Annotated in this window: 47 protein-coding genes and 2 pseudogenes (1 of these 49 only partly in view); 25 read left to right on the top strand and 24 right to left on the bottom strand. The window is 56.4% G+C overall.

The genetic code is table 11. The features are described 5' to 3' along the window. Together yejM and ACOTXT_RS02615 are read right to left on the bottom strand one after the other, a co-directional pair. A protein-coding gene (gene yejM / locus ACOTXT_RS02620) for an LPS biosynthesis-modulating metalloenzyme YejM (protein ID WP_216280205.1) crosses the window boundary here: on the bottom strand, positions 1–1,709 show its 5' portion. Its footprint begins 52 nt before the window's first position; the window shows 1,709 of its 1,761 coding nt (coding positions 1–1,709); its start codon is at positions 1,707–1,709; its stop codon lies off the left edge, out of view. A 19-nt stretch (positions 1,710–1,728) separates the two neighbouring features. Next, positions 1,729–1,956 (bottom strand): YejL family protein, encoded by a 228-nt coding sequence (locus tag ACOTXT_RS02615; RefSeq protein WP_008500958.1) that lies wholly within the window; start codon positions 1,954–1,956, stop codon positions 1,729–1,731. A 134-nt stretch (positions 1,957–2,090) separates the two neighbouring features. Between ACOTXT_RS02615 and yejK the strand changes: the two genes are divergently transcribed. After that, positions 2,091–3,098 carry a nucleoid-associated protein YejK gene (gene yejK / locus ACOTXT_RS02610; RefSeq protein WP_021241524.1) on the top strand — a complete coding sequence of 336 codons (1,008 nt, stop codon included), beginning with the start codon at positions 2,091–2,093 and terminating at the stop codon, positions 3,096–3,098. Positions 3,099–3,148: 50 nt separating this feature from the next. Here the strand turns inward: yejK and rplY are convergent, their stop codons facing one another. Together rplY and ACOTXT_RS02600 are read right to left on the bottom strand one after the other, a co-directional pair. Beyond that, the gene (rplY, locus tag ACOTXT_RS02605) at positions 3,149–3,433 is read right to left on the bottom strand and encodes a 50S ribosomal protein L25 (protein ID WP_008500956.1); all 285 of its coding nucleotides are present in this window, start codon (positions 3,431–3,433) and stop codon (positions 3,149–3,151) included. A 125-nt stretch (positions 3,434–3,558) separates the two neighbouring features. Beyond that, entirely contained in the window at positions 3,559–5,319 is a 1,761-nt protein-coding gene (locus ACOTXT_RS02600) for a DEAD/DEAH box helicase (RefSeq protein ID WP_021241523.1), read from the bottom strand. 281 nt (positions 5,320–5,600) lie between these two features. Between ACOTXT_RS02600 and rsuA the strand changes: the two genes are divergently transcribed. The 3 genes from rsuA (at position 5,601) to ACOTXT_RS02585 (ending at position 8,144) form a co-directional block, all read left to right on the top strand. Then, complete coding sequence (gene rsuA, locus ACOTXT_RS02595; protein WP_021241522.1) at positions 5,601–6,308, top strand: 16S rRNA pseudouridine(516) synthase RsuA; 708 nt, start codon at positions 5,601–5,603, stop codon at positions 6,306–6,308. Positions 6,309–6,323: 15 nt separating this feature from the next. Beyond that, the gene (locus ACOTXT_RS02590; protein WP_025913174.1) at positions 6,324–7,520 is read left to right on the top strand and encodes a Bcr/CflA family multidrug efflux MFS transporter; all 1,197 of its coding nucleotides are present in this window, start codon (positions 6,324–6,326) and stop codon (positions 7,518–7,520) included. Between the two features lie 279 nt (positions 7,521–7,799). Further along, positions 7,800–8,144, top strand: a complete 345-nt coding sequence (locus ACOTXT_RS02585; RefSeq protein WP_008500952.1) for a YejG family protein — start codon at positions 7,800–7,802, stop codon at positions 8,142–8,144. Positions 8,145–8,147: 3 nt separating this feature from the next. On the opposite strand, the gene yejF is transcribed toward ACOTXT_RS02585, so the two are convergent. The 9 genes from yejF to ACOTXT_RS02540 all read right to left on the bottom strand — a co-directional run bounded on the left by yejF (position 8,148) and on the right by ACOTXT_RS02540 (position 19,738). After that, entirely contained in the window at positions 8,148–9,737 is a 1,590-nt protein-coding gene (gene yejF / locus ACOTXT_RS02580; RefSeq protein ID WP_333164098.1) for a microcin C ABC transporter ATP-binding protein YejF, read from the bottom strand. A gap of 1 nt (position 9,738) precedes the next feature. Next, positions 9,739–10,764 carry an ABC transporter permease gene (locus ACOTXT_RS02575; protein ID WP_008500950.1) on the bottom strand — a complete coding sequence of 342 codons (1,026 nt, stop codon included), beginning with the start codon at positions 10,762–10,764 and terminating at the stop codon, positions 9,739–9,741. Then, positions 10,764–11,858: a microcin C ABC transporter permease YejB gene (locus ACOTXT_RS02570; RefSeq protein ID WP_008500949.1), complete on the bottom strand. Its 1,095-nt coding sequence runs from the start codon at positions 11,856–11,858 to the stop codon at positions 10,764–10,766. Before ACOTXT_RS02570 ends, ACOTXT_RS02575 begins: the two co-directional genes overlap by 1 nt. A gap of 9 nt (positions 11,859–11,867) precedes the next feature. Beyond that, on the bottom strand, positions 11,868–13,673 hold the full coding sequence (locus ACOTXT_RS02565) for an extracellular solute-binding protein (protein ID WP_095442732.1): 1,806 nt from the start codon (positions 13,671–13,673) through the stop codon (positions 11,868–11,870). A 73-nt stretch (positions 13,674–13,746) separates the two neighbouring features. After that, entirely contained in the window at positions 13,747–15,303 is a 1,557-nt protein-coding gene (locus ACOTXT_RS02560; protein ID WP_008500947.1) for a cyclic di-GMP phosphodiesterase, read from the bottom strand. Between the two features lie 127 nt (positions 15,304–15,430). Beyond that, on the bottom strand, positions 15,431–16,000 hold the full coding sequence (gene mepS, locus ACOTXT_RS02555; protein WP_008500946.1) for a bifunctional murein DD-endopeptidase/murein LD-carboxypeptidase: 570 nt from the start codon (positions 15,998–16,000) through the stop codon (positions 15,431–15,433). A gap of 415 nt (positions 16,001–16,415) precedes the next feature. Then, positions 16,416–17,129 (bottom strand): phosphatase PAP2 family protein, encoded by a 714-nt coding sequence (locus ACOTXT_RS02550; protein ID WP_333164103.1) that lies wholly within the window; start codon positions 17,127–17,129, stop codon positions 16,416–16,418. Positions 17,130–17,162: 33 nt separating this feature from the next. After that, positions 17,163–18,149 (bottom strand): CobW family GTP-binding protein, encoded by a 987-nt coding sequence (locus tag ACOTXT_RS02545; RefSeq protein WP_008500943.1) that lies wholly within the window; start codon positions 18,147–18,149, stop codon positions 17,163–17,165. Between the two features lie 122 nt (positions 18,150–18,271). Next, positions 18,272–19,738: a fructuronate reductase gene (locus tag ACOTXT_RS02540; RefSeq protein WP_333164106.1), complete on the bottom strand. Its 1,467-nt coding sequence runs from the start codon at positions 19,736–19,738 to the stop codon at positions 18,272–18,274. A 203-nt stretch (positions 19,739–19,941) separates the two neighbouring features. On the opposite strand from ACOTXT_RS02540, the gene uxuA reads away from it, so the two are divergent. Further along, positions 19,942–21,132, top strand: coding sequence for a mannonate dehydratase (gene uxuA / locus ACOTXT_RS02535; protein ID WP_333164108.1), 1,191 nt, complete (start codon positions 19,942–19,944; stop codon positions 21,130–21,132). A 117-nt stretch (positions 21,133–21,249) separates the two neighbouring features. Here uxuA and yeiP read toward each other — a convergent pair whose 3' ends face one another. Then, the gene (gene yeiP, locus ACOTXT_RS02530; RefSeq protein WP_008500940.1) at positions 21,250–21,822 is read right to left on the bottom strand and encodes an elongation factor P-like protein YeiP; all 573 of its coding nucleotides are present in this window, start codon (positions 21,820–21,822) and stop codon (positions 21,250–21,252) included. A gap of 164 nt (positions 21,823–21,986) precedes the next feature. On the opposite strand from yeiP, the gene ACOTXT_RS02525 reads away from it, so the two are divergent. Further along, positions 21,987–22,241, top strand: coding sequence for a YkgJ family cysteine cluster protein (locus tag ACOTXT_RS02525; protein ID WP_021241515.1), 255 nt, complete (start codon positions 21,987–21,989; stop codon positions 22,239–22,241). Here the strand turns inward: ACOTXT_RS02525 and setB are convergent. After that, the gene (setB, locus tag ACOTXT_RS02520; protein WP_065102631.1) at positions 22,238–23,419 is read right to left on the bottom strand and encodes a sugar efflux transporter SetB; all 1,182 of its coding nucleotides are present in this window, start codon (positions 23,417–23,419) and stop codon (positions 22,238–22,240) included. The genes ACOTXT_RS02525 and setB overlap by 4 nt on opposite strands. A 361-nt stretch (positions 23,420–23,780) precedes the next feature. On the opposite strand from setB, the gene fruB reads away from it, so the two are divergent. Genes fruB through fruA form a run of 3 tightly spaced genes read left to right on the top strand, consistent with a single transcriptional unit; the run spans position 23,781 to position 27,551 of the window. Next, positions 23,781–24,911, top strand: coding sequence for a fused PTS fructose transporter subunit IIA/HPr protein (gene fruB, locus ACOTXT_RS02515; RefSeq protein WP_008500937.1), 1,131 nt, complete (start codon positions 23,781–23,783; stop codon positions 24,909–24,911). Further along, entirely contained in the window at positions 24,911–25,849 is a 939-nt protein-coding gene (fruK, locus tag ACOTXT_RS02510; RefSeq protein WP_008500936.1) for a 1-phosphofructokinase, read from the top strand. Before fruB ends, fruK begins: the two co-directional genes overlap by 1 nt. A gap of 16 nt (positions 25,850–25,865) precedes the next feature. Further along, a complete protein-coding gene (gene fruA, locus ACOTXT_RS02505; protein WP_021241512.1) occupies positions 25,866–27,551 on the top strand; it encodes a PTS fructose transporter subunit IIBC in 1,686 nt (561 codons plus the stop codon). Positions 27,552–27,598: 47 nt separating this feature from the next. Here the strand turns inward: fruA and nfo are convergent, their stop codons facing one another. Together nfo and ACOTXT_RS02495 are read right to left on the bottom strand one after the other, a co-directional pair. Continuing rightward, a complete protein-coding gene (nfo, locus tag ACOTXT_RS02500) occupies positions 27,599–28,456 on the bottom strand; it encodes a deoxyribonuclease IV (protein ID WP_023294038.1) in 858 nt (285 codons plus the stop codon). A 64-nt stretch (positions 28,457–28,520) separates the two neighbouring features. After that, positions 28,521–29,567 carry a YeiH family protein gene (locus ACOTXT_RS02495; protein ID WP_333164112.1) on the bottom strand — a complete coding sequence of 349 codons (1,047 nt, stop codon included), beginning with the start codon at positions 29,565–29,567 and terminating at the stop codon, positions 28,521–28,523. Positions 29,568–29,664: 97 nt separating this feature from the next. Here ACOTXT_RS02495 and yieE point away from each other — a divergent pair, with 97 nt between their 5' ends. From yieE to cirA, 3 genes are all read left to right on the top strand, one after another. Then, positions 29,665–30,531: a DNA-binding transcriptional regulator YeiE gene (gene yieE, locus ACOTXT_RS02490; protein WP_008500932.1), complete on the top strand. Its 867-nt coding sequence runs from the start codon at positions 29,665–29,667 to the stop codon at positions 30,529–30,531. A gap of 158 nt (positions 30,532–30,689) precedes the next feature. Then, on the top strand, positions 30,690–32,159 hold the full coding sequence (locus tag ACOTXT_RS02485) for an amino acid permease (protein ID WP_008500931.1): 1,470 nt from the start codon (positions 30,690–30,692) through the stop codon (positions 32,157–32,159). Positions 32,160–32,383: 224 nt separating this feature from the next. Then, a complete protein-coding gene (gene cirA, locus ACOTXT_RS02480) occupies positions 32,384–34,354 on the top strand; it encodes a catecholate siderophore receptor CirA (RefSeq protein ID WP_025913183.1) in 1,971 nt (656 codons plus the stop codon). Between the two features lie 99 nt (positions 34,355–34,453). On the opposite strand, the gene fghA is transcribed toward cirA, so the two are convergent. Continuing rightward, a complete protein-coding gene (fghA, locus tag ACOTXT_RS02475) occupies positions 34,454–35,281 on the bottom strand; it encodes an S-formylglutathione hydrolase (protein ID WP_045334366.1) in 828 nt (275 codons plus the stop codon). A gap of 138 nt (positions 35,282–35,419) precedes the next feature. On the opposite strand from fghA, the gene ACOTXT_RS02470 reads away from it, so the two are divergent. From ACOTXT_RS02470 to mglC, 7 genes are all read left to right on the top strand, one after another. Continuing rightward, positions 35,420–36,568: a YbfB/YjiJ family MFS transporter gene (locus ACOTXT_RS02470; protein WP_333164116.1), complete on the top strand. Its 1,149-nt coding sequence runs from the start codon at positions 35,420–35,422 to the stop codon at positions 36,566–36,568. A gap of 102 nt (positions 36,569–36,670) precedes the next feature. Beyond that, on the top strand, positions 36,671–37,339 hold the full coding sequence (gene folE, locus ACOTXT_RS02465) for a GTP cyclohydrolase I FolE (RefSeq protein WP_008500927.1): 669 nt from the start codon (positions 36,671–36,673) through the stop codon (positions 37,337–37,339). A 19-nt stretch (positions 37,340–37,358) separates the two neighbouring features. Continuing rightward, positions 37,359–38,516, top strand: coding sequence for a DUF418 domain-containing protein YeiB (yeiB, locus tag ACOTXT_RS02460; RefSeq protein WP_333164118.1), 1,158 nt, complete (start codon positions 37,359–37,361; stop codon positions 38,514–38,516). A gap of 155 nt (positions 38,517–38,671) precedes the next feature. Then, complete coding sequence (gene galS, locus ACOTXT_RS02455; RefSeq protein WP_021241505.1) at positions 38,672–39,694, top strand: HTH-type transcriptional regulator GalS; 1,023 nt, start codon at positions 38,672–38,674, stop codon at positions 39,692–39,694. Positions 39,695–39,989: 295 nt separating this feature from the next. Next, entirely contained in the window at positions 39,990–40,988 is a 999-nt protein-coding gene (gene mglB, locus ACOTXT_RS02450) for a galactose/glucose ABC transporter substrate-binding protein MglB (protein ID WP_008500923.1), read from the top strand. Between the two features lie 79 nt (positions 40,989–41,067). After that, positions 41,068–42,588 (top strand): galactose/methyl galactoside ABC transporter ATP-binding protein MglA, encoded by a 1,521-nt coding sequence (mglA, locus tag ACOTXT_RS02445; protein WP_008500922.1) that lies wholly within the window; start codon positions 41,068–41,070, stop codon positions 42,586–42,588. A 15-nt stretch (positions 42,589–42,603) separates the two neighbouring features. Beyond that, a complete protein-coding gene (gene mglC / locus ACOTXT_RS02440) occupies positions 42,604–43,614 on the top strand; it encodes a galactose/methyl galactoside ABC transporter permease MglC (protein WP_008500921.1) in 1,011 nt (336 codons plus the stop codon). Between the two features lie 49 nt (positions 43,615–43,663). Here the strand turns inward: mglC and ACOTXT_RS02435 are convergent, their stop codons facing one another. The 6 genes from ACOTXT_RS02435 to ACOTXT_RS02410 all read right to left on the bottom strand — a co-directional run bounded on the left by ACOTXT_RS02435 (position 43,664) and on the right by ACOTXT_RS02410 (position 49,017). Next, positions 43,664–45,052: a glutamine synthetase family protein gene (locus tag ACOTXT_RS02435; RefSeq protein ID WP_333164121.1), complete on the bottom strand. Its 1,389-nt coding sequence runs from the start codon at positions 45,050–45,052 to the stop codon at positions 43,664–43,666. A gap of 124 nt (positions 45,053–45,176) precedes the next feature. Continuing rightward, positions 45,177–45,893 (bottom strand): outer membrane permeability protein SanA, encoded by a 717-nt coding sequence (sanA, locus tag ACOTXT_RS02430; protein ID WP_008500918.1) that lies wholly within the window; start codon positions 45,891–45,893, stop codon positions 45,177–45,179. A gap of 127 nt (positions 45,894–46,020) precedes the next feature. After that, positions 46,021–46,905 carry a cytidine deaminase gene (gene cdd / locus ACOTXT_RS02425; RefSeq protein WP_039266755.1) on the bottom strand — a complete coding sequence of 295 codons (885 nt, stop codon included), beginning with the start codon at positions 46,903–46,905 and terminating at the stop codon, positions 46,021–46,023. Between the two features lie 129 nt (positions 46,906–47,034). Beyond that, positions 47,035–47,730 carry a CidB/LrgB family autolysis modulator gene (locus ACOTXT_RS02420; protein WP_008500916.1) on the bottom strand — a complete coding sequence of 232 codons (696 nt, stop codon included), beginning with the start codon at positions 47,728–47,730 and terminating at the stop codon, positions 47,035–47,037. After that, complete coding sequence (locus ACOTXT_RS02415) at positions 47,727–48,122, bottom strand: CidA/LrgA family protein (RefSeq protein ID WP_014884558.1); 396 nt, start codon at positions 48,120–48,122, stop codon at positions 47,727–47,729. The genes ACOTXT_RS02420 and ACOTXT_RS02415 overlap by 4 nt, the downstream gene beginning before the upstream one ends. 190 nt (positions 48,123–48,312) lie before the next feature. Further along, on the bottom strand, positions 48,313–49,017 hold the full coding sequence (locus ACOTXT_RS02410; RefSeq protein WP_213802373.1) for a type 1 glutamine amidotransferase: 705 nt from the start codon (positions 49,015–49,017) through the stop codon (positions 48,313–48,315). 59 nt (positions 49,018–49,076) lie between these two features. On the opposite strand from ACOTXT_RS02410, the gene ACOTXT_RS02405 reads away from it, so the two are divergent. The 6 genes and pseudogenes from ACOTXT_RS02405 to ACOTXT_RS02380 all read left to right on the top strand — a co-directional run bounded on the left by ACOTXT_RS02405 (position 49,077) and on the right by ACOTXT_RS02380 (position 56,893). Continuing rightward, positions 49,077–49,874: an AraC family transcriptional regulator gene (locus ACOTXT_RS02405; protein WP_023344545.1), complete on the top strand. Its 798-nt coding sequence runs from the start codon at positions 49,077–49,079 to the stop codon at positions 49,872–49,874. A gap of 41 nt (positions 49,875–49,915) precedes the next feature. Next, positions 49,916–50,848, top strand: coding sequence for a tRNA dihydrouridine(16) synthase DusC (gene dusC, locus ACOTXT_RS02400; RefSeq protein ID WP_008500912.1), 933 nt, complete (start codon positions 49,916–49,918; stop codon positions 50,846–50,848). Between the two features lie 358 nt (positions 50,849–51,206). Next, positions 51,207–52,496: a carbohydrate porin gene (locus ACOTXT_RS02395; RefSeq protein WP_416187339.1), complete on the top strand. Its 1,290-nt coding sequence runs from the start codon at positions 51,207–51,209 to the stop codon at positions 52,494–52,496. A gap of 166 nt (positions 52,497–52,662) precedes the next feature. After that, positions 52,663–53,496, top strand: coding sequence for a BglG family transcription antiterminator LicT (licT, locus tag ACOTXT_RS02390; protein ID WP_333164129.1), 834 nt, complete (start codon positions 52,663–52,665; stop codon positions 53,494–53,496). 24 nt (positions 53,497–53,520) lie between these two features. Further along, positions 53,521–55,486, top strand: a pseudogene (gene bglF / locus ACOTXT_RS02385) (PTS beta-glucoside transporter subunit IIABC). A 12-nt stretch (positions 55,487–55,498) separates the two neighbouring features. Continuing rightward, a pseudogene (locus tag ACOTXT_RS02380) lies at positions 55,499–56,893 on the top strand (glycoside hydrolase family 1 protein). Positions 56,894–57,405: the final 512 nt, after the last annotated feature.

The following is a 57,405-nucleotide window of genomic DNA, read 5'->3' as shown; positions in this document are numbered from 1 at the left end:
AGCTGCGGTTTCTGGTCTTTCAGCCGTTCACCCTGCAGGTTATACGTCTGATAATTCCCGTTGCTGTTCAGCACCAGCGTCAGCTTCGGCGTGGTCACCACCAGCGTATTATTCCCTGCTGCCGTAACCCAGTTATGGCGGCGCGCGGCGCTGAAGAGATCCTGGCCCTGCGAATACTCGTTTGCTGGCGTGCTGACGTGCAGCAGGCGTTGCATCAGGGTGGTCATCACATCTTTATGCTCGGAAAGCATAGTGATGCGCTGCGCCGGGGTGCCCGGCCAGTGGATGACCAGCGGAACCTGCAGGTTAGGGCGTGACCAGCTCATGCTCTTCGTCTCGTCACCTAACGGGACGCCATGGCCTGCCGTCACGATCACCACGGTGTTGTCCAGCTTGCCGGACTCACGTAGCGCGTCAAGCACGCGGGCAATCTGTGCATCAACATCACCCGCCGCGCGGCCGTAGCGGCGCGCGAAATCACTCTTGTTGCTGTTAGCAAGCGTTGTGCCGTTAAAGGCAACCCATGAGAACCAGCGGTTATCTTCCTGGGCATAGCGCTGTAGCCAGTTTATCCATTGGCTGGCGGTCTGCGCATCGGACTGATTCTGTGCCGCCGGCAGTGAGAAATCAGACAGCAGCGCCTGGCGGTAGAGCGGGCTGTTAAAGCCATCGGATGAGAACAACCCTAACTGATAGCCCTGCTGATTCAGCCCGGTGATCAGCGCCGCAGGCGTGCGGGTAGAGAGTACGCCGTCCATGTATCCGGCTGAAATGCCATAGAAGAGGCCAAAGATGCCCGCGTCGGTTGTGTTACCGGAGCTCATGTGCTGAGTAAACGTGACGTTTTGACTCGCGAAATTGGCCAGGGCTGGCATCTGCTTCTCATAACGGGAATAGTTCAGGCCGTCGACGGTGATGAGCAGGACGTTTTGCCCGCGGCCCATATCGCGATAGCGCAGGTCGCTCAGAGGATACTGCACGCTGACGGCTTCCGGGTTACCCTGCTCGATAAGACGGCGCTGGTACTCCTGCGCATCAAGCAGGCCATGTTTCTCGAGGAAGCGACGGGCCGTCATCGGGTACGAGAGCGGCAGGTTCGCGCGCTGCATAGTAATAGGACGATAGAAGTTCGCATCCGCCCAGATATACATGATGTGCGAACTGATAAAGGAGACGAAGAAGAGCGCGGCGACGGGCTTCGCGTAATGGCGTCGCCGGGTCAGGCTACGCAGTTTTTGCCAGCTCCAGGTGGCAAACAGCATCTCAATCAACAGGATCACCGGGACGCTGATAAACATCAGCTGCCAGTCGCGGGCCGTTTCGTTCTGGTCGGGGTTAATCACCAGCTCCCAGACGATGGGGTTGAGATGCAGGTGGAAGCGGGTGAACACTTCACTGTCGATAAGCAGCAGCGTCATCCCCACCGTCGCAAGGATGGCGGACAAGAATCGCATCAGACGCTGCGACATGACGATAAACGTCAGGGGGAACAGGATCAGCAGATAGGTGGCGAAAACCAAAAAGCTAAAGTGACCGACAACGCTTATCCAGGAGTAGATACGCCCGGTGAGCGTTGTTGGCCAGTCTGCGACAAACAGATAACGACAGCCAATGACCGTCGCCAGCAGAATGTTGAACAGGGCAAACCAGTGCCCCCAGCTGACCATCTGGGAGACTTTTTCACGGTAGCGCTGACGATTCGTCACCATAAACTGTTGTTCGTATCCCTTAATGGGCCGGGTCGTTGCTGACGGACGACTGTAAAGCCTGGGCGAAAGATTTTGCGATCGCCTGACGCTGAGCCGGAGCAACGCTGGTGTTAATCAGGTTGGTGACCATATTTCCCAAAACCATCAGGGAGAGATCGGTCGGCGTTTTATGTTTTTCCAGTACGTTGACCAGCTCACTGAGCAGTTGTTCAACGTGTTCATCACTGTAGCGGGAATGTTGTGGCATAAATCAAAATCAGTTTGTTGATGAAAGGGCAACATATTACCGTAGCAACAGCTTTTTTTCCCCTTTTTTATCTGTTGTTGCACACATGTCCTGGTGGTGGTTGAATACCGCCCGGTCTAAAAGGAGAGTTTATCATGAGTCTGGAAATCAACCAGATTGCCCTGCACCAGCTTATCAAGCGCGATGAGCAAACCCTTGAAGTGGTGCTGCGCGATTCGTTACTGGAACCCACGGCGACCGTTGTGGAGATGATGGCAGAGCTGCATCGCGTCTACAGCGCCAAAAATAAAGCCTATGGGCTGTTCAACGAAGAGAGTGAACTGGCCGATAGCCTGCGCCTGCAGCGCCAGGGTGAAGAGGATTTCCTGGCGTTTAGCCGTGCGGCAACCGGGCGTCTGCGCGATGAGCTGGCGAAATATCCGTTCGCCGACGGCGGGATCGTGCTGTTCTGCCACTACCGCTATCTGGCGGTCGAGTACCTGCTGGTTACCGTGCTGAATAACTTAAGCAGCATGCGCGTGAACGAGCAGCTGGATATCAGCTCGACGCATTATCTGGATATCAACCATGCGGATATCGTGGCGCGTATTGATTTGACCGAGTGGGAAACCAACCCGGAGTCGACCCGCTACCTGACTTTCCTGAAGGGACGCGTGGGCCGCAAAGTGGCGGATTTCTTCATGGACTTCCTCGGTGCCAGTGAAGGGCTTAACGCCAAAGCGCAGAACAAAGGGCTGCTCCAGGCGGTTGACGATTTCACAGCCGAAGCGCAGCTTGATAAATCTGAGCGCCAGACGGTGCGCCAGCAGGTTTACAGCTACTGCAACGAACAGCTGCAGGCTGGGGAAGAGATTGAGCTGGAGTCGCTGTCAAAAGAGCTGGCGGGCGTTAGCGAAGTCAGCTTCCAGGAATTTACCGCAGAAAAGGGCTATGAGCTTGAAGAGAGCTTCCCGGCGGATCGCAGCACGCTGCGTCAGTTAACCAAGTTTGCCGGCAGCGGCGGCGGGTTAACCATCAACTTTGATGCGATGCTGCTGGGGGAACGTATCTTCTGGGATCCGGCCACCGATACGCTGACCATTAAGGGTACGCCGCCGAATCTGCGCGATCAGCTTCAGCGCCGCACCTCGGGCGGTAAATAGCAGGCACAAAAAACCCCGCAGAAGCGGGGTTTTTTTCGACGGGTTTGCGATTACGCGCGAACGAAGTCGATGTGAGTCAGTTTTGGCTTGAACGCGTGACGCTGAACAGCCTGAACTTTCACTTTTTCTTCTTTACCGCCAACAACGATGGTCAGAACTTCGCTGTAGAATTCAGCTTTGGTCTGCAGGTTCCACAGTTTGTCGTGATCCAGTTCGATTGCAACTGGAGCAGCTTCGCCACCGTAAACGATAGCCGGGAACTTGTTAGCGGTACGCAGGCGGCGGCTCGCACCCTTACCCTGCACGTTACGTACTTCTGCTTCGATAGTGAACATTGATTTCTCTCTGTATTTAAAACCCTACTACAGGCGACCCAGCAGCAGGTGAGTGTTCTGCCTCACGGATGTGAAGCGGGCGGCATTTTATACTCAAATGCCCCTCACATCAATGAAAAGTCCCGCTAACCGCGCAATTCGTTGGCGCGACGGAAGCGACCTTCGTAGTCAAAGAGCTTCTCGCGCACCTGCCAGTACTGGCCTTTCTTACGGGCGACGACAAAATCCGGATGGCGCAACAACACCTGCTGGCGCACGATATCGGCCACGGTGATCCAGCGCAGGGGCACGCCCGGGGTGCGGGTGTGCGGGCGAATAAACAGCTGTTCGAAGGCCGTTCGCTGGGCAGGCGTCTGGACCCGGAAGCGCTCGCTGACGTCCGCCCCGTCCTCGTCGTAATAGGTGATTTTCAGCCATTCGCCTTTTTCATCCGCGCCGGGCTGCAGCGCCATGCCGGAACAGCGCAGCACCAGCGCATCTTTCAGCTTTAGCGCCGCTTTCAGCATGTCGTCCGGGTCAACCAGCACCGTGTCGCACTCCCGACAGCGGCGAGCGGCAATGTCATTTTCGGCGTTGCACTGCGGGCAGTTTTTGAAGCGGAAACGAAAATCGCACTGCTCACGATGCCCTTCATCATTTTCAAACCAGCCCTGACAGCGGCGGCCAAAATGTTCGATCAGCGTACCGTCGGCGGTGGTTTTGCCCCAGAAGGTGTTGGCAAACCCGCAGGCAGGGCAAAAGACCTGCACGGGCACGTTGTCGCTTTTTCCTTTTGGCGCGCCGACCTCAGGCGTATAGAGATCGTGCGGGTTACCGGCATAATCCAGGATCAGACAGTCGGTTTTCCCCGGCGCCAGACGCAGGCCGCGGCCAACAATTTGCTGATACAGACTGACCGATTCGGTCGGGCGCAAGATAGCGATCAGGTCGACGTGCGGGGCGTCAAAGCCGGTGGTCAACACCGACACGTTAACCAGATAGCGGAACTGCTGGGCTTTAAAGGCCTCAATCAGGCGGTCGCGCTCGGGGCCGGGCGTCTCGCCGGTGATGAGCGCCGCGTCGCCGGAGGGCAGTAACCCGGTGATTTCGCGCGCGTGCTCAACGGTGGCGGCAAAGATCATCACCCCTTTGCGCGTCGCGGCGAACTCCTCAATCTGGCTGATGATATGCGGCGTAATGCGCTTTTGCTTTTTCAGCTCCTGGTTAAGATCCGCTTCGCTGAATAACCCGTTGCTCTGCGCCTGCAGGCGGCTGAAATCGTACTGCACCACCGGCATATCCAGCCGTTCAGGCGGCGTCAGGTAGCCATGTTTAATCATGTAGCGCAGCGGAAGCTCGTAGATGCAGTCGCTAAACAGGGCCTTGTCATCGCCGCGCACCATGCCGTGATAATGGTAACGATAGATCCAGCCTTTCCCCAGACGAAACGGGGTCGCCGTCAGGCCCAGCAGGCGCAGGTGAGGGTTCACGTCTTTCAGGTGCGTCAGGATTTGCTGATACTGGCTGTCGTCGTCATCGCTGATGCGGTGACACTCGTCGACAATCAGCAGCGAAAATTCGCTGCGAAACAGATCCAGATTGCGGGCCACCGACTGCACGCTGCCAAACACCACCTTGCCGTGGCTCTCTTTACGCTTTAGACCGGCGGCGAAAATGTCGGCTTCCAGTCCAAGTGCACAATACTTGGCATGGTTTTGCGCGACGAGCTCTTTAACGTGCGCCAGCACCAGCACGCGGCCGCGGGCCAGACGCGCCAGCTCGGCAATGACCAGGCTTTTGCCTGCGCCGGTCGGGAGCACAATCGCCGCCGGCTCGCGATGTTTACGGAACCAGGCGAGGGTGGCGTCAACGGCTTCCTGCTGATAGGGACGAAGTGTAAAAGTCATGGGGTCTCGGTTTTGTTATTCCGCACATATACCCGTCATACTTCAAGTTGCCTGTGCGTTGGCTGCACTCGTTCACCCCGGTCACTTACTTATGTAAGCTCCCGGGGATTCACTCCTTTGCCGCCTTCATGCAACTCGAATTATTTAGGGTATAGATAGTATGCCACGAAACTTTTTCCCTTGAGTGGCGCAACCAGACCATTATACTGAACCGTTCCAGACTGCTTCTATTTTCGGACCTGTTGTCCGACTTCCTGCACCATTAAGGCTAAAAAGATTTCATGCGACTTGATAAGTTTATCGCTCAGCAACTCGGCGTAAGCCGCGCTATTGCCGGGCGCGAAATTCGCGCCAGCCGCGTTACCGTGGATGGCGACATTGTGAGAGACAGCGCGTTCAAACTGCAACCTGACCATCAGGTGGAGTATGACGGCAATCCGCTGACCCAGCAGCACGGTCCTCGCTACTTCATGCTCAATAAGCCGGAAGGCTACGTCTGCTCAACGGACGATCCGGATCACCCGACGGTGCTCTATTTCCTCGACGAACCGGTGGCGCACAAGCTGCATGCCGCAGGCCGCCTCGATATCGACACCACCGGTCTGGTGCTGATGACCGACGACGGTCAGTGGTCGCATCGCATCACCTCTCCACGCCACCACTGCGAGAAAACCTATCTCGTGACGCTGGAGTCACCGGTGTCGGATGACACGGCAGAGCACTTCGCGAAAGGCGTGCAGCTGCATAATGAAAAAGATCTGACTAAACCGGCGGTGCTTGAAGTCATCACCCCGACGGAGGTCCGTCTGACCATCAGCGAAGGGCGCTACCATCAGGTGAAACGTATGTTTGCCGCGGTGGGGAACCACGTTGTTGGCCTGCATCGCGAACGGATTGGTGCGATTGAACTCGATCCCGACCTTGCGCCAGGCGAATACCGTCCGTTAACGGAAGAAGAGATCGCCAGCGTCGGTCTGCCTTCGCACTAATTTCAGGAGAACCCTGTGACCATCAGGCCACACTCGTCGTTCAAAATCGTCTTCATTCTTGGCCTGCTGGCCATGCTGATGCCGCTGTCTATTGATATGTACCTGCCCGCGCTGCCGGTCATTTCCGCGCAGTTTGGCGTCCCGGCGGGCAGCGCGCAGATGACGCTCAGCACCTATATTCTCGGCTTTGCCCTTGGCCAGCTGTTTTATGGCCCGATGGCGGACAGCCTTGGACGCAAGCCCGTCATTCTGGGCGGGACGCTGGTCTTTGCGGCCGCTGCGGTTGCCTGTGCGCTGGCCCAGACCATCGACCATCTGATTATCATGCGCTTCTTCCACGGTCTGGCGGCGGCAGCGGCAAGCGTGGTGATTAACGCCCTGATGCGCGATATCTACCCGAAAGAAGAGTTCTCCCGCATGATGTCGTTTGTCATGCTGGTGACGACGATTGCGCCGCTGGTGGCCCCAATGGCGGGTGGTGCGGTGCTGGTGTGGTTCAGCTGGCATGTGATTTTCTGGATCCTGGCCCTGGCCGCGCTGCTGGCCTCGGCAATGATCTTCTTCTTTATAGATGAAACGCTTCCCGTCGAGCGCCGCCAGAAGTTTCACATCCGTACCACCATCGGCAACTTTGCCTCGCTGTTTCGCCACAAGCGCGTGCTCAGCTATATGCTGGCAAGCGGGTTCAGCTTCGCCGGAATGTTCTCCTTCCTGAGCGCCGGGCCGTTTGTCTACATCGAGCTTAACCACGTGTCGCCGCAGCACTTCGGCTATTACTTTGCGCTTAACATCGTCTTCCTGTTCATCATGACCATCATCAACAGCCGCTTTGTCCGGCGGGTGGGGGCGCTGAACATGTTTCGCGCGGGGCTGTGGATCCAGTTTGTGATGGCGATCTGGCTGGTGGTGAGCGCGTTTCTGGGCGTGGGCTTCTGGGCGCTGGTGGTCGGCGTAGCGGCCTTTGTCGGCTGCGTGTCGATGGTGTCGTCCAATGCGATGGCGGTGATTCTGGATGAGTTCCCGCACATGGCGGGGACCGCCTCTTCCCTGGCGGGGACGTTCCGCTTCGGCATCGGCGCTATCGTTGGCGCGTTGCTTTCTATGGCCACCTTTACGACGGCATGGCCCATGCTGTGGGCGATGGCTTTTTGCGCAACCAGCTCGATACTCTTCTATCTTTACGCCAGTCGACCGCGAAAAGCGGCCCACTAAAACACAGAGAAGGCCCGGCAGGGCCTTTTTTGTTGATGCATATCAACCAAACCCCCGTTCGTTTATGCCGTGTTTGTTTATTTTATGTAAAATCTATTTGTGTAAAAAGTCACATCATTGTATTCAAAAAGGTTGAGTTAGATCGCAGAAACGGGTACATATAGCGCCGACGCGAGCCTGAATACCGATAAAAAAGTGCTGAATAGTGCAGGCTGGCGATGATGTGTTACTATAAATGTAAATAAATTGTGAAGTAAATTTTGCTTCCGGGGAACGAACGTGAATACATTACAACTTTCTATTGTCCATCGCTTGCCCCAGAGCTATCGCTGGTCGGCGGGTTTTGCTGGTTCGAAAGTTGAACCGATTCCGCAAAACGTCGCGGGCTGTGAAAACTGCCTGGTGGCGCTCAAGCTGCTGAGCCCGAGCGATGAAAATGCATGGCGGGTGATGGAGCGTCTCAGTCAGGCCCTGACGGATATCGAAGTGGACAGCTCCGTGCTGGAATGCGAAGGGGAGCCGTGCCTGTTTGTGAAAAGCCAGGACGAGTTTGCTGCCACCTGCCGCCTGAAAAATTTTGGCGTTGCTATTGCAGAGCCTTTCTCCGGCCAGTATCCATTCTGAGCGCTAGTCTGACGACAACAGCTGGCGCGTGTAGCGCTGCGTTGGCGCGCTAAATACGCGCTGGCACTCTCCCTGCTCGACCACCTCTCCCTGTCGCAACACAATCACCTGATGGCATAGCGCCCGCACCACCTGCAAATCATGGCTGATAAAGATATAGGCCAGCCGGTGCTTTTCCTGTAGCCCTTTAAGCAGCGCCAGGATCTGCGCCTGAACGGTCCTGTCCAGAGACGACGTCGGTTCATCCAGAATAATTAGCTCCGGTTTCAGGATCAGCGCGCGGGCAATGGCGATACGCTGGCGCTGCCCGCCGGAAAATTCCGCAGGATAGCGGTGGCGCGTCTCGGGATCTAAACCGACTTCAACCATTACCCGCATGACCTCCTGCTCGCGCTGCTGCGCGCTCAGGCCGGGCTGATGGACGCGCAGGCCCTCTTCGACAATCTGTAACACGCTGAGCCGCGGGTTAAGCGAGGAGTTGGGATCCTGAAAGACCACCTGCATGCGAGGACGTACGGGCAGCATCTGCCGCCGGTTCCAGCGGTGCAGCGGCATGCCGTCAAACAGGATTTCGCCCTGTGAGGCAATTAAGCGCAGCAGCGCCAGACCGGTGGTGCTTTTACCCGAGCCGGATTCGCCCACCAGCCCGAGGGATTCGCCCGGGCGCAGCGAGAAGCGGATATTTTTTAACACCGGGTTGCGATCGACAATGCGGCGCAGAATACCTTTGCGGATCGGGAACGAGACGGACAGATCCTCAACGCGCAGCAGCGGCGTGCTGTCAGCGTCGAGGGGAACCGGGTCGCCGGAGGGTTCGCTGTCGAGCAGGCGCTGCGTATAGGGGTGTTGCGGCGCGCTCAGCAGCGTGGACGCCGCATTCTGTTCAACACAGCGGCCGTTTTGCATCACCGCGACGCTGTCGGCCAGCTTTCTCACAATGCTCAGGTTGTGCGTGATAAACAGCAGGCTCATGTTCAGCTCGTCACGCAGGTCCCGCAGCAGCGTCAGTATTTGCGCCTGTACCGTCACGTCCAGCGCCGTTGTGGGCTCGTCGGCAATCAACAGCTCGGGGCGCGTCAGCAGCGCCATGGCGATCATCACGCGCTGGCGTTCGCCGCCGGAGAGCTGATGCGGAAAATCATTCAGCCGTTTGGCCGCATTGCGTATGCCTGTGCGCTCAAGACAATCCAGAATTTCTCCCCGCGCGGCCTCTTTGCGCATCCCACGGTGCAGGGAGAGCACTTCATAGAGCTGTTTTTCCAGGCTGTGCAGAGGGTTAAGCGACACCATCGGCTCCTGGAAGATCATCGCGATTTTGTTGCCGCGAATGCCGCGCAGGGTCTGTTCGTCGGCGTGCAGCAGCGAACGGCCGTGAAAAAGGATATCCCCTTGCGGGTAGCTCACCGGCGGAGAAGGCAGCAGCCGCAGGATGGAGAGCGCCGAAACGCTCTTGCCTGAACCCGACTCACCCACCAGGGCCAGCGTTTCACCGCGCTGGATCTGCAGCGTCAGGTCGCTGACCACGGTGCGCGTCTCGTCCTGTTTTGAAAAGGCAATCGCCAGGTTATCAATACGGAGCAGGGGCTGGGTCATTTTAAACCGCCTTGTTCGGATCAAAGGCATCGCGCACGGCTTCGCCAATAAAAATCAGCAGCGACAGCAGCACGGCCACGGAAAGAAAGGCGGCGATGCCTAACCACGGCGCCTGCAGGTTGTTCTTGCCCTGCAGCAGCAGTTCGCCGAGCGACGGGGAACCCAACGGTAGCCCGAAACCGAGAAAATCCAGTGAGGTGAGGGTGGTGATGGAGCTGCACAGAATAAACGGCAGGAAGGTGAGCGTTGCCACCACGGCGTTGGGCAGCATATGGCGGAAGATGATCCCGCGGTCGCTCACGCCAAGCGCCTGCGCGGCGCGAATATAGTCGAAATTACGGGTGCGCAGAAACTCGGCCCTGACCACACCGACCAGCGCCATCCAGCCGAACAGGACGGTGATGCCTAATAGCCACCAGAAGTTGGGCTGTACGACGCTGGAAAGCAGGATGATCAGAAACAGCGTCGGCATGCCTGACCAGACCTCAATCACCCGCTGGCCCCATAGGTCAATTTTCCCGCCGTAGTAGCCCTGAATGGCGCCCGCCACGACGCCCATCACGCTGGAGAAGATCGTCAGCATCAGCCCAAAGAGAAGCGAAATACGCGTGCCATACAGGATGCGCGCCAGCACGTCGCCGCCGTTAGCATCCGTTCCCAGCCAGTTTTGCGCGGAGGGCGGGGAAGGGAAGGGGGTCGTGGTGGCGAAGTTAATGCTGTTTGCACCAAAACGCACCGGCGCCCAGAGCGCCCAGCCGTGCTGCTCAATCTGCTGGCGAAGCCACGGGTCCTGATACTCTGCCGGCGTCGCAAACGGGCCGCCAAAGTCGCTTTCGTTGTAATTGGCGATGACCGGCACGTACCAGCGATCGTTAAAATGCACCAGCAGCGGTTTATCGTTAGCGATCAGTTCTGAAAACAGGCTTAAGACAAACAGCACGGCAAAAATCCACAGCGACCAGTAGCCGCGGCGGTTGTGGCGAAAGCGGGCCCAGCGGGCCTGGTTGACGGGGCTTAAACGCGGCATCATCGGCCCTCAAAATCGATTCGGGGATCGACCAGCGTATAGCTGATATCGCTGATGATATTCAGCAGCAGGCCAATCAGGGTGAAAATATAGAGCGTGCCGAACATTACCGGATAATCACGCGACACGGTGGCCTCATAGCCCAGCAGGCCCAGACCGTTAAGCGAGAACATCACCTCTATCAGCAGCGAGCCGGTAAAAAACATACTGATGAACGTGGCCGGAAATCCGGCGATCACCAGCAGCATGGCGTTGCGGAACACGTGCTTCCACATGATCTGCTTTTCGCTCACGCCTTTAGCGCGGGCCGTGACGACGTACTGTTTACGAATTTCATCGAGAAAGGCGTTTTTGGTCAACATGGTCAGGGCCGCAAACCCGCCAATGACCGTGGCCAGAACCGGCAGCGTGATATGCCAGAGGTAGTCGGTGATTTTCTGGTACCACGGCAGGGAGCTGAAATCGGCGGAGACGAGCCCCCGCAGCGGGAAGAGATCAAAATAACTGCCCCCGGCAAAAAAGACGATCAGCAGAACGGCGAACAGAAACGCCGGGATGGCATAGCCGATAATGATAAACGTGCTGCTCCAGATATCGAACCGGCTGCCGTTGTACACCGCTTTGCGGATCCCAAGCGGTATAGAGACCAGATAGATGATCAGCGTACCCCACAGCCCGAGCGTGATCGAAACCGGCAGGCTTTGCTTGATCAGCGTCAGCACTGACGCACTGCGAAACAGGCTATCGCCAAAATCAAAGCGGATGTAATCCCAGAGCATTTTGAAATAGCGCTCGTGAATCGGTTTATCAAAGCCGTAGCGGTGGGTGATCTCGGCGATCACCTCCGGATCCAGCCCGCGTCCGCCGCGGTAATGGCTTTCGCTGATATTCCCTACGCCAGTTCGCGCATGGCTGGCGCCCATCCCTTCACCGCCGCCGCCCGGCATGCCGCCGCTGTTGCCAAATTCAATGGCGGCAATGGCCTGATCGACCGGCCCACCGGGAGCGATTTGCACAATAAAAAAGTTAATCGTGATGATGGCCCACAGGGTGGGGATGACCAGCAGCAGACGGCGGAGAAGATAGGCACCCATGATAATTCCTTATCGCCGCTCAGCGGGAAGTCTGGCGGCTTTGTTAACGTCATACCACCAGGTGTCAAAGCCCAGAGAATAGACCGGGCGCACGGCAGGCACGGAGAACTTATCCCAGCGCGCAAGGCGATCTTCGCCCATATACCACATCGGCAGCATGTAGTAGTTCCAGGTTAAGACCCTGTCGAGGGCGCGCCCGAGCGGCACGAGCTTGTCTTTATCCCCCTGCGCCGCCACGATTTTCGCAATCAGCGCATCAATCGCCGGGCTTTTTACCCCCGGCGCATTGTACGAGGAGTCGATGTAGCTGGAGGCCCAGGAGATTTGCAGGTCCGAGCTAGGCCACGGCTGCGCGGGCCACAGGCGCTGCATCATGTCGTAATCACGGCTGCGCATGCGGCTGGTGATCTGCGCGTTATCAACCTGGCGAATGTTCATGGTCACGCCCAGCCGCTCAAGGTTGTGCTTAAACGGCAGCACCCACTGGTCGTTGCCCCCGGACGAGAGCAGCAGTTCAAAGCTGAGTGGCTTGCCCGTTTTGGCATCCACACGTTTTTGATTCTTCAGGTGCCAGCCTGCGTCATCCAGCAGCTTGCTGGCTTTGAGCAGGTTGTCGCGGTCGTAACCGTCACCGTTTGAAGCAGGCGGCTGAAACACCGTTGTAAACACCTCTGGCGGTACCTCTGCTTTAAGGGGGGCCAGCAGAACCAGTTCGTCGGCTTTCGGATAATCGCGCGCGGCGTATTCGGTATTCTGAAAATAGCTGTTGGCGCGGCTATAAGCCCCGTAAAACAGCGCTTTGTTCATCCACTCAAAATCAAAGGCCAGGGAGATGGCTTCCCGCACCCGGCGGTCATTAAATACCGGACGCTGAATATTAAACGCCAGCCAGCGGGTGTCCTGGGCAGATTCATTTTTGTGTTCGTCTTTGACGATATAGCCTTTGGCGAAATTTTTGCCGATATAGCGGGTCGCCCAGTTTTTAGCGCTGCTCTCGACGCGCAAATCGAAGGCCCCGGCTTTGAACGCCTCAAACGCCACGTTATCGTCGAGGTAGTAATCATAGCGAAGGGTGTCGAAGTTCCAGCGTCCGCGGTTGACCGGCAGATTGGCCGCCCAGTAGTCTTTGACGCGGGAATAGACGACATATTGCCCCATGCGCCAGTCGGTAATGCGGTAGGGGCCGCCAGCCAGCGGAGGCGTTGAAAGCGGGTCGCTCAGCTTATGATTTTTCCAGAACGATTCCGGCATCACCGGCAGCGAGAACAGGCTGAGCATATTCTCTTTGTTCGGTTCGCTCAGCTCAATGCGCACAGTGAGCGGCGCGATGGCTCTGACCGACGCGCCTTTATATACGATGCGGAACTGGGGGACGCCTTCGGTCATGAATTTATGGAAGGTGAACGCAACGTCGCTGGCCTTCACCGGTGTGCCATCGTGAAAACGTGCCCGCGGGTTCAGCGAGATTTCCGCCCAGGCGAAGTTATCGGCGTAACGTACGTTCTCGGCAATCAGCGGATAGTAGCTGCCGGGCTCGTCATCGGAGGTGACAAAGAGCGTATCGTAAAGCGATTCCGTTCGCGCGGCCGCCACGCCGCGCAGGGCGTAGCGGTTGAAGTTGTCGAAGGTTCCCGTGGCGGAAAGCGTGACCTTACCGCCTTTTGGCGCGGCAGGGTTGACGTAATCGAAGTGCGTAAAATTGACCGCGTATTTCGGCTCGCCAATCACCGCGAAGGCGATATTCTCTTTGATGGTTTGCGCCTGGCTGGACAGGCTCGTGAATGCCAACATCAGCAACATAAAGCGCATAAGCATCTCGCGGCAGCTCCCTCTCTACAGACCGGCTCGGTTAAGCTGAATAATAAGTGACGTCACGGGCAATGTGAAATTAATCGCCTTCGGGCGAAATATCAGGCCGCCATTCGCGGAACTGCGCCAGCGGCATCGGGCGGCTAATCCAGTATCCCTGCAGGAAGTTAACGCCGTGTTCGCGCAGCCAGGCCGCCTGTTCCGGCGTCTCTACCCCTTCGGCGACGGTCGACATATTCAGTCGTCTTGCCAGCGTCAGAACGGCATCCAGCACCGGCGACGTCACGGTCTCGGTACCGATCGCATTAACAAAACCACGGTCGATTTTGAGGTAGTCCATGGTGAAATGCTCAAGGTAAATCAGCGCGCTGTGGCCTGTACCAAAATCATCAATGGCGATTTCAAACCCTTCGTTATGCAGCCATTCGAAAAGGGTGTTGGCCTCCCGATGGTTGAGCATATCGCGCTCGGTAATTTCCAGCACGATCTGGAAGTAATCCGGCGGCAGCAGGGCTTTGAAGGTGCGCATATCGTCCTTGAAGCTTTCCGCATGCAGATGCCCCGGTGCAATGTTAATACCCACCTTTGCGCCCGGAGGTAACAGCGTTTGTAACACAGGAGCATCGTGAATGATAAGGTCAAAGAGATGCAGCGTCAGCGGGACAATCAGCTTCTGTGCTTCGGCAAAATTGATAAACGCGTCCGGCGGAATTTCCCCCATTGTCGGGTGTTTCCAGCGCATCAGGACTTCGAGCCCGGTCATCCTGAGCGATTTGGCATCGACGACGGGCTGATAAACCACATAAAACTGACCGCGCTTTATAGCGCTTAAAATTTCTTTACCCGGGTTGAGCCGAATGCTGAGGATGTAGTAGTTAAGCGATCCGGCACAAATCCCGCATACCAGCCCGAAGAACAGCGCGTAGAGAATTTCATCGCTGGTCCATGCGTCCGCATACAGGTTGATGGTCAGGGGGAGGTCTTTCAGCGTCGCCGTGCGGACCGGGATGTCATGCAAGTCGCGGGTATGAACCAGCGTGCTGGACCGCGTCGACAAGGCGTTATCGCCGATAATGATAGCGATACCCGCGAACTCGTCCTGGCGCTCAGTATAAAGCAGGTAAGGCGTCAGATTAATATTCACAGAAGTGAACACCCCGCCGTCCTTCACTAATGGGTTGCGGTACCAGATCGCAATCGCAGGTTCATCAGGCAGCATGGGGGTACCCGGAAGCAACGCCATATCGATCTGTTTATTGATATTCAGCTCAGGTATGAGCGTCTCCATCGGGGCATTCATCGGGCCTGTTGCCGAGGAGCAGAATGCCATCTTGTCCCGGACCAGCAGGAAGGCGCGAACGTTAATGCTGAAGGCCGCGCGTGAGGTGAGTTCCTGGTTGACGTCCTGGCACGTGTTCAGCGTGAGAGGCTGGAGGACATTGACCGCTTTTTTTAGGTCTTCGAAATAGCTCCCCATGTAGGCGCTCACATCATTCACCAGGGTGTCGAATTTGACTTCCCGCTTGTGGTAACTCCACGAAAATTGCAGGGAACCCAGGAGCAGGGCGGTGATGAGACCCGTGATAATACTGAGGATCAGTATTTTACGATTACTGGAGAAGTAGCGGGTGAGCATAGACGTCGTGATTCCTGAAAAGCCGCTTGATGTATTCAGTGTAACGGGCAAAAAAAAACACTGCCGAAGCAGTGCTTTTTTTCATCATATCGCCAGCCAAGGGATAACCAACGATACAATAGTTATATTAACTGCGGGTCAGTACGCGGCGCGCTTCGTTATAACGCTTCTTCCAGTACGGTTCGTTCATGCTGGAAATGGTCACACCGCTGCTGGTGGAGGCATGTACGAACTGGTCATTACCAATGTAGATGCCAACATGTCGACCTGTAGAACCGGCACGGAACAGAACTAAATCACCGGTGCGCAGTTTGGTACGTGAAATCGACTTGCCCATCTCCTGCTGTTCATAGGTTGAACGCGGAAGATCTAACCCAAATTGCTCGCGGAACGTACGCTGTACAAAACCGGAACAATCAATACCTGTTTTCGTGCTGCCGCCAAGACGATAACGCACGCCTTTCCAGTCAGCATACTGGTCCATAATGCGGGACTTCACGTCCAGATTACGTACCATATTTTCAAATTCATCCTGAGAGGCTTGCAGTGAAGAGGAATCTTCCATTCCCACAACACGCGTCTCAGGATGCATATTCTTCGCGGTGTTCGATGTACTACATGCAGATAACAGTACCGCGACTGCTATCGCCGGGATCCCCCGCAAGATATATCTCAGAAACGGTTGAGATTTGACCATTTTGTTTATTTTCCCTTGAAGTCCTTAACGACAAATATCGTTATAAAAATGCCAAACGTGACGAGACTAATTATCTGTTCACATCGAGACAATTCTTTCTGGTCACATTTGTGGCATAGCGCACAAAATTATTCACCATCGAAATAATTATCCCTATGGGGCAAAACGAGTTCGAGATTAACCGATTGCCAGGGGTATTGCGAGTAAAAAAAGCCTTTTTTTTATAAGAAAATGTGATACAGAAAGTAAAAATCCGTAATTGCTTAAAATGCGGTCAGATCCGACGCGTGATCGCGCAATTGCTTCATTTTTATCATGAATGTGATGACAGGAATATGACAGAGGGAAAAGATCGTGGCGGGAAGGCTATCGGGGATCATGTCGATCCCTGATAGCTCACGTTAATTTAGGTTAGTTATTTGTTTAATTGTTGTTGCGCTCTAACGGGAAGATAGCGATCGAACAAAGCTATTATCCTGTCGCTCAGCGGGGTCATTAAACACCACGGCAGCGCAATCAGCGCAACGGAGAGCGAACCGACAGCAATATCGGTGAACCAGTGAGCGCCAATCATTACGCGCGGGAAGGCAAAAACCACAAAAATAATCAGGGCTATGGCAAACGCTTTTCGGCCGAAATAGCGAAGCATGACTGCGGAAAAAATGAGCAGCATCATGCCGTGATCGCCGGGGAAACTGTCCTTCGACGCATCTTTTGTTGGAATATGCAGCAGCTCACTGACGCGATAAATATCGGTGAAAAAGAGCGTAGGGCTGGAACGCTTAACCGGAATAATCGCGGTAGCCAGCTGATTAATGACGACAGCAAACAGCAGCATTACCAGACCGATAATCAGAATACGCCGACGTCCCGCTTTATCCTCTTTCAGCCAGAAAGAGAGCATCAGGCAGCCCATGGCCAGCAGCGAGAAGCCGTCGAAGGCGCGGTTGTTGGTGATGGCCACCAGCCACAGGAATGCGTCGCTCTTCACCAGCGCCTGGTTGAAGAAGTGAAAGAGGCCAGAATCCAGGGGGAACCAGAAACCATGATTCGCCGGGATATACCAGGAGAAGAAAAGCGCCAGACCGGCGACATTAAGCAGTAATATCAGGGGAAATCGAGTTGTCATAACGTTCTGCATAGAGTGAAAACTGGGGCAACGTTAGCCGCCCGAACTTAAACGAATCCTCAACAGGCTGGACTGGAGGGCATTCCAGTCGGCGTTAACCGCACTAATTAACTCTATTCGGCTGTCAGGCGGCGCCACGTTTTGCGTTTCAATGAAGAAATCGTCGCCCTGGCGGTTGATCCGCACCAGTCCGTCCGGCGTGCGCATGATCCCTTTCACGCGATCGACGGGCGCAAGGCGGGCCCACTCCAGAATCCCGATAGTATCGAAAACGGTCTCAGCATCGAAAATCCATCCGCAGGCCTGGTATCCCTGGCCGCTGTTCAGGTTACGACGCCAGCGCTGGTGCTCCGGCAGGCTCAGGGCTGCCAGACCCTGCTTAACCGGATGGCTGTGCGCATGATCCGCACTGGCAGGCAGCTCGGTGAGGTTCAGACGAGGCAGGTCAAGCAGGGTGCTATCAATATTCCCCTGGGTGGTCTGCACCCGCGTGCGATTGCCGCCAAAATGTTGCCACCACGCCTCCAGCGCGGCCTGGCTTTCAGGCGTGGCGCGATCTTCCTTGTTGGCGACGATAACGTCTGCCGAGGCCAGCTGATCGCGGAAGTTCTCGTTGGCCACTGCCTTGTCATCCAGAAGCTGACGCGGATCGAGCAGGCACAGTGTGGCGCGCAGATCGATCCACGGCTCGTAAACCGGGGCGGTCAGTAAATCGAGGATCTGCTTCGGGTGGCCCAGCCCGGTGGGCTCAATCAGCAGGCGGTCGGGTTTGCCCTGACGCAGCAGGGTATTGAGACCCACCTGCATCGGCAGGCCATTGACGCAGCACATGCATCCGCCGGGGATCTCTTTAATCATCGCGCCGCTGGATGACAGTAACGCGCCGTCAATGCCCACCTCGCCAAATTCATTGACCAGCACGGCCCACTTCTCGGCCGGATCTTTATTCGCCAGCAGGTGGAGAATTGAGGTGGTTTTACCGCTGCCGAGAAAACCGGTGATGAGGTTGGTTTTGGTCACGTGCGCTCCGGATGAGAATGATGATGCGATAACACTGTTCTCTATCCTGGCGAAAAACGTGACCTGTGAGAAGGGGAAGGGCGAACGGAGGCTTTATCCGTTCGCGTTAAGCGCAACAATCGTTAAATATTTAACGTTTCGATAACAGCCTGACGTGCGCCGTGACGGGTGATGCGCTGATAGGCCTGGCTGACGGCCTCAACAAAAATACGATTGTGCGCGAGATCGTGACCAAACACTTCGCTCAGCCCCAGCAGCGCGGGGACGCGGTCGATGTCGCTGCTGGCGTTGACGATCGTGCGGATTTTATCGCTGAGGGGATCGCGAACGTCAATCGCGTTGCCGCGCTCGTCGGTGCCGCTGACGTAGCGTATCCAGCCGGCCACGCCCAGGGCCAGCAGCGACCACGGCGTGTTTCGCTCAAGATGAACGCGGATCCCGTCCAGCATTCTTTGCGGAAGCTTCTGGCTACCGTCCATCGCGATTTGCCAGGTCCGATGCTGGAGGGCCGGGTTGGCAAAGCGTTCGAGCAGGCTATCGGCATACGCGGTGAGGTCGACATCCTTAATCCGTAACGTGGGGGCCTGCTCGTTCAGCATCAGCCGACGGGCGGCTTCCCGGAACGCTGCATCCTCCATGCATTCATTAATATGCGCGTAGCCGGCAAGATACCCGAGATACGCCAGGAAAGAGTGGCTGCCGTTGAGCATGCGTAATTTCATCTGCTCCCACGGCAGAACATCCTGCACCATCTGGACACCCGCCACTTCCCACTCGGGACGGCCGGCGACAAAATTATCTTCTATTACCCACTGAATGAACGGCTCGCAGCTGATGGCGCACGGATCTTCCACGCCGAGCGCGTCGGTGATTTCCGCCAGCGAGGCCTCCGTCGCGGCGGGAACAATCCTGTCGACCATCGTTCCGGGGAAGCTTACGTGGGTATCGATCCATTCAGATAACCCTGCGGAACGTTTTTGCGCCATGCCCAGCACGGCGTTTTTCACCACGTGCCCGTTGTCCGGGATATTGTCGCAGGAGAGCACGGTAAAGGCGGGCAGGCCGCGCTCGCGGCGGCGGTGGAGGGCTTCGACCAGGATCCCAGGGGCGGAATGTGGCTCTGAGGGGTTTTCAAGGTCGTAGACGATCCGGGGGTTATTCAGGTCGAGTTTCCCGGTCGCGGGATCGATGCAATAGCCTTTCTCTGTGATGGTGAGCGAGACAATCGCGACCTGAGGCTCGCAAAATTTCTCAATAATGGCGGGCAGGGAGTCCAGCTTTGCGTTCAGGCATTCATGGACGGCACCGACGATAATCGCCTCATTTCCTTCAGCCCCTTTTTCCAGCACGGTGAACAGATGATCCTGCGCGCGCAGCTGGCTCATCAGCACATCGCCGCTGAAGAGGCTAATCTCACAAATCCCCCAGTCGCCGCCTTTTTCATTCAGCACCCGATTTGTTAACAAGGCCTGGTGCGCACGGTGAAACGCGCCAAAGCCAAAGTGGACGATGCGGGAGCGCAGTTGCTGACGATCGTAGCGCGGTTGCTGAACCCGGGCAGGAAGGGTGGTGGAGGCAATTGTCTTCATGAGATACACCTGATTAACCATTAATTAACAATGCCAGTGTAAAGTTATATGACAGCAAATAAAATTGGTGAGCCGTAAATATCCCCGTTATGTGAGTTTGATCAATCAATGTGTGGCGGTGTATTGACCCTTCGCGGTAAACATGTATGGTAGTCGTCATTGTAGTAACGCATATTGGTATAACAACTTAAGAGGGTGAGGCAATGGAACAAACCTGGCGTTGGTACGGGCCGAACGATCCGGTTTCTCTTGATGATGTGCGTCAGGCTGGCGCAACGGGTGTCGTCACGGCGCTGCATCATATTCCTAACGGTCAGGTCTGGCCGGTAGAGGAAATCCAGACGCGTCAGGCGCTGCTGGCGGAAAAAGGATTAACCTGGTCTGTGGTGGAAAGCATTCCGGTTCACGAAGACATCAAAACCCATTCCGGCGAGTATCAGACCTGGATTGCCAACTATCAGCAGAGCATCCGTAACCTCGCGGCCTGCGGTATTGATACCGTTTGCTACAACTTCATGCCCATTCTGGACTGGACGCGTACAGACCTCGAATATCAAATGCCGGACGGCTCAAAAGCGCTGCGTTTCGATCAGATTGCCTTTGCGGCATTCGAACTGCACATTCTGAAACGCCCTGGCGCAGAAGCGGATTACACCGCGGAAGAGCTGCAGCAGGCGCTCCAATGGTTCAATGCCGCCAGCGACGCGGATATCGAAAAGCTGACCCGAAATATTATTGCGGGCCTGCCGGGTGCCGAAGAGGGCTATACGCTGGATCAGTTCCGCGCCCGCCTGGCGGAGTACGGCAATATTGATAAGCAGCAGCTGCGTGAAAACATGGCGTATTTCCTGCGCGCAATTGTGCCGGTCGCGGAAGAGGTGGGGGTTCGCCTGGCGGTACATCCGGACGATCCCCCGCGTCCTATCCTCGGCCTGCCGCGTATCGTGTCTACGATTGAAGATATGCAGTGGCTGAAAGAGACGGTCGACAGCATCCACAACGGCTTTACCATGTGTACCGGCTCCTACGGCGTGCGGGCCGATAACGATCTGGTGCGGATGATTAAAACCTTCGGCGATCGCATTCACTTTACGCATCTGCGTGCGACCTGCCGTGAAGAGAACCCAAAAACCTTCCACGAGGCGGCGCACCTGGGCGGCGATGTGAATATGGTCGCGGTGGTGGACGCTATTCTGGCGGAAGAGGCCCGTCGTATGCAGGCTGGCGATGTGCGTCCTATCCCGTTCCGTCCGGATCACGGACACCAGATGCTGGACGATCTGCGTAAGAAAACCAACCCGGGCTATTCGGCGATTGGCCGTCTTAAAGGGATGGCGGAAGTGCGCGGCGTTGAGCTGGCGCTGAAGATGACGAAGTATCCGGAGCTACTGTAACCGGAATTGCCGGGTGGCGGCTCCGCCTTACCCAGCCTACAAAAACACAAAAACCGGCTTCAGGGCCGGTTTTTTCGTAGGTCGGGTAAGCGTAGCGCCACCCGACAAACGCCGCAATCAGTCAGCGCGACCCATATAGCGTTTTTCTTCGATATGGATGCGGATTTTCTCGCCAGCAGAAAGGTATTCCGGCACCTGCACAACCAGGCCGGTGGTCAGGGTAGCCGGTTTGTTGCGGGCACTGGCGGATGCGCCTTTGATGCCTGGTGCGGTTTCAACGATTTCCAGATCGACGGTCTGAGGCAGTTCCAGCGCCAGCAGCACCCCGTCCCAGGTCAGAACCTGCATATCAGGCATACCGCCTTCCGGGATGAACAGCAGCTCTTCTTCAATCTGGTCTTTGGTGAAGATATACGGGGTGTAATCTTCTTTGTCCATGAACACATATTCGTTGCCGTCGATGTAGGAGAAATCAACATAGCGACGGGTCAGGGTCACGGTATCGACGATATCGTCACCTTTAAAGCGCTCTTCCACCTTCAGGCCGGTACGCACATCGGCGAAACGCATTTTGTACAGCGTAGCTGCACCACGGGCGCTTGGTGCCTGAATATCGATATCTTTCACAATCAGCAGTTTGCCGTTGTAATTCAGTACCATACCTTTCTTAATTTCGTTCGCTCTTGGCATTGCAGTAATCCTGTTTACGGGAGGTAAAAAATATCGCGCCAAATTACTCGCGCGCGGCCTTTCAGGCAAGAGGAATTCGTGGCTTTTGCTATCAATACACAAAAGGTGTTACTGTGCGCGCGATGCCCGACCGTACGGGCATTCGCCAGCGAAAGAGAGCATTTATGGATTGTCGTCCCGATTGTGGCGCGTGCTGTACTGCACCGTCCATTTCAAGCCCCATTCCAGGAATGCCCGAGGGCAAACCTGCCAATACCCGCTGCGTTCAGCTCTCGGAAACGAACCTGTGCATGATCTTTGGCTCACCGTTGCGCCCGAAGGTCTGCTCCGGGCTTCAGCCCACGGCTGAAATGTGCGGCAGCACGCGAGAGCAGGCGATAACGTACCTTCTTGAGCTGGAAGCGCTCACCGCGCCTTAAACGTCTTTAATCCTCGCCAGGCAGCCAATCGTCAGCGTACACATCACCAGCGCAATCCAGAACACCGTGTGATAGCTCCAGATTTCGGCCACGACACCGGCCATTGAACCGGCAATAATCCAGCCCACGCGGGTGGTATTAGTATAAAGGGTGGTGGCGGAGCCTGCCTGGCCCGGCATCAGATCCTGGAAATAAAGCATGCCTATCCCGGCGAGAATACCAATATAGATAGCGTTCAGGAGCTGTAACGCCAGCAATAGCCCCGGCGTATGTACCGTCAGCATACCGATATAAAACAGCAGACCGGCGACGGCGGCGATGCGCATTAAAAAACGTTTCCCGAAGCGCTTTGCGTAATAGCCTGCGATCAGCATGGTCGGGATCTCAAGCCCGGCTGCGGTGCCCATCATGATCCCCGCCAGCTTCTCCGGCAGGTGCAGTTCATTAATGATAAACAGCGGCATATTGATGATATACAGGCTATTGGTGCCCCACATCAGCGTGCAGATCGCGAACAGGAGCAGGGCATCGCGGCGGTTACGGCGCGGCGCTTCCAGCACACCCGTTGCCACCTTGGGCTCTTTGCGCATGGACGGCAGGAAGAACCACACCAGCGCGCCGCACGCCACAAACGCGACTGCCGCGCTCAGGTACATCACCGTAAAGCCAAAACCCATCGCCAGCGCGTAGGCCAGCGGCGGGCCAATCACCCATGCCAGCGACACCTGCGCACGCAGGACAGAGCTGAACATCACCGCTTCACGTCCGGTATGGTCGGCGTGTTCGCGGGCAAGCGCAAACAGCTGTGGGTTAGCCGTCGAGCCAAAGCTGCTCAGGAATACCCCGACGAAAAGCAGAATGAAGTAGTTGCGGTTCCAGGCAAAAAGAACGCAGGCCATGACCCCCAGCAGGCAGCAGAAAACGATCAGGCTTTTACGATCGCCTTTTCTGTCGGATCGCCCCGCCAGAAATTGACTGACCAGGATGCCGATGATGGCGCTTCCGGTAAAAAAGAAGCCAACCAGCGCCGGACGAACATGAACCTCATTGGTCAGAAATAAGCTCAGCGTCGGCGTCTGTAACGCACCGGCAATGCCCGTGAAAAAGGCAACAATCAGGAAGGCCGCTGAGGTCAAGTCAAAGGGCTTTGGCGAGGCAGCCGCAGGGGTGTTATGCATGTTTTATAATTAGCGAGTAGCAGAGAGGGGCGGAGTGTACGCCGTCAGCTAAAAAATAAACAGTGGGTGCGGTCAATGATGCCACGAAAAATCAAAATGGCATTTCAACTTGCATCTCACGCTGCTGACCTTAGCTGAAACTGACTTGCTGAACTTCAGCAAAATTCAGCTCAATGAAGAAGAAATGTGCTGTATCTCTAAATTCTGATATCAGAAAGACGAGTTTACTTGCAAGGCACAGCAGAAAGCGCAAGACTTTTTGAAACGTTTCAGCGCTATCTTGTTTTAACAAACGGAGCAGGCTAGCGCATTTTTTCTCATTAAAGCTGAAACGATTCAAGTTCAGCAGGAGTGGAGAACCATGTTCCAGTTATCTGTTCAGGATATCCACCCGGGCGCTCAGGCCGGGGATAAAGAAGAGGCTATTCGCCAGGTTGCCGCTGCGCTTGTGCAGGCGGGTAACGTCGCGGACGGCTATGTCAACGGCATGCTGGCCCGCGAGCAGCAGACTTCAACCTTCCTCGGCAATGGCATTGCCATTCCGCACGGTACCACCGACACCCGCGATCAGGTGCTGAAAACCGGCGTTAAGGTGTATCAGTTCCCGCAGGGCGTGCTCTGGGGCGACGGTCAGGTGGCCTATGTGGCCATCGGTATCGCGGCCAGCAGCGATGAACATTTAGGTCTGCTGCGTCAGCTGACGCATGTTCTGAGCGATGACGCGGTGGCTGAACAGCTTAAATCCGCCACCACCGCGGAAGAGCTGCGCGCCTTGCTGATGGGCGAAAAACAGAGTGAAGCGCTGAAACTGGATAATGAAACGCTGACGCTGGATGTGGTTGCTTCCGATCTGGTGACGCTGCAGGCGCTTAACGCGGGTCGTCTGAAAGAAGCCGGCGCGGCGGATGCCACCTTTGTGACGCGCGTGATTAACGATAAGCCGTTGAATCTGGGTCAGGGTATCTGGCTGAACGACAGTGCTGAAGGCAACCTGCGCAGTGCGATTGCCGTGAGCCGTGCTGCCTCGGCGTTTGAGGTAGAAGGCGAGCGCGCGGCCATGCTGGTGACCGTCGCGATGGCTGATGAACAGCCGGTTTCCGTGCTGAAGCGTCTTGGCGATCTGCTGCTGAACAACAAAGCTGAAAAACTGCTGAACGCTGATGCCTCCACCGTGCTGGCACTGCTGACCAGTGATGATGCGCTGACGGATGACGTGCTAACCGCGGAGTTCGTGGTGCGTAACGAGCACGGCCTGCATGCCCGTCCGGGCACCATGCTGGTGAATACCATTAAACAATTTGAGAGTGAGATTACCGTGGCGAATCTTGACGGCACGGGCAAACCGGCCAACGGCCGTAGTCTGATGAAAGTGGTCGCGCTGGGCGTGAAGAAAGGCCACCGTCTGCGTTTCACCGCGCAGGGTGCCGATGCTGAACAGGCGCTGAAAGCGATTGGCGATGCCATCGCGGCGGGTCTGGGGGAGGGCGCATAATGAGCAGACGTGTTGCGACTATTACGCTGAACCCGGCTTATGACCTGGTGGGGTTTTGCCCGGAAATTGAGCGCGGCGAAGTTAACCTCGTGCGTACCACCGGCCTGCATGCTGCGGGCAAAGGGATTAACGTCGCGAAAGTGCTCAAGGATCTCGGTATCGATGTCACCGTGGGCGGATTCCTCGGTAAAGACAACCAGGATGGTTTCCAGCAGCTGTTCAGCGAGCTGGGCATTGCCAACCGTTTCCAGGTTGTTCAGGGCCGTACCCGTATCAACGTTAAGCTGACGGAGAAAGACGGTGAAGTGACCGATCTGAACTTCTCTGGCTTCGAAGTGACGCCGTCAGACTGGGAACGCTTTGTCAACGACTCGCTGACCTGGCTGGGGCAGTTTGACATGGTGTGCGTCAGCGGCAGCCTGCCATCCGGCGTCAGCCCGGAAGCGTTTACCGACTGGATGACGCGCCTGCGCAGCCAGTGCCCATGCATTATTTTTGACAGCAGCCGTGACGCGCTGGTCGCGGGCCTGAAAGCCTCTCCGTGGCTGGTGAAGCCAAATCGCCGCGAACTGGAGATCTGGGCGGGCCGTAAGCTGCCAGAATTAAAAGATGTGATTGACGCTGCCCATGCGCTGCGCGAGCAGGGTATCGCTCACGTGGTGATCTCGCTTGGTGCAGAAGGCGCGTTGTGGGTTAACGCGTCTGGCGAATGGATCGCCAAACCGCCGTCAATGGAGGTTGTGAGTACCGTTGGCGCAGGGGATTCCATGGTTGGCGGACTGATTTATGGTCTGCTGATGCGGGAATCCAGTGAACATACTTTACGTCTTGCCACTGCCGTTGCTGCCCTGGCCGTCAGCCAGAGCAATGTCGGTATTACCGATCGTACCCAGTTAGCCGCGATGATGGCGCGCGTTGACTTAAAACCTTTTAACTAACAGCAGGAGAGGAATAATGAAAACGCTGCTGATCATTGACTCCGGTCTCGGACAGGCACGCGCCTATATGGCGAAGACCTTGCTGGGAGCGGCGGCGAACAAAGCACATCTCGAGATGACTGATAACCCGGGCGATGCCGAACTGGCCATTGTCCTGGGCGACAACATCCCGGCTGACAGTGCGCTGAACGGCAAAAAAGTGTGGCTGGGCGATATTAATCGCGCGGTGGCACATCCGGAACTGTTCCTGAGCGAAGCGAAAGGTCACGCGTCTGTCTACAGCGCGCCTGTCGCGACGGCACCGGCTGCGGCCACGGGCCCGAAACGCATTGTGGCGGTGACGGCCTGCCCGACGGGGGTGGCTCACACCTTTATGGCGGCTGAAGCCATTGAAACCGAAGCAAAAAAACGCGGCTGGTGGGTAAAAGTTGAAACGCGCGGCTCCGTCGGTGCCGGCAATGCCATCACCCCAGAGGAAGTGGCGGAGGCCGATCTGGTGATTGTGGCGGCGGATATCGAAGTGGACCTGGCGAAATTTGCCGGTAAGCCAATGTACCGTACCTCTACAGGCCTGGCGCTGAAAAAGACCGCGCAGGAGTTTGATAAAGCGCTGGTGGAAGCGAAGCCGTATCAGGCAACCGGCGCGCGCCAGACCGCGACGGAAGGGAAGAAAGAGTCCGCAGGCGCCTATCGCCACCTGCTGACCGGCGTGTCTTACATGCTGCCGATGGTGGTCGCGGGCGGTCTGTGTATCGCGCTCTCGTTCGCGTTTGGTATCACCGCGTTTAAAGAACAAGGTACCCTGGCGGCTGCGCTGATGCAGATCGGCGGGGGCTCAGCCTTCGCCCTGATGGTGCCGGTACTGGCGGGCTTTATTGCCTTCTCCATTGCTGACCGTCCTGGCCTGACCCCGGGGCTTATCGGCGGTATGCTGGCCGTGAGCACCGGTTCTGGCTTTATCGGCGGTATCATCGCGGGCTTCCTCGCCGGTTACGTCGCGAAGCTGATTAGCTCGAAGCTGAAGCTGCCGCAGAGTATGGAAGCGCTGAAGCCGATCCTGATCATCCCGCTGATTTCCAGCCTGGTGGTCGGCCTGGCGATGATTTACCTGATTGGTAAGCCGGTTGCAGGCATCCTGGCGGGTCTGACCCACTGGCTGCAGACCATGGGCACCGCGAACGCGGTTCTGCTGGGTGCAATCCTCGGCGGCATGATGTGTACCGACATGGGTGGTCCGGTGAACAAAGCGGCGTACGCCTTTGGTGTGGGCCTGCTGAGTACCCAGACCTACGCACCAATGGCGGCGATCATGGCGGCAGGCATGGTGCCTCCGCTGGCGCTCGGCCTGGCGACGATTATTGCCCGTCGTAAGTTCGATAAAGCGCAGCAGGAAGGCGGTAAAGCCGCGCTGGTGCTGGGTCTGTGCTTCATCACCGAAGGCGCGATTCCGTTCGCGGCGCGTGACCCAATGCGTGTGCTGCCGTGCTGTATCGCAGGTGGTGCCGTGACGGGGGCGATCTCCATGGCGATTGGCGCAAAACTGATGGCACCACACGGCGGTCTGTTCGTGCTGCTGATCCCTGGCGCCATCACCCCGGTACTGGGTTACCTGCTGGCGATTGTTGCCGGTACGCTGGTGGCGGGCCTCTCTTACGCGGTGCTGAAACGTCCGGAAGCGGAAGTTGTGGCGAAAGCAGCGTAAGCGATAAACAACAAAAAAGCCGGGTCGCATTACGCACCCGGCTTTTTTTATGCCGCCTGTTCAGCGGTTTGCTGTGCCTTCAGCCAGGCAATCTCTTCTGCCCAGATGTCCGGATTGATGGTTTCAAGCACCATCGGAATACCGTCGAAGCGGGCGTCCTGCATGATAAAGCGGAACGCATCGTGGCCAATGTTGCCTTCGCCCAGGCTGTGATGGCGGTCAACGCGGCTACCAAAGGCGCTTTTCGCATCGTTTAAGTGCATTCCACGCAGATATTTAAAGCCCACAATGCGCTCGAACTCATCAAACGTGTTTTTTGTTGCCTCGGTGGTGCGCAGGTCATAACCGGCGGCAAACGCGTGGCAGGTATCAATGCACACGCCGACGCGGGATTTGTCCTCCACGCCGTCGATAATCGCCGCCAGATGTTCGAACTTAAAGCCGAGGTTGCTGCCCTGACCAGCGGTGTTCTCAATCACCGCCGTCACGCCTTTGGTTTTATCCAGAGTGATGTTAATGGACTCGGCAATGCGCGCCAGGCAGGCATCTTCGTCGATCTGCATCAGATGGCTGCCCGGATGGAAGTTCAGCAGCGTCAGCCCCAGCTGTTCGCAGCGCTGCACTTCATCAAGAAACGCCTCGCGGGATTTTTCCAGCGCTTCTTCAACCGGGTGACCGAGGTTGATCAGGTAGCTGTCGTGGGGGAGGATCTGGCCGGGCCCGTAGCGGTATTTCTCACAGGCGGCTTTGAAATCATCAATCACCTCAGCGGTGAGCGGTGCGGCGCGCCACTGGCGCTGATTTTTGGTGAACAGGGCGAAAGCGGTCGCCTCAATTTCGGCGGCACGAATGGCGGCATTCGCAAGGCCACCTGCAGCGCTGACGTGCGCTCCAACATATTTCATAAAGGGACTCCTGTTAACCCGAAATGCCTATGATAGCGGGTTAACAGGAGAAGGATGTAGTGGTTTATGCCATCAGGCTATGGACCGCGAGGTTAATTGCGCCACCGCCGACAATCAGCCAGATGAAGAGCACCAGCGCCATCAGCAGCGGTTTCGCACCGGCTTTTTTCAGCGCGCTGACGTGCGTGGTCACCCCCAGCGCCGCCATGGCCATCGCCAGCAGTACGGTATCCAGCGTCACCAGCATATCCACCACCGCTTTCGGCAGCAGGTGGAAGGAGTTAAAGATAGCGACCACGATGAACAGGATCGCAAACCACGGAATGGTGATATTGCTCTTCTCGCTGCCGCCCGCCGGAGCCAGCTGTTTAACACGGGCCGCGAGGAAAATCAGGAACGGCGCCAGCATCATCACGCGCAGCATTTTGGCAATCACCGCCGCGTTTTCAGCGTCCGGGTTAATGGCGTGTCCTGCTGCGACCACCTGGGCCACTTCGTGCATGGTCGAGCCGATATAGATGCCGTAGGTTTCCGGGCTAAACCAGTGGGCGACCAGCGGATACATGGCCGGGTAGAGGAAAATCGCCAGCGTACCGAAGATCACCACCGTCGCGACGGCAACCGTTACCTTGCTGGCTTCGGCTTTCACGACCGGCTCCGTTGCCAGCACCGCCGCTGCGCCACAGATACTGCTCCCGGCACCGATCAGCCAGCTGGTTTGCCTGTCCAGGCCAAACACTTTCTGACCGATAAAGCAGGCCAGTAAAAAGGTGCTGGTCAGGGTCAGAACGTCGATGGCGATCCCGCTCGCACCCACATCCGCAATCTGCGAAAAGGTGAGACGAAAGCCATAAAGAATGATCCCAAGACGCAGCAGATGCTGCTTGGCAAAGATTACGCCGCCGTCGCAGGATTTCCAGATATGTGGATAAACGGTGTTACCCACGACCATGCCGAGCAAAATGGCGAGCGTCAGCGCGCTGAAACCTGCGCCTGCGATGGCCGGGATACTGCCGCCCCATAGCGCGACGGCGGTCACTGCGGCGCTGAGCGCAAGACCCGGCACGAAGTGCCACACTGTACGATGATGTTGTAAGGTGATTTCTGACATAACCTTCTCCTTTGTCTGGCTAAAGGTTACGGCGGTCTGGCTTAAAAATAAAATTGATTATATACTTATAATCAATCTATATAAGTGGTAAGCAACCATGCACATTACTTTGCGTCAGCTGGAAGTGTTTGCCGAGGTGCTGAAAAGCGGCTCGACGACCCAGGCGTCACAAATGCTGGCGCTCTCGCAGTCTGCGGTCAGCGCGGCGTTGACCGATCTTGAAGGACAACTGGGCGTTCAGCTTTTCGACAGGGTAGGGAAGCGTCTGGTGGTCAACGAACACGGTCGTCTTCTTTATCCACGCGCGCTGGCGCTGCTGGAGCAGGCTATCGAAATCGAACAGCTGTTCCGCGAAGATAACGGTGCGATCCGCGTCTACGCCAGCAGCACCATCGGGAACTACATTCTGCCGGAAGTGATTGCCCGCTATCGCCGGGATTTTCCCACCCTGCCGCTGGAGATGAGCGTGGGCAATAGCCAGGACGTCATCAACGCGGTGATCGACTTCCGCGTGGATATCGGCCTCATCGAGGGGCCCTGCCACAACGTCGATATCATTGCCGAGCCCTGGCTGGAAGACGAGCTGGTGGTGTTTGCATCCCCGGCCTCGTCGTTATTGCAGGGCGAGGTGACGCTGGAGCGGCTGGCGCAGGCGCAGTGGATCCTGCGCGAGCAGGGCTCCGGCACGCGTGAAATTGTCGATTACCTGCTGCTGTCCCATCTGCCGCATTTCCAGCTGGGGATGGAATTGGGGAACTCAGAGGCGATTAAGCACGCGGTGCGCCACGGATTGGGTATCAGCTGTCTTTCCCGGCGCGTTATTGCCGAACAGCTGGAAACCGGATCGCTGGTGGAGATTCCCGTTCCGCTTCCGAAACTGGTGCGCACGCTGTGGTGCATTCATCATCGCCAGAAACACCTTTCCAGCTCCCTGCAGCGTTTTCTGCGCTATTGCGAAATCTGACAGCGTCCCTCACCCCAAAGGGGAGAGGGAAAAATTATGCTTTACTTATAATCCTGGCCGCGTCATGAAGCTCTCTTATAACTGAGTATTTCTGCCGGAAGGAACGCGGATCGTCTGCTACAATCGCGCCTCATTTATTAAATGGACAGCATTTTCATATGGTTTCAGAAATTAAAACCACAGAAGCGCCCACGCTACGTCGTGAACTCAAGGCGCGTCACCTGACGATGATCGCCATTGGCGGCTCCATCGGTACAGGTCTTTTCGTTGCCTCTGGCGCAACGATTTCGGCAGCCGGCCCGGGTGGGGCACTTTTCTCTTATATCCTGATTGGCCTGATGGTGTACTTCCTGATGACCAGTCTCGGCGAACTGGCCGCGTACATGCCGGTATCCGGTTCGTTCTCGACCTACGGTCAAAAATACGTTGAAGAAGGCTTCGGCTTCGCGCTGGGCTGGAACTACTGGTACAACTGGGCGGTCACCATCGCCGTTGACCTTGTCGCCGCACAGCTGGTGATGAACTGGTGGTTCCCGGATACGCCGGGCTGGATCTGGAGCGCCCTGTTCCTGGCCGTCATCTTCCTGCTGAACTACATCTCCGTGCGCGGTTTCGGCGAAGCGGAATACTGGTTCTCTTTGATCAAAGTGGCAACCGTCATCATCTTTATCGTCGTCGGTGTGGCGATGATCGTTGGTATTTTCAAAGGCGCTGAACCTGCGGGCTGGAGTAACTGGACAATAGGCGATGCGCCGTTTGCCGGTGGACTGTCGGCAATGATTGGCGTGGCAATGATTGTCGGCTTCTCCTTCCAGGGAACCGAGCTGATTGGCATTGCTGCCGGTGAGTCAGAGAACCCGGAGAAGAATATTCCGCGCGCGGTTCGTCAGGTCTTCTGGCGTATCCTGCTGTTCTATGTGTTCGCGATCCTGATTATCAGCCTGATCATTCCGTACACCGATCCAAGCCTGCTGCGTAATGACGTCAAAGACATTAGCGTCAGCCCGTTCACGCTGGTCTTCCAGCATGCCGGCCTGCTTTCAGCCGCAGCAGTGATGAACGCCGTTATCCTGACCGCCGTACTTTCTGCCGGTAACTCCGGAATGTACGCGTCCACCCGTATGCTCTACACGCTGGCATGCGACGGTAAAGCACCGCGTATTTTCGCGAAGCTGTCCCGTGGCGGCGTACCGCGCAACGCACTGTACGCCACAACGGTGATTGCCGGCCTGTGCTTCCTGACCTCTATGTTTGGCAACCAGACGGTGTACCTGTGGCTGCTTAACACCTCCGGGATGACGGGCTTTATTGCCTGGCTGGGGATTGCCATTAGCCACTATCGTTTCCGCCGTGGCTACGTCAAACAGGGTTATGACGTTAACCAGCTGCCGTATCGCTCAGGGTTCTTCCCGCTGGGTCCCATTTTCGCCTTCATTCTGTGCCTGATTATTACGCTGGGACAGAACTATGAAGCGTTCCTGGCGGACACCATTGACTGGGGCGCCGTCACGGCAACCTACATTGGTATTCCGCTGTTCCTCGTCATCTGGTTTGGCTACAAGCTGACGAAAGGAACACACTTCGTTCGCTACAGTGAAATGGAATTCCCGGAACGATTTAAACAATAATCGCACTTCCTCTCTCTTAGCCCGCTCGTTTGAGCGGGCTTTTTTATTCCCGCCCCCTGTAACAAAGATATATTTCTTAACAATTTAATTGATAATAATTATCGTTTGCTTTATCGTTATCAAAAATAAGCGTGTCACCGACCCACCGGAGATGTGGGCGGCAAGGAAGACGCTGTGAGCAATGATGATTTGATTGAGTTGTATTTACCTCATGGAGATATGGAATGTTTAGGTTGAATCCCTTCGTCAGGGGAGGACTTTGTGCGTCCGCAATGTCCCTGGCCCTGCCTGTTATCGCAGCGGAATCCGGCGACACAATGGTTGTTACGGCCTCCGCGACCGAGCAAAACCTGAAAGACGCACCGGCAAGCATCAGCGTGATTACCCAGGAAGATTTGCAGCGCAAACCCGTTCAGAACCTGAAAGATGTGTTACGGGATGTGCCGGGCGTGCAGCTTACGAGCGAAGGGGACAACCGTAAAGGGGTAAGTATTCGCGGGCTGGACAGCAGCTACACGCTGATCCTGATCGACGGCAAGCGCGTCAATTCCCGTAACGCGGTGTTCCGCCATAATGATTTCGACCTCAACTGGGTGCCGGTTGACGCCATCGAACGAATTGAAGTGGTGCGTGGGCCGATGTCCTCGCTTTATGGCTCCGATGCGCTGGGCGGCGTGGTGAACATTATCACTAAGAAAATCGGCCAGAAATGGACGGGCACCCTGAGCGCTGATTCCACAATTCAGGAACATCGCGATCGTGGTGATACGTACGACGGCCAGTTCTATACCAGCGGTCCGCTGGTGGACGGCCTGCTGGGGCTGAAAGCCTACGGTAGCCTCGCAAAGCGTGAGAAAGACGGTCAGCAGAAGTCCTCTACCACGGCGAGCGGTGAAACACCGCGCATTGAAGGCTTCACCAGCCGCGATGCGAATGTGGAGTTCGCCTGGACGCCGTCTGAAAATCACGACTTTACGGCGGGCTACGGTTTCGACCGTCAGGATCGTGACTCGGATTCCCTCGACAAAAACCGCCTTGAACGTCAGAACTACTCTCTCAGCCACAACGGCCGCTGGGGCGTCGGCAACAGCGAGCTGAAGGTTTACGGCGAGAAGGTGGATAACAAAAACCCGGGCAACAGCAATCCGATCACCTCCGAGAGCAACGCGGTAGACGGGAAATACGTGCTGCCGCTGGGCGACATCAACCAGCTGATGACCTTCGGCGGCGAATGGCGTCACGATAAGCTGAAGGATCCGGTCAACCTGACGGGCGGCTCCAGCAGCAGTACGTCGACAAGCCAGTATGCCCTGTTCCTGGAGGACGAGTGGCGTATTTTTGAACCTCTGGCGCTGACCACCGGCATCCGTATGGACGACCATGATACCTACGGCGACCACTGGAGCCCGCGCGCCTATCTGGTCTACAACGCGACCGATACCGTCACGGTGAAAGGGGGCTGGGCGACCGCGTTTAAAGCGCCGTCACTGCTGCAGCTGAGCCCGGACTGGGTCACCGGCTCGTGCCGCGGTGCCTGTGAGATTGTCGGTAACCCGGATCTGAAGCCGGAAACCAGCGAGAGCTTCGAATTCGGCCTGTACTACAGCGGGGAAGAGGGCTGGTTAGAGGGCGTGCAGGCCAGCGTGACCACCTTCCAGAATAACGTCGATGACCGCATCAGCATCAGCCGTACGGCCAATGCGAAGCAGGCGCAGAGCTACCCTAACTACGTTGGCCTGAATGCGGACGGTGAACCGATTTTCCGCTACTACAACGTCAACAAGGCGCGCATCCGCGGGGTGGAGACCGAGCTGAAATTCCCATTGGCGGACGACTGGAAAGTGACGCTGAACTACACCTACAACGACGGTCGTGATATCAGCAACGGCGGCAACAAACCGCTGTCCGATCTGCCGTTCCACACCGCCAACGGGACCGTTGACTGGAAGGCGACGCAGGACTGGTCGTTCTATGTTCAGGGCAACTACACCGGTGAGAAACGCGCGCTGACCAGCAGCGACCCAACGCCGGGTGGCTATGTTATCTGGAATACCGGCGCCGCATGGCAGGCAACCAAAAGCGTGAAGCTGCGCGCGGGCGTGCAGAACCTGCTGGACAAAGATCTGAGCCGCGACGATTACAGCTACACGGAAGATGGCCGTCGCTACTTTGTCGGCGTGGATTATAAGTTCTGATGTAGCCTTGATGCCCGGTGGCGCTTCGCTTACCGGGCCTACAAAATCCACGAATGTAGGCCGGGTAAGGCGAAGCCGCCACCCGGCAATCGGCCGCATTTACCCGAACAAATGCTCCGCATGGAAGCGGAGATGATCCTCAATAAAGGACGCGATGAAATAATAGCTGTGATCGTATCCCGGCTGAATGCGCAGCGTCAGCGGCCAGTCTTTCTGGCGTGCCGCTTCTGCCAGCACCGCAGGCTGCAGCTGACCGGCGAGGAACTGGTCCGCATCACCCTGATCGATAAGGGTAGGAATGGCTTCTTCAGCTTTGCTGGCCAGCATCAGCGCGCAGCTGTCCCATGCCTGCCATTTTTCCGCATCCTCACCCAGATAGTGTGTGAAGGCTTTCTGCCCCCACGGCACCTGTGTTGGGTTCACAATTGGCGCAAATGCCGACACGCTGACGTATTTCCCCGGATTTTTCAGCGCCATGATGAGCGCCCCGTGCCCGCCCATCGAGTGGCCGCTGATCGCGCAGCGCTCGCCAACCGCAAACTGCGACTGCACCAGCGCAGGAAGTTCATCGCGAAGGTAATCATACATGCGGTAGTGGCGCGCCCAGGGCTGCTCGGTCGCATTGAGATAAAACCCGGCGCCTTTGCCCAGGTCGTATCCGGCATCGTCGGCCACATCGTCGCCACGCGGGCTGGTGTCTGGCATCACCAGCGCAATGCCCAGCTCGGCGGCAATACGCTGCGCGCCGGCTTTGGTGGTGAAGTTTTCGTCGTTACAGGTCAGGCCGGAAAGCCAGAACAAAACCGGCGGGTTTTCCGTCGGCGGCAGGAAAATGCTGAACGTCATTGCACAGTTCAGAGAGGTGGAGTCGTGCCGCCAGCGCTGCTGTCGACCTTCAAAACAACGGTGCTCTTCGAGCAGTTCCATGCAGGGCTCCTTAATGAGAATGCGTATTCATAAAACCCATAATACAGCCTTTTCATTGACCTGTGAGTAACTTTCACTTTCGCCAGGCGGCGAGATGCTGCATCATAAATTTACTTTTCTTTAACAATTGGAGCGGTCATGGCGCTGCGTATTGCGCTCAGTGGGTTTGTCGTTCTGGTGGTGGCGATGGGGATAGGGCGCTTTGCCTTTACGCCCCAGGTGCCGCTGATGATTGCTGCCGGACAGCTTACGCTGACCAGCGCGGGTCTGGTGGCGGCGATGAATTATCTGGGCTATCTGGTGGGCGCATGGGATGCCATGCGCGCGCACCGCTTTGTGGAAACGCGCCTCTGGCTGGGCATCATCGGCGCGGTGGCGCTGACGCTGCTCTCCGCGGCAGCGGATAACGCCGTCGTGCACGGCCTGCTGCGCTTCGTGATTGGCTGCATGAGCGGCTGGTCGATGGTACTCATTGCCGCCTGGACCAACGAACGGCTGGGGCAGCTGGGTAAACCGGGCCTGAGCGCTGCGGTGTTTGCCGGACCGGGGGCGGGCATTGCCCTGAGCGGGCTGCTCGCCGTCTATATTCAGGCGAAGTCCCTGTCGGCCGGGGCGGCATGGCAAATCTACGGCGTACTGGCGCTGGTGCTGATTGCCCTGGTGGCGCGCTACCTGCCGCGATCCGGGCAGCTCCATCGACCCGGCACCGCGCCGGAGCCGCTGGTGCTGACGGCGGATTTAACGCGTCTGGTCTGGAGCTACAGCCTGGCCGGGTTTGGCTATATCCTCCCGGCGACCTTCCTGTCGCAAATGGCGGCCGTGCGTTTTCCCGGCAGCCTGTTTGCCCAGTTTGTCTGGCCGATTTTTGGTCTCGCCGCCGTGGTGGGGATTGCGCTCAGTATTCTGTTACGCCATACCTCAACGGCTAACCGCAGGCTGGCGATCGTACTGTGGTTACAGGGCGCAGGCGTGCTGGCGGCCTGGCTGCTGCCGGGGATTGGCGGTTTGCTGACGGGTGGGCTGCTGGTGGGCGGCGGCTTTTTGTGTGCCGTGCAGCTCTCTCTTTTATACGGCCGCGAGCTGGCGCCAAACCACACGCGCTATATGGCAGGCCTGCTCACCACCGGGTATGCGATTGGGCAGTTGATTGGTCCGGTCACCTCGGCGTTATCAACCTGGCTTACCCACCGGCTGGAGCCCGCGCTGGGGCTGGCGGGCATTGCGCTGTTTGTTGGAGGAGCGCTTGTCTGGAATCGTCACGCTGAAAGGCAACAGCAATCGCAATAATTATCGTCGTGAATACTGGATTATGTGCGCCGCCTCACGCACAATGAACGCATACTTTTGCCACAACGAGGGCAAAAGACGCCACACCTGCAGGAGAACAAAATGTCATCACTCAGTAAAGAAGCTGCCCTGGTCCACGAAGCCCTGGTTGCGCGCGGTCTTGAAACGCCACTGCGTCCGCCCGTACAGGATTTGGACAATGAAACCCGCAAGCGTCTGATTGCCGGTCACATGACCGACATCATGGAGCTGCTGAATCTCGATCTGAGTGACGACAGTCTGATGGAGACGCCGCACCGCATCGCGAAAATGTACGTCGACGAAATTTTCTCCGGCCTGGATTACGCCAACTTCCCGAAAATCACCGTCATTGAAAACAAGATGAAAGTGGATGAGATGGTAACGGTCCGCGATATCACGCTGACCAGCACCTGCGAACACCATTTCGTGACCATCGACGGTAAAGCGACCGTGGCGTATATCCCTAAAGACACGGTGATTGGCCTGTCGAAGATCAACCGCATCGTGCAGTTCTTCGCTCAGCGTCCGCAGGTGCAGGAGCGCCTGACCCAGCAGATCCTGACCGCGCTGCAAACGCTGCTGGGCACCAATAACGTGGCCGTCTCTATCGACGCGGTTCACTACTGCGTGAAAGCGCGCGGCGTGCGCGATGCCACCAGTGCGACCACCACAACCTCGCTGGGCGGTCTGTTTAAATCGAGCCAGAATACCCGCCAGGAGTTCCTGCGCGCCGTACGTCACCACAACTAAGTCTGACAGGGCAGGGACCATGGAGCGAAACGTCACGCTCGATTTTGTTCGCGGCGTCGCCATTCTCGGTATCCTGCTGCTTAATATCACCGCCTTCGGTTTGCCGAAGGCGGCGTATCTCAATCCCGCGTGGTATGGCGACATCACCCGCAGTGATGCCTGGACCTGGGCAATACTCGATCTCTTTGCGCAGGTCAAATTCCTTACGCTCTTCGCCCTGCTGTTTGGCGCAGGCCTGCAGCTTCTCCTCAAACGCGGTACGCGCTGGATTCAGTCGCGCCTGACGCTGCTGGTTATCCTCGGTTTTATCCATGGCCTGTTCTTCTGGGACGGCGATATTCTTCTCGCGTATGGGTTAGTCGGGCTCATCTGCTGGCGCCTCATTCGCGATGCGCACAGCGTTAAAAGCCTGTTCAACACCGGCGTGATGCTCTATGTCATGGGGCTTGGGGTACTGCTGCTGCTGGGGATGATCTCCGGGGAGACGACAAATCGTGCCTGGATCCCGGATGCCGCTAACCTGCAGTACGAACAGTTCTGGAAGCTGAAGGGCGGTACGGAAGCGATAAGCAACCGCGCGGATATGCTGGGGGATAACCTCCTCGCGCTGGGCGCGCAATACGGCTGGCAGCTGGCGGGCATGATGCTGATGGGCGCGTCACTGATGCGCACCGGCTGGCTGAAAGGGGAATTCAGCCTGCGTCACTATCGTCGCACAGGCACCGGTCTGGTGCTGCTCGGCGTGCTGATTAACCTCCCGGCGGTGATAGCGCAGTGGCATATCCACTGGGATTACCGCTGGTGCGCGTTCCTGCTCCAGGTGCCGCGTGAACTGAGCGCGCCGTTTCAGACCATCGGCTACGCGGCGCTGATCTACGGCTTCTGGCCCTCGCTTTCTCGTCTGTGGATGGTCAGCGCTATCGCCTGCGTGGGCCGCATGGCGTTGAGCAATTACCTCCTGCAAACGCTAATCTGCACCACGCTTTTCTATCGCTTTGGCCTGTTTATTAAATTCGACCGCCTTACTCTGCTGGCGTTTGTTATTCCGGTCTGGGCGGTAAACCTGGCGTTTTCTGTTCTCTGGCTACGCTATTTCCGCCAGGGACCGCTGGAGTGGGTATGGCGTCAGTTAACCGCACGTGCTTCAGGGATATCATTGAAAAATACATCCAGATAACGATCTGGATCACAATCATTAACAAAACGGATGTAAGCGTTTTCATGACTGTGAGCTTCTTCACGTAGTCCCCTTTCTCTCGCTGCCAAAATAGCCACCTTGCTAAACACAGGGGGTGTCTGTGAGTTGCTGCAATCCTTTGAAGGATGGTGAATATGATCACCATTCGTGACGTCGCCCGTCAGGCGGGCGTTTCTGTGGCTACCGTCTCACGCGTGCTGAACAATAGCGCGCTGGTCAGCCCTGAAACCCGAGAAACCGTAATGAAGGCCGTGACCCAGCTCGGGTACCGGCCAAATGCCAATGCCCAGGCGCTTGCGACGCAGGTCAGCGACACCATCGGCGTGGTGGTGATGGATGTCTCGGATGCCTTTTTCGGCGCACTGGTGAAAGCGGTCGATATGGTCGCCCAGCAGCATGAGAAATATGTCCTGATCGGCAATAGCTATCATGAGGCGGAAAAAGAACGCCATGCCATTGAAGTGCTGATCCGCCAGCGCTGTAATGCCTTGATTGTTCACTCAAAAGCCTTGAGCGATGAAGAGCTAACCGGATTGATGGAGCAGATCCCGGGCATGGTGCTGATCAACCGCATCGTCCCCGGCTATGCCCACCGCTGCGTCGGGCTGGATAACGTCAGCGGCGCCATGATGGCCACGAAAATGCTCATCAATAACGGGCATCAGCGGATCGGTTATCTGGCCTCCAGCCACGCGATTGAAGATGACGAACTGCGGCGCGAGGGGTGGCAAAACGCCCTGAAAGAGCATGGCATTACGCCTTCCGAAAGCTGGGTGGGAACCGGCACGCCGGACATGCAGGGCGGTGAAGCGGCGATGGTAGAGCTGCTGGGCCGCAATCTGCAATTGTCTGCGGTGTTTGCCTATAACGATAGCATGGCGGCAGGCGCCCTGACCGCGCTGAAGGATAACGGCATTGCGGTGCCACAGCATTTATCACTCATTGGTTTCGATGATATCCCGATTGCCCGTTACACCGACCCGCAGCTGACAACCGTGCGTTACCCGATTGCCTCTATGGCGAAACTGGCGACTGAGCTGGCGTTACAGGGGGCCGCAGGCGTGCTGGATCCGGGGGCAACACACTGTTTCATGCCGACTTTAGTGCGTCGCCACTCCGTCGCGGCCCGGCAAATTGTGGTTCCGATCACTAACTGATTACATGTGGTGATGTAACCGTTTTCAATCTGTGAGTAAATTCACAGTATCTTAACAAGGCGCTGACTATGATGTCAGCGTTTTAGGGGCTGAAACGCTATGTAACAGTGATTATTCACTTTCACTATAGCCAATGTGCCGCAAACAACGAATAAAACGCATTTCTGGAGCGTTACCGAACACGGAAGAGAGAAATTTTATAAGTGAACCTCGGCTGTCAGTAACGTTTTATTAACATCTGCCCGCCGCTCGTTATTCACAAGAACTACCCTGCATAAAAAAAACCGGAGATACCATGAATAAGAAGGTGTTGACCCTGTCTGCTGTAATGGCAAGCATGCTTTTTGGTGCAGCAGCGCACGCTGCGGATACCCGTATTGGTGTGACCATCTATAAATACGACGACAACTTCATGTCTGTTGTGCGTAAAGCGATTGAGAAAGATGCGAAAGCAGCGCCAGACGTTCAGCTGCTGATGAACGACTCCCAGAATGACCAGTCCAAACAGAACGACCAGATCGACGTTCTGCTGGCGAAAGGCGTGAAAGCCCTGGCCATCAACCTGGTTGACCCGGCTGCAGCAGGCACGGTTATTGAAAAAGCGCGCGGCCAGAACGTGCCGATCGTCTTCTTCAACAAAGAACCTTCCCGTAAGGCGCTGGATAGCTACGACAAAGCGTATTACGTCGGTACCGACTCCAAAGAGTCCGGTATTATTCAGGGCGATCTGATCGCGAAACACTGGGCGGCGAACCCGAACTGGGACCTGAACAAAGACGGTCAGATTCAGTTCGTGCTGCTGAAAGGCGAACCTGGCCACCCGGATGCTGAAGCGCGTACCACCTACGTTATCAAAGAGCTGAACGACAAGGGCCTGAAAACCCAGCAGCTGGCGTTAGATACCGCGATGTGGGATACCGCTCAGGCGAAAGATAAGATGGACGCGTGGCTGTCCGGCCCTAACGCCAACAAAATCGAAGTGGTTATCGCCAACAACGATGCGATGGCAATGGGTGCGGTAGAAGCGCTGAAGGCACACAACAAATCCTCTATCCCGGTATTCGGCGTAGATGCGCTGCCAGAAGCGCTGGCGCTGGTTAAATCCGGTGCGATGGCCGGTACCGTGCTGAACGATGCCAACAACCAGGCGAAAGCCACCTTCGATCTGGCGAAAAACCTGGCCGATGGCAAAGGTGCGGCAGATGGCACCAACTGGAAAATTGACAACAAAATCGTTCGCGTACCTTACGTGGGCGTAGACCAGTCCAACCTGGCTGAGTTTATCGGTAAATAAAAGAGTTAACTTGTCTTCACTGGGCGCAACGAGTTGCGCCCTTTTATAACGCGATATGCGAGGCCAACAAGGTATAATTATGGTCAGCACAACAACTCAGTCATCCGGTGAATACCTGTTGGAAATGAGCGGTATCAACAAGTCATTTCCCGGCGTTAAGGCACTCGATAATGTTAATTTAAAAGTGCGTCCTCACTCTATTCATGCCTTAATGGGGGAGAACGGTGCGGGTAAATCAACATTATTAAAATGTCTTTTTGGGATCTATCAAAAAGATTCTGGCAGCATTCTTTTTCAGGGGAAAGAGATCGATTTCCATTCAGCGAAAGAAGCACTGGAAAACGGTATCTCGATGGTTCACCAGGAATTAAACCTGGTGCTGCAGCGTTCAGTCATGGATAACATGTGGTTGGGGCGTTATCCCACCAAAGGTGTTTTTGTCGATCAGGACAAAATGTATCGCGACACCAAGGCGATTTTCGACGAGCTGGATATTGATATCGATCCGCGCGCCCGCGTGGGAACATTATCCGTCTCCCAGATGCAGATGATCGAAATTGCCAAAGCGTTCTCCTATGATGCGAAAATTGTCATCATGGACGAACCGACATCCTCATTAACGGAAAAAGAGGTTAACCACCTTTTTACCATTATTCGTAAGCTGAAAGATCGCGGCTGCGGCATTGTGTACATCTCCCACAAAATGGAAGAGATCTTCCAGCTGTGCGATGAGATCACCATCCTGCGCGACGGCCAGTGGATCGCCACGCAGCCGCTGGAAGGGCTGGACATGGACAAGATCATCGCCATGATGGTCGGCCGTTCCCTGAACCAGCGCTTCCCGGATAAAGAGAACAAGCCGGGCGAAGTGATCCTGGAAGTGCGCAACCTGACCTCGTTACGTCAGCCGTCTATCCGCGATGTCTCCTTCGACCTGCACAAGGGTGAAATCCTGGGGATTGCCGGCCTGGTGGGGGCAAAGCGCACCGACATCGTGGAAACCCTGTTTGGCATTCGTGAGAAAGCCGAAGGCACCATTACGCTGCACGGTAAGAAAATCAATAACCACAACGCCAACGAAGCCATTAATAATGGTTTTGCGCTGGTGACGGAAGAGCGTCGTTCGACCGGTATTTATGCTTATCTGGATATTAACTTTAACTCGTTAATTTCTAACATTCGCAATTACAAAAACAAAGTCGGGCTGCTGGATAATTCCCGCATGAAAAGCGATACCCAGTGGGTGATTGACTCCATGCGCGTGAAAACGCCAGGCCACCGCACCCAGATTGGTTCGCTGTCAGGCGGTAACCAGCAGAAAGTGATTATTGGCCGCTGGTTATTAACGCAGCCCGAAATCCTGATGCTGGATGAGCCGACCCGCGGTATTGACGTCGGCGCGAAGTTTGAAATTTATCAGCTGATTGCCGAGCTGGCGAAAAAGAATAAAGGGATCATTATCATTTCTTCCGAAATGCCGGAACTGTTAGGGATCACAGACCGTATTCTGGTTATGAGCAATGGTCTCGTCGCCGGTATTGTTGACACCAAAACGACAACGCAAAACGAAATTTTGCGTCTTGCGTCTTTGCACCTTTAAGATCAGGGGCTCCTCATGAGTGCGTTAAATAAAAAAAGTTTTCTCACTTACCTGAAAGAAGGCGGTATTTACGTTGTTCTTTTAGTCTTGCTGGCAATCATCATTTTCCAGGACCCTACGTTCTTAAGCCTGCTGAACCTGAGTAACATTCTGACCCAGTCCTCCGTGCGTATTATCATTGCGCTGGGCGTGGCGGGCCTGATCGTGACCCAGGGGACGGATCTTTCTGCCGGTCGCCAGGTGGGTCTGGCGGCGGTTATCGCGGCAACCCTGCTGCAGTCGATGGAAAACGCCAACAAGGTCTTCCCGGAAATGGCCACCATGCCGATTTTCGTGGTGATCCTGATTGTCTGCGCCATCGGTGCGGTGATTGGTCTGATCAACGGTATTATCATCGCCTACCTGAACGTGACGCCATTCATCACCACCCTCGGTACGATGATCATCGTTTACGGTATCAACTCCCTGTACTACGACTTCGTCGGTGCTTCGCCCATCTCGGGCTTTGACAGCGGCTTCTCGACCTTTACGCAAGGGTTTATCGCGCTGGGCAGCTTCCGCCTGTCGTATATCACCTTCTATGCGCTGATTGCGGTCGCCTTCGTCTGGATCCTGTGGAACAAAACGCGCTTTGGCAAAAACATCTTCGCTATCGGCGGTAACCCGGAAGCGGCGAAAGTCTCCGGCGTGAACGTTGCCCTGAACCTGCTCATCATCTATGCCCTGTCCGGGGTGTTCTACGCCTTCGGCGGGATGCTGGAAGCGGGCCGCATCGGCTCTGCAACGAACAACCTTGGCTTCATGTACGAACTGGATGCGATTGCAGCCTGCGTGGTGGGCGGCGTCTCCTTCAGCGGCGGCGTGGGTACCGTACTCGGCGTGGTGACCGGTGTGATCATCTTCACCGTCATCAACTACGGGTTGACCTACATCGGCGTGAACCCGTACTGGCAGTACATCATCAAGGGCGCCATCATTATCTTCGCGGTTGCGCTGGATTCACTGAAGTACGCCCGTAAAAAGTAATCTTTACTCGCCATACCCGGCCCGCTCACCGAGCGGGCTTTTTTATGCCCTATGCCAGATGGGACTCCTCCTGCGTCACAATCCGCTCAAACCAGTCGAGTTCAGAAAGCTTGCAGGCGACCCACTGTTCGGAAAAGGCGTCGCCCAGGCTGTCGGTGAGATACTGACAGCGGGCAAAGGCCTCAATCGCCTCCTGCTGGAACAGCGGCAGTTCGGGTTGGTCGTGCTGCGGCTCAGGGAGATCCCCCTCGTCGATATGTTCCAGCCCGTACAGCATGCCTGTCAGGATAGTGGCTGTGACCAAATACGGATTCGCATCGGCCCCGGCCAGCCGGTACTCGATACGACGGTTGCTCTCATCCGAGCAGGGAATACGCAAGGCGGCGGAGCGGGTGTTATAGCCCCAGGAGTTAAAGACGGGTTCCGTCAGGTTTTTACGCAGGCGACGAAACGCGTTGGCCCCCGGCGCAAGAATGGCGACGGAGGCGGGCATCAGCGCCAGCTGGCCCGCGATGCACAAGCGCATCATGCTGCTCAGCGCGTTCACCGGCGAGGCAAAAACGTTTTCGCCACGGCTATCGTTCAGGCTGAAATGGATGTGCAAACCGCTGCCGGAAAGCTCGCTGAACGGCTTAGCCATAAAGTTGGCCTGAAGACCGTGCTTTTCAGCGACATAGCGGGTCAGGCGGCGCAGGGCCAGCACGTTATCACACACCTCTACGACGCGCTGGCTGTGCTTCAGGTTTAATTCGTACTGTCCGGACTCGGCTTCCGCTACCACCCCTGACAGCGGGATGCGCTGAAGGTGCGCCAGCTGTTCCAGCTCGTCAAACAGCGCCGCATGCGCCGACGAGGTATCCATGTGAAAACAGCCCTGATTTTGCGGATCGCGATCGCCCTGTCCCGTCAGATAGAACTCGATTTCCGGGGCAATAACCGGGAAGAGGCCGTGCAGGTGGAAGCGGGCCACGACGTTCTGCAGTATCGCGCGCGGCTCAAGCGGGCAGGGGTTACCGTCGCTGTCCTTCATCGTCAGCAGGATCTGCGCGGTGTGCTCTGGATCCTGCGGACAGGGGCGCAAAGAGCCGGCGACCGGGACGCACAGCCGGTCGGGTTCATCATAAAGCGGGGCGGCGATTTTTCCCTTCTGATCCATTGAGTAGACGGAAAGCGGAAAATAACAGCCTTTTTCCAGACTCAGCATGCTCTCCACCGAGAGGCGCTTGCCGCGCATCGTGCCGTTGATATCGTTCAGGTAAACGTCAACATGTTTCGTCTGCGGGTAACGTTCCAGATAATCGGCCACTTCCACGGCAACGTTGTGCTGCAGGGCGTCAATTTTTTCATCCAGCCAGAGGCCAGAATTAAGTGCGCCAGGGAGTGATAAGCCGGGAAAGTTAAAGTACGGACGGAGACTTTTGAGGAAAAACGCATTCATTATCGAGTTCATAGTCATTCTTCAATGAAGCTGTAGCGGCAGTGAACTCAGCTTAAAAGAGCCGACGTAAAGGGGAGATAAAAAGCGTCAGGCCCGGCGTAAAGAAAGTATAAAGGCGGTCCCGTTATTTCTCTTTTTTCTGCATATCCAGCAGCTGCTCGGGCGTGACGGCAGGATAACCCTGCGCGTCTTCCGGCACTTCATGCATCGCCGGAATCGGCACCAGCGGGCCTAAAAAGCGTGGTTCGCGCTTAAAGATATACAGATCGGCCAGGGCACCAAAGCGGGCGCCGAACTCTCGGACGCGCACGCTCAGCATATCTTTTGGCGACGGCACCGCGTAGCACTGCGCCTGAATGCCCATGTGCAGGGCGATAAACAGCGCGCGCTCGCAGTGGAAGCGCTGGGTGATGATGATGAAGTCGTTGGTGTCGAAGACCTTGCGCGTGCGGACGATGGAGTCCAGGGTGCGGAAGCCCGCATAGTCGAGCACGATATCGGCAGGATCCACGCCCGCGGCAATCAGGTCCTTACGCATCGTCACCGGTTCGTTATAGCTTTGCAGGGCGTTATCGCCGCTCAGCAGCAGGTAGTTCACCTTGCCGCTGTTGTAGGCGTTCAGCGCGCCCTGAATGCGGTAACGGTAATACTGGTTGATGACGCCGGTGCGGTAATACTTGGCGGTGCCGAGCACCACGCCAACCTGACGATAGGGCAGGTCCTGCAGGTCGTCAAAGATATAGGGGGCGGTTTTCCAGCTCATCCACCGGTCGAGGCCGAGCACGATCAACAGCAGTATGCCGACCAGGACAGACAGGCTGTAAAAAACGCGCTTTAACATGCAGATGGCTCGTACCGAAGGTGAAATTTAACTCAGGCTACTTTACCCGCCTGGTTAGCGCAAGAAACAGCGACTCAACTGAGGGGTTTTTCAACAAACTGGCGGGCATTTCTGCCCGCCGGAAGGGTTACGCCAGCAGCACGCGGTCGATCGTCGTACAGCCCAGCGCTTTAAGCGTTGCGGCAGTGGCATCCCACTGAATCAGCGGCGCATCGGCAATTTCAGCCAGAATGGCGCGCTGAATGTCAGGATAATCATAGCCGTTCAGGCTCAGCAGGTTGAGTGCGCCCTGCAGCGGCGGCAGCGTTGGGTTAAACGCGGCGTTTTCCGCATAGCTGCCGGTGAAGATTCGGCCATCGCGGCACTGCAGCGCCACGCCGCTCGGGGACGTGCTGTACGGCGTGTGGCTCTTGTTGGCGGCGGTAATCGCCGCCTGGCTCAGGTCATCGCCGGACAGGGCGAAACCGTGGTCCTGCTCGTCCATCAGCAGGGTTTTGATCTCCAGATCTTTCGGGCCAAACGCGTCCGGCAGGTAATCCGCCAGCGTGTGCGGCGCGCGACCCGGCAGGTTGATGCGCAGCTGCAGCCCGCTGTTCAGCTCGTTCATAAACTGACGGCAGTGGCCGCAGGGGGTGTAGTTCACGGTAATGGCGCTCAGCGCTTTTTCACCGCGCAGCCAGGCGTGGCTGATGGCGCTCTGCTCGGCGTGAACGGTTTGCTGCATGGTTGCGCCCAGGAACTCCATGTTGCCGCCGAAGTACCAGGTGCCGCTGACGCCGCGCGCAATGGCCCCGACGTTGAAGTGGGAGAGATCGGCCCGCGCGCAGGCGGCAGCCAGAGGAAGCAGTGCGAAAGCCAGCGCGTCTTCGTCCAGTCCCGTTGCCTGTTTCAGCATCGTGACCTGCTCCGGGGTCAGCAGGGCGGGGAAGTGCGCATCTGCCAGAACGGGAGTAAGGGCTGACTGCAAATTCTCTGCAAGCTGGGCGAAAGCAGCTTGAAAACGTGGGTGCATGGCGTTTGCCTCATAAAGGTTAATGGATCGGTAGTTTACGGAGCCGTCAGGGCTTTATATGTGATCCACTTCTCATTATGTATGCAACTTATGAAATCAAAATGAAATTTGCGCGACGCATCGCAAATTTTAGCCCATCACTGCCAGAATCAGCGGGAAAATGAACGGGGCCAGCAGAGAGGTAATAATCCCGCAGATCACCAGCGCCAGGGAGCTAAACGCCCCTTCCTGATAATCCAGCTCCGCGCAGCGGGCAGTGCCCAGCGCGTGCGAGGCGGTGCCCATCGAGAGCCCCCGTGCCGCCTTAGTATGAATACGCATCGCGTTCAGCAGGGTGTGGCCAAACACCGCGCCGAGAATACCGACGAAAATGACGCACATCGCGCTGATGGCCGGAATGCCGCCGAGGCTGCCCCCAACCGCCATCGCGATAGGCGTGGTCACCGATTTAGGCAGGATTGACGCCGCAATCTGTGGGGAAGCGCCCATCAGCAGCGCCACCGACGTGCCGGTGATCATCGCCACCAGGCTACCCACAAAACAGATGGTAATGATGGATTTCCAGCGGGCGCGGATCTGGTGCAACTGCTCATATAAAGGAAACGCCAGCGCCACGACGGCGGGTTGCAGCAGGTCGTTTAAGATTTTGCTGCCGGCAAAGTAGCGTTCGTAAGGAATGCCGGTGAGCAGCAGGAACGGGATAATCACCACCATCGCCACCAGCAGGGGGTTCAGCAAGGGCATTTTGAAACGCGCGGCAAGCTTACGTGCGGCGAAAAAGACTGCAAGGGTGAGCGGCAGGGACCACCAGATATTGTCCATCATTTTTTTGTTTTCTCCCCAATCACGTTACGTTCGCCATGCACCAGATGTGAACTCCAGCTCACCACCAGGAAAACCACCAGCGTACTCACCGCGCAGGAAACAACAATCGGGCCGAACTGGGCTTTGAGCAAATCAAAATACTGCATGACCCCGACGCCGATAGGCACGAAAAGCAGCGCCATATAGCGAATGAGGACGAAGCAGCCGGGATTGACCCACTTTGCAGGCAGGATTTGCAGCGCCAGCAACACGAAGAGGATCAGCATGCCGATAATGCTGCCGGGAATGGTGATGGGCAGCAGCGACGCGATGAAAATCCCGGCATACAGGCAGGCGTAAATCAGGACGAATGCGCGCAGATATTGCCAGATAATGTTCAATGATTTGCTCATGGTGATAGTCCTTGCTGAAACGCATTCATCATACAATTAAACCTAAAAATGTGCCACGGATCACATCATGAATTTTGAGCATACCAGACATTCCGGAATGGAACGTCCGGTATCACCTTACTGGTGCAGGCTACAGTTTAGAGGAAAGGGATTGCGCTGGCGAAGTAACGCGCCAGAGAAGGCATCAGCGTCAGGCGGTCAGCTTATCGAGAAAAGAAAACAGCACCTGGTTCATTTCGCGATAATCATGCGAGCGGAGTTTTTCCGCCGTTTCGACAAAACGGAATTCACCCGCGCGGCGAAGGTCATTCTGCGAATGCTCAATCAGCAACTCTACCACCTCCGGCGTTAGCTCCATATGGCACTGGAAACCGTAAACCCGTTCGCTGTATTGCACGATCTGGCGGGGACAGCCCTCGCTGTAAGCCAGAACCTTAGCCTGCGGCGTCAACCCAGGCATGTCGTTATGCCAGTGACCGACGTTCAGCACGCTGCCAAAGTCCTCAAACAGCGGGTTCGCCTTGCCTGCATCTGTGAGCCTGACGGGAAATGTGCCGATCTCTTTTTCCGGGCTGTGGCAAAACGCGGCGCCCAGCGCTTCGCCGATAAGCTGTGAGCCCAGACAAACGCCTATCACCGTTTTACCTGCCTCTATCGCGCGGCTGATGAGTGCCTTTTCCGCCTGCGCATCAAACCAGGGGCATTCCTCACGCGTGGTGGCGGGGGACTGCGGGCCTCCCATGATGATAAGCAGGTCTGTGTGCCCCAGTTCCTCAGGTAACGGATCGCCCTGATACACTCTGGTGTAGCTCAAACTGCAGCCGCGACTTTTCCCCCAGATTTCATAGGCGCCTGGCGCCTCGAAATGTTCATGAATAATAAAATGGATGTGCATTGCGTCTCTCTCTGGTTACGTGTACAAGCAGCATCATAAGAGGAAGGGAGGAATGTGAAATGCCAACCGTTATCGATAAAACGCCAATTCACGACGATGCTATCGGATGGTCAAGAGGGGCAATTCGCTATACGCGCGGCGAAGTCGATCCGCCTCACCAGCATTCGCAGGGACAACTTTTGTTTGCCATCAAAGGAGTCATGCTGGTCGAAACCGGTAGCAAACGCTGGGTCATACCGCCGCAGCGCGCGCTGTGGATCCCTCCCTTTCAGGAGCATACCTACAGCGTGTTATCCGCAACGGAGCTTCGCGCGGTCTGGTTTAGCCCGGCACTGATTTCGCAATGCGAACCTTTTAAGCGGAAAGACGAGGTTCACGTGATTATGGCCACAGCGTTGTTCAAAGAGCTGATTGCCGGGCTGTTCAGCGCGGAATACCGGCCGGCAAGCCAGCGCAGCATGGCCGTTTTGCTGCTCGACATCCTCAGCGAGACGCAGCAGATTTCAGCCGAACTGCCGATGCCCGTGGATGAGCGCTTACATCGCGTGGCCTGTGACCTCATTGCCAACAATCTCTGGGATCTCTCTCTGGAAAGGCTGGCGGAACGGGCCGCGATGTCAGAACGCACATTTTCACGTGCGTTTATCAACGATACCGGCTTTAGCTTCCGGGCCTGGCGACAGCGCGCAAGGATTTGTGCCTCGCTGGATCTCCTCGCCAACGGATACCCGGTTAAGCAGGTGGCCTGGATGCTGGGGTTTTCCGGCCCGGCGGCATTTGCGGCGGCGTTTCGCGCCATTGTTGGGGCAACGCCGGGTGACTTTCTGCCTGAACAGAAGCGCTTCCCAGCGATATAGAGAGCGGCTACTATAGCGCGTCTTTTTTCACAGGTACTGCTATGCGTGTTTTACTGGCCCCAATGGAAGGCGTGCTCGACTCCCTCGTGCGCGAGCTTCTGACCGAGGTGAACGACTACGATCTCTGCGTGACGGAGTTTTTGCGCGTGGTGGATATGCTGTTGCCGGTAAAATCCTTCTTCCGGCTTTGCCCCGAGCTGCACAACCAGAGCCGGACCTCTTCCGGCACGCTGGTGCGGATTCAGCTCCTCGGCCAGTATCCGGAATGGCTGGCGGAAAACGCCGCCCGCGCGGTTGAGCTGGGCTCTTACGGGGTAGATCTCAACTGCGGCTGTCCGTCGAAGCTGGTGAACGGCAGCGGCGGCGGGGCGACGTTGCTGAAAGATCCTGAGCTGATTTACCGCGGCGCGAAAGCCATGCGCGAGGCCGTGCCCGCGCATTTGCCGGTGACGGTAAAGGTGCGGCTGGGATGGGACAGCGATGCCCGACAGTTCGAGATCGCCGATGCGGTGCAGCAGGCCGGGGCCACCGAGCTGGTGGTGCATGGCCGCACTAAAGAAGATGGCTACAAAGCCGATCGCATAAACTGGCAGGCGATCGGTGAGATCCGCAAACGCCTCTCCATTCCGGTGATCGCCAACGGCGAAATCTGGGATTACGAGAGCGCGCAGGCCTGTCTGCAGGCCACCGGCTGCGATGCGGTAATGATCGGCCGCGGCGCGCTGAATGTGCCCAACCTCAGCCGGGTGGTGAAATATAACGAACCGCGTATGCCCTGGGCAGATGTCGTCACGCTGCTGCAAAAATACAGCCGTCTGGAAAAGCAGGGCGACACCGGTTTGTATCACGTCGCGCGTATTAAGCAGTGGCTGAGTTATTTACGCAAAGAGTACGAGGAAGCGCTGGAATTATTTCAGGAGATTCGTACTTTACAGACGTCGGCTGATATTGCGCGGGTGATTCAGTCCAAATAATAAGCGTTAAATTGCTCACACTTTTTTAAAACAGAAAACAGTTCAGGTTTTCAACGTGGCGCGACGGTGTTAAGGTGCCACTGTTTTCAACGCAGGATTGTGACTGGTTAACAGGCAAAACCTAAGCGTTCCACAGCATTTTCGCTGTGGGGCGCTTAGGTTTTTTTTTGCCTGTCATTTACGCAGGAGAGATATTTGGCTTAGCGCTTTTTAATGATTTTAAAAAAAGAAATAGCGACAGGAAATGGAAAAATTTCCTGCGGCCGGTTACGCACTCAATACTCAATCACAGGTTATTATCATGGCATATAAAAATAAACTCTATGCGTTCGCCTTATTGGCGATATCCCCGCTGTCGATGGCGCAAGACTGGAACGGTACGGTATTAGGGTTTGAAGCTCCGCCGGAGCCTGTGCTGGGCGAAATGCTCGGCATACGTAAAATCCTTAACGATAACGGTTTTACCTATAACCTCGGATACCTGAATGAAATTGGCTGGAACGGCGGTGGCGGATATAACCACGACTCCCACGTGGCCTATATTGACCAGTTCGCGCTGACCTTCAACCAGGATCTGGAGCGCTGGACCGGTATCCCGGACGCGCGTATCGAGGGGAACATCGTCAACCGCAACCACAATGACGATCTCACCACCAAACGCGTGCAGGACCCGCGCGTCAACTTCAACGATCTGACCCAGGAGAGCTGGGGCGGGCAGTCGATTACCCGTCTGGGCTGGCTGACCTTTGCCCGCAGCTTTGACGACCGGCGTCTGACCTGGCGCATCGGGATGATGAACAAGGTGCAAACCTTCGATCAAATTATCCCCTGTGATTTTCAGCTGCTGTCCCAGTGTGGCGGAAAGTCAGCCAACTCGCTGACCTGGAACAACTGGAACGTGCACACCTGGGGCACCACGCTTGCCTATAAACTCACGCCGACGCTGACCTTAAAAGGCGGCGTGATGGAGCAGAATCCGCAGGCCGCCAGCCGCAGCCATGCCTGGAGCTGGTCGACGAAGGGCAGCAAAGGGGTCTTACTGCCGGTTGAAATCGAAGCGCGTCCGCTGATTAACGGCCTGCCGGGCGCGTACAACCTGGGCGTGGTGTTTACCAACGCGCCGCAAACCGATCTCTATCGCGGCAAATCCGGCGGGGCGGGCGCGACGGACCCGGACGGATTCGATACCCACAGCCGGACCTGGTTCATGTACGCCGGGCTGAACCAGCAGCTTACGCAGCATCAGGATGACCCGAATCGCGGGTTGAGCTCCTCGTTCAGCATGAGCCTTGCGGATCAGAGCACTAACTACATGCATCAGGTTTACGCCGCCTCGCTGCGCTATCGCGGGCTGTTTGATGCGCGACCGGAAGACTGGATTGGCTTTGGCTTAACCTGGATTGATATGAGCAGCCAGTACGCGCGCAACCAGCGTTACCTGAACAGCCTGAGCGGCGTAAGCGATTATGACAATCCGGCATATCACCCGGTGCCGGGCCATTCCCTGAACGGCGAGTTTTACTACCGCTTTCGTCCGGTGTCATGGCTTGAACTGCAGCCTGGCATTCAGTACTGGCACCATCCCGGCGGGGTCAGTCGCACCCAGGATGCCTGGGTCACCGAGCTGAAAACGGTGGTGACCTTCTGATATCACGGTAGCAAGTTCGATCCGCGTCACGTTTCTGACGCGTGACGCATTGAGGCTACGAATGAAACTGTTAGAGTGCCAGAACTGGATTGTTACTGCTTAGGCAGGCAAAACCTGATTTTCTGGCATCTGCCGGAGGTCAGGTTTTTTTGTTTCTGGGGTTCAGATGAAAATCGCCAAGATACTCAATAATAACGTGGTGGTTGTTCAGGATGAGCGCGGGCGCGAACAGGTGGTGATGGGCCGTGGGCTGGCCTTTCAGAAGCGCGTCGGTGAAGCGCTGGATACCGCGCGGGTTGAAAAGGTGTTTGCGTTACAAAGCGATGAACTGGTGCGTCGGCTTGGAGAACTGCTGAGTCAAATTCCGCTGGAGGTGATGACCACCTGCGACCGCATCATCGGGCTGGCGGCGCAGCGGCTGGGCAAGCTGCAGGAGAGCTTGTATATCACCCTCACCGATCACTGCTACTTTGCGATTGAGCGGCAGAAGAACGGGTTGGCCATCAAAAACGTGCTGCTGTGGGATATTAAACGGCTGTATCCGAAGGAGTTTGAGTTAGGGCAGGAGGCGCGGGCCATTATCGCCAGACGCCTTAACGTCGAACTGGAGGAGGATGAGGCCGGTTTTATCGCGCTGCATCTGGTTACCGCGCAGCTCAACAGCGAAATGCCGGAGGTGATGCACGTGACGCGGGTGATGCAGGAGATCCTGCAGCTGGTGAAGTATCAGCTGCAGCTTGAGTATGACGAAGAGTCGCTCAGCTACCAGCGTTTCGTCACCCACCTGAAGTTTTTTGCCCAGCGGATGCTCACCCGCACCGTGGTGGAAGATGACGATGTCTCGCTGCATACCGCAGTCAAAGACAACTACTCGAAGGCGTGGAAATGCGCCGAGAAAATCGCACAGCACCTGAACAAAAGCTATCAGCGTGAGCTGACAACCGAAGAAATTATGTTCCTCGCCATTCATATCGAGCGGGTGAGAAAAGAGGGGCGTTAAGCCTCAAAACAGGATTGTTACTGCATCACGCAGGCAAAACCTGAGCGCGGCCTTCGTCAGAAGGTCGTTCTCGGGTTTTTTTATTTTTGTACTCAGTCAACAGGTGCCTGCGGGCATCGGATGTAAGGAAATCGAGATGGAATACCAGGCGTTAGCGAAGGATATTCTCGGCCACGTTGGCGGAAAAGAGAACATCGTCAGTCTTGTGCACTGCGCGACCCGGCTTCGCTTCAAACTGAAAGAGAATCAACGGGCGGATGCGGAAGGGCTCAAGAAAAACCCGGGCGTGATCATGGTGGTCGAAAGCGGCGGCCAGTTTCAGGTGGTGATTGGCAACCACGTTCACGACGTCTGGCAGGCTGTCCGCAATGAAGCAGGCCTGACCGACGACGCCCCTGTCGTGGAAGAGAAGGGCGAAAAGGGGAACCTGCTGGGCCGCCTGATTGATATCGTCTCCGGGATCTTTACCCCGTTTATCGGCATTCTGGCCGCGTCCGGTATTTTGAAGGGGCTGCTGGCGCTGGCTTTGGTCTGCGGCTGGCTCACGACCGAGAGCGGCACGTATAAAATCTGGTTTGCCGCCAGCGATGCGCTGTTTTTCTTCTTCCCGCTGGTGCTGGGCTATACCGCCGGGAAAAAGTTCGGCGGCAACCCGTTTATTACTATGGTGATCGGCGGGGCGCTCACCCATCCGGTGATGATTGCGGCATTTAACGCCAGCCAGCAGCAGGGGGCGGTATCGGAAGCCTTTTTGGGCATCCCCGTCACGTGGTTCAACTACAGCGCGTCGGTGATCCCGATTATTCTCGCCGCGTGGGTCAGCTGCTGGCTGGAAAAACAGAGCACCAGGCTGCTGCCTTCCTCGATGAAAAACTTCTTCGCGCCGCTGATCTGTCTGGCCGTGACCGTGCCGCTGACTTTCCTCGTTATCGGGCCGCTGGCGACCTGGCTGAGCCAGATGCTGGCGAACGGCTATCAGACTATTTACGTTCTGGCACCGTGGCTGGCGGGCGCGGCGATGGGCGCGCTGTGGCAGGTCTGCGTTATTTTTGGCCTGCACTGGGGGCTGGTGCCGCTGATGATCAACAACCTGGCGGTGCTGGGGCATGACTCCATGCTGCCCATGCTTTTGCCTGCGGTGTTTGGCCAGGTGGGGGCGGCGCTGGGCATTTTCCTGCGTACCCGCGATGCGCGTCAGAAAATGCTGGCCGGTTCATCCGTGACGGCAGGTATTTTTGGTATCACCGAACCCGCAGTGTATGGCGTAAACCTGCCGCTGCGCCGTCCGTTTATCTTTGGCTGCGTGGCTGGCGCTATCGGTGGGGCGATTGTCGGCTTCAGTGACACCCACGTTTACTCCTTCGGCTTTGCCAATATCTTTACCATCGCCCAGATGATTCCGCCGGGCGGCGTGGACGCCACGCTGTGGGGAGGCATTATCGGCACGGTGGTGGCGCTGGTGCTGAGCTGCGGCCTGACGCTGTTCGCCGGTATGCCAGGAAACACCGCGCCAGAGAATGTGGTCTCCGTGGGCGAAAACGATGTGCTATCGCCGATGACCGGTACCGTTCTTGCTCTCGACCAGGTGCCGGATACCACGTTTGCCAGTGGCCTGCTGGGCAGCGGCGCCGCGATTATTCCCTCCGATAACAAAGTGGTTGCCCCGTTTGCCGGTGTGGTGGCTTCGCTGTTCCAGACCAAACACGCCATCGGCCTGCTCAGTAACAGCGGGATTGAAGTGTTGATCCACGTGGGTATCGACACCGTGAAGCTCGACGGCAGGCCGTTTACCGCCCATGTGAAGGTCGGTGACAAGGTGCAGCCCGGCGATCTGCTGCTGGAGTTTGACCGACAGGCGATTATCGATGCCGGATACGACCTGGCGACCCCGATTATTATCAGTAACAGCGACGAGTATCGCGAGGTGGCGACCGTGGCGGCAACGTCCGTCAATGCCGGTGCGCCGTTACTCAGCGTCAGTCATCAATAACAGGAGAACGTGATGAAAACTTTCCCGGACGATTTTTTATGGGGCGGCGCGGTTGCCGCGAATCAGGTAGAGGGTGCGTATCTGGAGGAGGGGAAGGGACTGTCCACCTCTGACGTTCAGCCGCAGGGTGTCTTCGGCCCGGTAGTTGAGCGCGTCCCTGGGGACAGCGGCATCAAGGATGTCGCCATCGACTTCTATCATCGCTACCCGGAAGACATCAAGCTGTTCGCCGAGATGGGCTTTAGCTGCCTGCGCGTCTCCATTGCCTGGACCCGCATCTTTCCGAACGGTGACGAGCAGCAGCCGAACGAGGCGGGGCTGGCGTTTTACGACCGGCTGTTTGACGAGCTGGCCGCGCACAACATTACCCCGCTGGTGACGCTGTCGCACTATGAAATGCCGTGGGGGCTGGTGAAGCAGTACGGCGGGTGGGGCTGCCGTCAGACTATCGGCTTCTTTGAGCGCTACGCCCGTACCGTGTTTGCGCGCTACAAAGAGAAGGTCAAGCTGTGGCTGACCTTCAACGAGATCAATATGTCTCTGCACGCGCCGATGACCGGCGTCGGTCTGCCGGAAACCAGCAGCAAAGGGGAGGTGTACCAGGCGATCCACCACCAGCTGGTGGCCAGCGCGCTGGCGGTGAAGGCCTGCCATGAGATTATCCCGGATGCCAGAATCGGCAACATGCTGCTGGGCGGCCTGATGTATCCGCTGACCTGCAAGCCGGAAGATGTTCTGGAGACGCTGCAGGAAAACCGCGCGTGGCAATTCTTTGGCGACGTGCAGTGTCGCGGCGCCTACCCGGGCTATATGCAGCGCTTCTTCCGTGACAACGGCATTCAGCTTGAGGTTACGGATGCCGACCGCTAGGCGCTGAAATCTACCGTCGATTTTATCTCCTTCAGCTACTACATGACGGGCTGCGTCACCGCGGACGACGCCCTCAACCAGCAGGCGCGCGGCAACATCCTGAGCATGGTGCCAAACCCGCATCTGGCCAGTTCCGAATGGGGCTGGCAGATTGACCCCATCGGCCTGCGTACTCTGCTAAACGTGCTCTGGGATCGCTATCAGAAACCGCTGTTTATCGTGGAAAATGGCCTCGGGGCGAAGGATAAACCGGACGCAGACGGCGTGGTGAAGGACGACTACCGCATCAGCTACCTTAACGACCATCTGGTGCAGGTGCGGGAAGCCATTGAAGACGGCGTTGAGGTGATGGGCTACACCAGCTGGGGGCCCATCGATCTGGTAAGCGCATCAAAAGCTGAACTCTCTAAGCGCTACGGCTTTATTTACGTCGATCGCGATGACAGCGGGAAAGGCACGCTGGCGCGCAGCCGTAAGAAAAGTTTCTACTGGTATAAAGAGGTTATTGCGACAAAAGGCGCTTCGCTGAAAGTTTAATAAAGCGATCAACCTGACAGGGGATGTTCACCCTGTCGGGTTGATTATTTTTTATTTGCATAATTCAATTTAAATAATAATTTTGGTGAATACTTTTCCGTATATTTAAATCTATGACAATTTACGCATTGCCACGCATTACTAAAAAAATAAAGAGAATCAAGCGTAATTTGCGCCTTTATTTTTTGAGTTTATGGCGTCATGAAACGTTCTCTTATTTTATCTCTGAGTGCTCCCTTCGTTTTTATTCTGGCTGCCTGTGCGCCTGAACATGCCACGGTATCTCCCATTAAAACGCAAACCACGGCGGCGTCGGTGAATACGGTTCTGAATCATCAGGACTGGCCGAAAAATGAGTGGTGGAAAGCATATAACGATCCGGAACTTAAGGAAGGTGCGAATAAGTCCGAGATGTGAGATCATCGTGTTGTAACCTGAACCCAGAATGAGTAACCGGATGAGCCAGCAACTGACTTTTGCCGACAGTGAGTTTTCCAGTAAACGCCGCCAGA

Source organism: Enterobacter cloacae complex sp. IR5422, assembly GCF_049238165.1.
GTDB classification, from domain to species: domain Bacteria; phylum Pseudomonadota; class Gammaproteobacteria; order Enterobacterales; family Enterobacteriaceae; genus Enterobacter; species Enterobacter roggenkampii.
This window is presented reverse-complemented; position numbering and strand designations above follow the sequence as displayed.

What these genes read in the sequence shown, in the direction of transcription:
- ACOTXT_RS02615 (WP_008500958.1), bottom strand. Translation starts at nt 1,956, where the DNA reads ATGCCACAACATTCCCGCTACAGTGATGAACACGTTGAACAACTGCTC.
- yejK (WP_021241524.1), top strand. Translation starts at nt 2,091, where the DNA reads ATGAGTCTGGAAATCAACCAGATTGCCCTGCACCAGCTTATCAAGCGC.
- rplY (WP_008500956.1), bottom strand. Translation starts at nt 3,433, where the DNA reads ATGTTCACTATCGAAGCAGAAGTACGTAACGTGCAGGGTAAGGGTGCG.
- ACOTXT_RS02600 (WP_021241523.1), bottom strand. Translation starts at nt 5,319, where the DNA reads ATGACTTTTACACTTCGTCCCTATCAGCAGGAAGCCGTTGACGCCACC.
- rsuA (WP_021241522.1), top strand. Translation starts at nt 5,601, where the DNA reads ATGCGACTTGATAAGTTTATCGCTCAGCAACTCGGCGTAAGCCGCGCT.
- yejF (WP_333164098.1), bottom strand. Translation starts at nt 9,737, where the DNA reads ATGACCCAGCCCCTGCTCCGTATTGATAACCTGGCGATTGCCTTTTCA.
- ACOTXT_RS02575 (WP_008500950.1), bottom strand. Translation starts at nt 10,764, where the DNA reads ATGCCGCGTTTAAGCCCCGTCAACCAGGCCCGCTGGGCCCGCTTTCGC.
- ACOTXT_RS02570 (WP_008500949.1), bottom strand. Translation starts at nt 11,858, where the DNA reads ATGGGTGCCTATCTTCTCCGCCGTCTGCTGCTGGTCATCCCCACCCTG.
- ACOTXT_RS02565 (WP_095442732.1), bottom strand. Translation starts at nt 13,673, where the DNA reads ATGCTTATGCGCTTTATGTTGCTGATGTTGGCATTCACGAGCCTGTCC.
- ACOTXT_RS02560 (WP_008500947.1), bottom strand. Translation starts at nt 15,303, where the DNA reads ATGCTCACCCGCTACTTCTCCAGTAATCGTAAAATACTGATCCTCAGT.
- mepS (WP_008500946.1), bottom strand. Translation starts at nt 16,000, where the DNA reads ATGGTCAAATCTCAACCGTTTCTGAGATATATCTTGCGGGGGATCCCG.
- ACOTXT_RS02550 (WP_333164103.1), bottom strand. Translation starts at nt 17,129, where the DNA reads ATGACAACTCGATTTCCCCTGATATTACTGCTTAATGTCGCCGGTCTG.
- ACOTXT_RS02540 (WP_333164106.1), bottom strand. Translation starts at nt 19,738, where the DNA reads ATGAAGACAATTGCCTCCACCACCCTTCCTGCCCGGGTTCAGCAACCG.
- uxuA (WP_333164108.1), top strand. Translation starts at nt 19,942, where the DNA reads ATGGAACAAACCTGGCGTTGGTACGGGCCGAACGATCCGGTTTCTCTT.
- yeiP (WP_008500940.1), bottom strand. Translation starts at nt 21,822, where the DNA reads ATGCCAAGAGCGAACGAAATTAAGAAAGGTATGGTACTGAATTACAAC.
- ACOTXT_RS02525 (WP_021241515.1), top strand. Translation starts at nt 21,987, where the DNA reads ATGGATTGTCGTCCCGATTGTGGCGCGTGCTGTACTGCACCGTCCATT.
- setB (WP_065102631.1), bottom strand. Translation starts at nt 23,419, where the DNA reads ATGCATAACACCCCTGCGGCTGCCTCGCCAAAGCCCTTTGACTTGACC.
- fruB (WP_008500937.1), top strand. Translation starts at nt 23,781, where the DNA reads ATGTTCCAGTTATCTGTTCAGGATATCCACCCGGGCGCTCAGGCCGGG.
- fruK (WP_008500936.1), top strand. Translation starts at nt 24,911, where the DNA reads ATGAGCAGACGTGTTGCGACTATTACGCTGAACCCGGCTTATGACCTG.
- fruA (WP_021241512.1), top strand. Translation starts at nt 25,866, where the DNA reads ATGAAAACGCTGCTGATCATTGACTCCGGTCTCGGACAGGCACGCGCC.
- nfo (WP_023294038.1), bottom strand. Translation starts at nt 28,456, where the DNA reads ATGAAATATGTTGGAGCGCACGTCAGCGCTGCAGGTGGCCTTGCGAAT.
- ACOTXT_RS02495 (WP_333164112.1), bottom strand. Translation starts at nt 29,567, where the DNA reads ATGTCAGAAATCACCTTACAACATCATCGTACAGTGTGGCACTTCGTG.
- yieE (WP_008500932.1), top strand. Translation starts at nt 29,665, where the DNA reads ATGCACATTACTTTGCGTCAGCTGGAAGTGTTTGCCGAGGTGCTGAAA.
- ACOTXT_RS02485 (WP_008500931.1), top strand. Translation starts at nt 30,690, where the DNA reads ATGGTTTCAGAAATTAAAACCACAGAAGCGCCCACGCTACGTCGTGAA.
- cirA (WP_025913183.1), top strand. Translation starts at nt 32,384, where the DNA reads ATGTTTAGGTTGAATCCCTTCGTCAGGGGAGGACTTTGTGCGTCCGCA.
- fghA (WP_045334366.1), bottom strand. Translation starts at nt 35,281, where the DNA reads ATGGAACTGCTCGAAGAGCACCGTTGTTTTGAAGGTCGACAGCAGCGC.
- ACOTXT_RS02470 (WP_333164116.1), top strand. Translation starts at nt 35,420, where the DNA reads ATGGCGCTGCGTATTGCGCTCAGTGGGTTTGTCGTTCTGGTGGTGGCG.
- folE (WP_008500927.1), top strand. Translation starts at nt 36,671, where the DNA reads ATGTCATCACTCAGTAAAGAAGCTGCCCTGGTCCACGAAGCCCTGGTT.
- yeiB (WP_333164118.1), top strand. Translation starts at nt 37,359, where the DNA reads ATGGAGCGAAACGTCACGCTCGATTTTGTTCGCGGCGTCGCCATTCTC.
- galS (WP_021241505.1), top strand. Translation starts at nt 38,672, where the DNA reads ATGATCACCATTCGTGACGTCGCCCGTCAGGCGGGCGTTTCTGTGGCT.
- mglB (WP_008500923.1), top strand. Translation starts at nt 39,990, where the DNA reads ATGAATAAGAAGGTGTTGACCCTGTCTGCTGTAATGGCAAGCATGCTT.
- mglA (WP_008500922.1), top strand. Translation starts at nt 41,068, where the DNA reads ATGGTCAGCACAACAACTCAGTCATCCGGTGAATACCTGTTGGAAATG.
- mglC (WP_008500921.1), top strand. Translation starts at nt 42,604, where the DNA reads ATGAGTGCGTTAAATAAAAAAAGTTTTCTCACTTACCTGAAAGAAGGC.
- ACOTXT_RS02435 (WP_333164121.1), bottom strand. Translation starts at nt 45,052, where the DNA reads ATGAATGCGTTTTTCCTCAAAAGTCTCCGTCCGTACTTTAACTTTCCC.
- sanA (WP_008500918.1), bottom strand. Translation starts at nt 45,893, where the DNA reads ATGTTAAAGCGCGTTTTTTACAGCCTGTCTGTCCTGGTCGGCATACTG.
- cdd (WP_039266755.1), bottom strand. Translation starts at nt 46,905, where the DNA reads ATGCACCCACGTTTTCAAGCTGCTTTCGCCCAGCTTGCAGAGAATTTG.
- ACOTXT_RS02420 (WP_008500916.1), bottom strand. Translation starts at nt 47,730, where the DNA reads ATGATGGACAATATCTGGTGGTCCCTGCCGCTCACCCTTGCAGTCTTT.
- ACOTXT_RS02415 (WP_014884558.1), bottom strand. Translation starts at nt 48,122, where the DNA reads ATGAGCAAATCATTGAACATTATCTGGCAATATCTGCGCGCATTCGTC.
- ACOTXT_RS02410 (WP_213802373.1), bottom strand. Translation starts at nt 49,017, where the DNA reads ATGCACATCCATTTTATTATTCATGAACATTTCGAGGCGCCAGGCGCC.
- ACOTXT_RS02405 (WP_023344545.1), top strand. Translation starts at nt 49,077, where the DNA reads ATGCCAACCGTTATCGATAAAACGCCAATTCACGACGATGCTATCGGA.
- dusC (WP_008500912.1), top strand. Translation starts at nt 49,916, where the DNA reads ATGCGTGTTTTACTGGCCCCAATGGAAGGCGTGCTCGACTCCCTCGTG.
- ACOTXT_RS02395 (WP_416187339.1), top strand. Translation starts at nt 51,207, where the DNA reads ATGGCGCAAGACTGGAACGGTACGGTATTAGGGTTTGAAGCTCCGCCG.
- licT (WP_333164129.1), top strand. Translation starts at nt 52,663, where the DNA reads ATGAAAATCGCCAAGATACTCAATAATAACGTGGTGGTTGTTCAGGAT.